Source organism: Streptomyces lateritius, assembly GCF_014649715.1.
In the GTDB taxonomy this organism is placed as follows: domain Bacteria; phylum Actinomycetota; class Actinomycetes; order Streptomycetales; family Streptomycetaceae; genus Streptomyces; species Streptomyces lateritius.
The window spans coordinates 414,464-462,408 of record NZ_BMTO01000005.1; the positions used below are offsets into that span (position 1 = coordinate 414,464).

Below are 47,945 nucleotides of genomic sequence, written 5' to 3' on the forward strand. Positions count from 1 at the left end.
GCAACGTGAGGGTCAAGCCGGATCCCCACATCGCGCCCTACCAGTTGTGGCCCCGTACAGCCAAGGTCGTTCCGGCCCCTTCTCAACTGCGTGAACCGCTGTCCATCCGGGTCAGTGACTCCAGTGATCACGGTCCGGCAGCTCGACCCACACGTCGGGAGGCCCGACCACGGCGCGCGCGTCGGTCGGACGCAGTCCCGCGACGGCACAGGAGTAGGCCACGGCCCTGTACTGGTAGAGGTAGGAGCTCAGCACTTCCTCGGGGGCGTCGTTCTCGTACGGCCCGCCGCCCGGGTGCAGGTCCCGTCTCTCGACAGTTCCGTGACGGGCGATGCAACCCTGGTTGCCGCTCTTGGGGTTGGCGTACAGGCCGTAGCAGACGGTGCCGGCGGACAGCCGGGCCAGCACGCCCGGCATCTGCGGCGCGTACCCCCAGGGCTGTGTCACGACGCAGCCGCCCGGCACGGACGTCACCCCGATGAACCGCAGGCTCTCGTCCATGTCGTACTCGTAGGGGGCTTCGAGCAGTTCGTCGATGACCTCGTCCTCCACCGGTGTCGCCTCCAGACGGCGAACCGCTTCGGCGGCGTCGATCCCGGCCACGCAGGCAAGCCCGGTGCCCTCATAGTGGAACTCGCCCAGCGCCGTGAGAAGCCGACCGGCCTCCTGCGCCGCAGCACGCTCCCTGTCGGTCAGGCGCACCCCCGCCGGTACCGGGAACAGGCCCGGCGTCGGTCCCGCGAGGCTCAGCCGCCCCGGCGACCAGCCGCCGATCGACGGCCGCCAGGGATCGGCCCCAGCAGCGGCGAGGGCCCGCGCGTTCTCCGGCTTCCGGGAGACCACCGCCTCCCAAAGAGCCGTCACCCCGTCCTCAAGCGCGTCCACGTCCGCCACGCGGCCGGCCAGCTCCGCGACGACTATCGGAGAGCCGAACAACGCCGCACGGTGCAGCGGCCGGCCCCCGCTCCATCTCTCCGGATCGGCGCCCTCGTGGAGGCGTCGACGGATGTCGTCGTGGTCCGTCCAGTCCCAGCCCATGCCGGTCCAGCCGTCATCCACTGCTGTCATCGATCTCCTCCAAGGCCCGACCGCACGGCTTCCCCCTGCATCCACACGCTCGCACACGGGTCTGACATCCTGCCGCCTGCCGCGCTCGTACTCGCGTACGGCGCTGGGGCACGACCCGGATCTCGTCTGACGGCTCGGCACTGAGGGCCACCTCCAGGGGCGGAACCGACCTTGTCCCCATGGGCCTCCTCGGCCCAGGCGGCGCCGTTGACCGTGAGCGCTCCGGCCCTCGGGCGTCCGGCCCTGTTCGGTCGGGCGGGCCATAGGAGGGGCCAATCAGCGGCACTGAGGGTGACCAGGAAGAAAGGAGCAGGTCACGCGGTCGCCTCGGCGTTGCCGGACCTTGTCGGACGCTGCCCGGCCGTACGCCATGGCCACCGATCCAGTGAATTAGAGCGACACGCCGTATATGGTCACACATTGTGGATATATGACTACTATCCGCAATCCCCTCCTTCATCTGCCCGCTCCACGGCAGATCGGCACCCCGGAGGCTGCAATGGGGACGCTGAACAAGATCGAACAGGGCTTCGAGGCCTTGGTGAACGGAGCCTTCGCCAAGGTGTTCAAATCCGCGGTCCAGCCCATGGAATTCATCGGCGCTCTCAAACGCGAGTGCGACATCAATGCCAGGATCTGGGACCGGGACTGCACCATCGCGCCCAACGGCTTCATCGTCGAGCTAAGTCCGGGCGATCACGAACTGCAGAGCGCGTGCCTGGTCATGCTCGGTGAGGAACTGGTCCAGAAACTGCGCGAGTACGCCGATCAGCAGCGCTATTCGTTCGTAGGTCCGCTGAAGGTGCAGTTGCAGCGAACCGAGAACCTGAAGGCCGGACGGTTCCGCGTGCGCAGCCGCCTCGAGGTCCCGCCCGAGGTCCAGCACGCCCTGCAGGCCAATCAGCGATACCACACCACGTATGCGCCGTCGGCCAAGCTCGGCAATGAGGGGAGCCCGTCCTGGCGGCAGGCCCCACACATCCAGCGTGGGGACAAGCAGGTTCTGACGGTGGAGCAGTTCATATCCCTTGGCCTGACGTTCGCCCAGGACGGCACGCTCGTCCGTGCCGACCCGGCGAGCCCTCTCACCGCCCCGTCAAGGCCGCCCCGTCTCTTGGAGCCCGCAACGGACCGGGCGGGCGTGGCCGTACTGCCTCGATCCGGTCACGAACGACGCGGCCTCCCTTCTGCACATGGCGTACGTTTCCCGCTTGCCCCCGCAGAAAGCCATACGCCTCACCCCGGGCGGGATACCGGCCACCGACACATCACCGGCTCGCCCGAGCCTCAGATCAGGAACCCGGCCGTGGGGAAACCGCCGGCCTCTCCAGTACCCCTCGGCGGTCTGCTCCGCGCAGAAGCCCCACGTCACCGGTCCGGCCAACAGACCCGACCGCCGGCCGGGGAGCACCGCCGTCGTCACGCCGCCGACCCGGTGCCCGACGGAACTCTCACTCACTCGAAAGGACGCACCGTGACCAACAATCGCGAGACCTCCGTCGACAGTCCCACACCCGACAGGAGACGAGAGGGATCCGACGGACCGGGCCTCGCGCCGCCCGCCGCCGACGAGCCCCAGGACGCCGCAGGCGAAACCCTCCCGCCGCACAGCGCGGCGGAGCACCACCAACCGGCGCCCGCCACCCACGGTGTCGGTGCGGAGCAGCCTCTGCCTCCTCCCTATGCCAACCGGGCGCACATGCCGCACGGCGCTCCCGGAATGCCGCAACACTACGGTCCACCGGCTCACTACAGTCCGGCGCACTGGCCGGGACCGGACCGAGGCGGTCGTATGGGAATGCTGGGTCGCAGTGCTGCGATCGAGCTCTCCTCCGACCGTCTGTTGCGCAACCAGCCCGGCGACCGTCGCGGCCTCAGCCGGTTGCGCATCGGCGGCAGGAAGGCGGAACGGGAGCGCGAGCAAAAGCTGGCCATCCTCCGCACTCCGGTGATGCAGTGCCACAAGATCGCCGTCATCAGCCTCAAGGGAGGAGTCGGCAAGACGACCACCACGACCGCCCTGGGCGCGACCCTCGCCACCGAGCGCCAGGACCGGGTCGTCGCGATCGACGCCAACCCGGACGCGGGAACACTCAGCCGACGCGTGCGGTGCGAGACCAGCGCCACCATTCGTGACCTCGTGGCCGAGATCCCGAACATCGACAACTACATGGCCGTACGGCGCTTCACCTCCCAGTCCCCGAGCGGACTGGAGATCCTCGCCAACGAGGCGGACCCTGCGCTCTCCACGGCGTTCAACGACGAAGACTACCGACAGGTGGTCGGCTGCCTCGGACAGCACTATCCGATCGTTCTGACCGACTCCGGGACCGGCCTGCTGCACAGCGCGATGCGAGGCATCCTGGACTTCGCAGACCAGCTGATCGTGGTCGCCACGCCCAGTGTGGACGGCGCGACCAGCGCCAGCACGACTCTGGACTGGCTCAGCGCGCATCACTACGACGACCTCGTCCAACGGAGCATCACAGTGATCTCCGAGGCCCGCCAGAAGAGCAAGAACGTGAGGGTGAACGACGTCGTGGACCACTTCCGCGCCCGCTGCCGAGGCGTCGTGATGGTTCCCTTCGACGAGCACCTCGCCGCGGGCTCCGAGGTCGATCTGGAACAGCTGAAGCCACGGACCCGCCAGGCCTACTTCGATCTGGCGACACTGGTGGCCGCGGACTTCCCCCGCACCCAGCCCGAGGCCGTGAGCTGGGGTGCCTCCTACCCCCACTCGGGTTACAACGCGGCCAGCATGTTCGCCGCCCCCGCATGGGGCTGAACCGCCACCGGAGCGGGGCTCAGATCCGCGTCGCCACACAGACGGCGATCTGGGTTCCGCGTACGGCTCGGCCGCGTCCCCGGGCACGACGCGACGCGTCCGTACGCGCTGGAGTCCTGAGTGCCCTGCTCAGCCGTGTTGCGGCGAGCTGCCAACTCGCATTCGGGCCGGGGCACCAGACCGCCGAAGCCGGCATGCACGCCCTCGGCATCGTCTGACCGCCCGCCACAAGCTGCGGGTCTACCGTGCGATGCAGCGTCTGTGAGCACCTGCCGCGGGCGGGCATAGGCAAGCCGCATGCGAGACCACGCACGGGAGCGCTGCGAGCTCCCGTGCCGCAGCCGTGCCCAAGAGGTCCCTTGGGTCACAATGGAATCTCCGGCCCCTTATTGCGGTGGTACCTGAGGCGGCCTGTCGTTGGCATCTGGAAGTGGCCCGGTGGGTCGTGCTTGTCGAGGCGGGGGCGGCGTGGTGGGCGGCGATCCGGTGAGGCGCCGTTGAGCCTCAGCGGCGCCGTGGGGGTGAGCGCGTTTGTATGGGCTCGCGTTGTCTTCCTCGGCCGTGCGTGGGAAGAGGTGTTCCAGGAAGGTGTCCGTCGCGAAGAGGAACGCCACCATGAGGGCGGGCAGGAGCAGAGCGAGCAGGGCCATGTGACCTCCCTGGGGGCGGCCGGCCTGTGGAGCCGATGGTGCTGTGTCCCAGGATGCGGCCGAACGGCCTTGTGCGCATGTCACCGCGCCCCGCAGCGCGGTTCCCCCTGTCGGTTGCCCGGGTCTGCTCCTGCCCCTGCTCCCGGGCGGCCGATGGGTCCATCGCTTTCCCCGGAGGAACCCACACGCGCGCGTCAACTCGCCTACCGAGGTCGTCGACCAGGAGCGGGATGAGGCTGGTGGGAAGCGGCCGGTGTGTGCAACGCTGCCACGACAGCCAGCCTGGTCTGGTGGGAGGCCCCGCGCCGCCCTGAGGTCACCCCGGTGGCCGGGGCACGGTACGGGTTGTCTCGCTCGACTGTGTGCGGTCCCACGCCGCGCGCTTGACGACCCCCGATCCGCCGGGGCGTGATGGGCTCGACCCCTGGAACGAGGGGTGAACCATGAACGACTTCACCGTGACCGTCAGACAGCACCCCCAGCGCACTGTGATCAGCGTGGCCGGGGAACTCGACCTGCACACGCTCCCCGCCCTCGAAGAAGCCACCTACGTCATCCCGCTCGGCGGCAAAGCGCTGCACCTGGAGCTGTCCGGAGTGTCGTTCATGGACTCCAGCGGCCTGAACCATCTGCTGTGGCTGCGCCGGCGTCTTCTCGCCGAAGGCGGCCGACTCCTGGTCACGGACCTTCAGGGCCAACCGGCGAGCCTGCTGCACCTGACCGAGACCTACGAACTGCTCACCAGCCCTAGCGTTTCCGAACCCGACCGTCGCCACCCAGAAGGTGGAGTTCCGGGTATTCCGCGGGACAAGCAGCCCTGCGAACGGTAATGCGCGAAGAAGGGCCGCCCCGACGGGCGGACCACCGGTGGAGAAGGTGCTGGGGCTAGGGCGTGTGGAACTGAATCTGATCACCGGGCAGGACGATGAGGTCACCGGCTGCTCCGCTCGACATGACGAAGTGCCCGGCGTCGGCCAGTACTGCTGTGACCGCGGCACGAACGATGGACCCCGTGGACGTTTCAATGTCGTGTGATCCGTAAAGTCCCGCGGTCCCGCCGAGCGCTGTCCAGCGTACGAGTACCCCGGAAGGGATCTCGCTGACGCGCATACCGGGTGCCGCGTCGTCAGCCCTGTCGACCAGGCAGAACCCGGCGCGCTGCAGCACGTACCGAACGCGCGACGTCAACAGGGCATGAGCAGCAGACACGCAGTTTCCTTGCCCCGAACGCGCCTGATCACTCGGTCTGCTCGCACTCAGGCTTCGCTTGCGTGCCAAGCCGATCACGACCAGCCGGATGACCAGGGACAAGACCGAAGCCTTGTCTGGGGCGGGCGGGATGGCCGACATCAGCACGGACCACGCGTCGACCGGCGCACCGCTGTTCCCCGAATCGTCCCGCTTCTATTCCTGCGTCCATGGGTGGTGTCCGCGGCTCGTCCGGCGTGTTCGCCGCGGACTGGCCGGTGCCGCCGCGCACAGTGAAGTCGTGGACCGCCCTCTGGTGGCCCCGCTTCGAGATGAAAGGGAGATGCCGGTGACCGTGGTCAGTGACGGCACGAAGGGACAGGAGCTTGCCGAGAGACTGTTGGAGGGGGTGGTGAACGAGCCGATGCGGGCGGCGACGAAGTTGCTGGGGGCGCACAGCGACGGTTACTGGCTAAGGCGCCTGACCGACGACCAGGAACTCGCGGCCTTGGTCGACGAACCGCTGATCGACCTCTCCGGCCGGTGCCCGACGCTCGACTGGGACGGTGTCGGCCACCTCCTGAAGACCCCGGGGTGGTCCCAGGGAGCCTCCAGGAGTCAGGCGGCGGTGCTGGAGTTCGCCGCGTCCCTTGTGAGCCGGTGCCCCGTACAGCTCGGCAAGGTGACTCACGCGGTGGACGACGGCGAGTTCCAGCTGCTCCTGGCAGCCATGGAAGAGGCCTCGTACGGGGACCCCCGCTGAAACCGCCCGGGGTCGCGGTGGCCCCCCGGTATCGCACCGGCAATCGGATGACGTGGGGTCCCTGGCCGCAGTGTGCGCTTGGAAGAGCCGTCAGTGGGGGCGTATGAAGGCCCCGTGAGCCGGCCCGGGTGGGCGAAGAACCTCGGGCCGGCCACGCTGAGCAGACCGTGGACGTGGACGCACAACCGGCTTGCTGACATATGCGCCTCAGTGAGGTCGCGTAAGGACCTGCTGGCAAGGACTTACTGGCGTTCTGCCGCACGCCCCGGCCGTTGACGGGCCTGAAGTCAGAATCGTTCTGGCGAGCAGGTTGAGCGGGCGCAGTCCCCGATTGCCTCCGCCTCGGCCGCGGCCTTTGTGGTCCGCCACAACGAAAACGGCACCATCGACATCACCTTCGGCGGCGACGGCAACGACACCCTCTACGGCGGTGCCGGAAGCGGCAGCCTGACCGGCTACTGCGGATCCGACCGGCTCAACCCCGTCGACAGCGTGTCCGGCAAAGACTCGGTCAACGGCCGCCCCGACTCCGCCACGTGCACCACGGATTCGGGCGACACACGCATCGGGTGCCCGTGAGGCGCTGACACCCCAGCCGTCGCCGGAGACCGGGGACGGGCTCCGGCGACGGCCGGCTGTCGCCACCACCCTTCCCAGCCGCGCGCTAGCGCACTCCCTCACCCCGCGGGGCCGGCGCCAACGTGAAGGAATGGCCCGCCGGGTCGGCGAACGTGCGCTCCTCCATACGGCGCCCTTCACGTGGGGAGGGTACGAAGGGCTGCGCCGCGGCCGTGATCGGCCTGGCGCCCAGGGCGACCGCTTCCCGTTCGGCCTCGTCCAGATCCTCCGGGGCGACCAGGAACCGGACATGCGCCTGCTGCGCGTCGTCGGGGCGCGGCCAACTGGGCGGCGCGTACCCGTGGTCCCGGCGGATCGCGAGGAGGACCCCACTGGCGCCGGTGAGAACCACGAAATCGGGATCCCCGCCGGCCTCGACATCGGCGCCGAGCAGGGAGGCGTAGAACTGCGCGAGCCGTTCGGGCTCGGCGCAGTCCAGTACAAGCACACTGGTCTTCGCAACGGTCATACCTTCGCGTCTGCCCCGGGTCGGCCCCTCCACGCGCCACCGCCGGAGCTGAACTGCCGTACCGCGCCTGCGGGCAGGGCGATGTCGCGGACCGTAAGGTCGTGATCATGACGATCAGCTCCACGACACACGTCCGCGTGGCCCGGCCCTCGCGGGACCTCGTCGCCGCGGAACGCTTCTACGTGGGCGGCCTCGGGCTCCACGTCCTGTGGCGGACCACCGAGCGCACGCGGGGCGAGCACGACCTGCTGATGGTCGGCCCGCCCGGCGGGTCATGGCACTTCGAACTCACCCACGACCCCGAGCACCCGCTGGAACCGACCCCCACGGTCGACGACCTGTTCGTGGTCTACCTGGGCGCCCCCGTGGAGGACGCCTTGGTCGGCCGTCTGCTGGCCACCGGAGGCACCCGGGTCCCCGCGCACAACCCGTACTGGGACAAGTACGGAGTGACCGTCGTCGACCCGGACGGCTACCGTCTCGTCCTGTGCAGCCGCACCTGGGGTTAGCCCTTCGGCGGGCAGTGCGGACCGCCCCCAGAGGGTGTGTCACTCCAGGTGGGTACCGGTGGTGCCGATCTTGCCGGGGCCGTTGAGGACGCAGACCCGCAGGTTGCCCTTGCCGGGGGCGGCGACGGTGAGTTCTCCGTCCGTGACGATCCGGGTGTCGCCGGTCACGGCGTCCCTGTACGTGCCGTTGTCCTCCCTCCGGCGCCTCCGGCACGCCTGGGCGGCACGGGTTCCGGCCAAATCGATCACTTGCTCTGCGTGAAACCGCCATGTGCGGACGCGTGTCGCCTACACGGAGCCCGCGTGATCTCGGCCATCCGTTCGAGTTCCGCCTCGCTCTCCACTCCCTGGGGCCGACGATCTCTTTGTTTCCTATGGGGGTGGAGTGAGTCGTGTTCAGATCGGCACGTCGTGGGATCGTCTTCGCACTGGCATCGGCACTGCTGACCACGGTCGGCGTCACGGATGCCGCATGGGCCCGCTCGGTCACCGGGCCCACCGCACGGAGCGTGGCGGCGCCGCCCGGCCTCACCCGGACGGCGAAGGACCTTCCGAAGCCGCCCAAGGCGATGAGCCTGGCGGAACGCCGGACGCAGATCGACGGTTCCGAAGGCAGCCACTCGCCGATGCGTGAGTTCGTCAGGCCGAAGGCTCCCCGGCTGCCTCTCGCTCCTGCCCCCAAACCTGACAAGCCCCCGACCAAGGGCCCGGCAGCGGCCCCGCAAGCCGCCGCGTCGGACCGCGCCGGGGCAACCGCCGGCCGCTCCGACGCGGCGGCCGCCGGCGTGCCGAACCCCGACTGGGTCAGCGCCTACGCGAGCGCCTACCCCGCCATGCTGTCGATCGGCGGCCAGACCAAGTTCTCCACCGTCGCGGCATCCTCCGTCTCCGGGCTCTGGCTCTACGTCATGGACGAGCAGGGCAACCCGGCACTCCAACAGGAGATCAAGCGCTCCACCGACGACCCGTCCGGCAAGTATCTGGAGAACGGCGCCTGGTGCTACGGCTGGTGGCCGTCCAACTCCTACCCCGCCGACCAGTGCTTCTGGTGGAGCTCCAGCCTCCTCGGCGGACACCTCGCGGACGGCAAGAAGTACTACGCCTGGATCTTCCTCATGGGCACCGACGGTTCCTCCAGCCCCGGAGGAACCACCTCACCGCTCGTCGAGGCCTTCTACACGCCGGACATCCCCGGAATCCAGGCGGGCCTGTGCACCTGCTACGGACAGGCGTACCGCGCCGACCCGGTCAACACCGCGACCGGCATGTTCTACGACCGTACGACCGACGCCTCCCTCGTCGGCGTCGGCACGCCCTTCACGCTCGAGCGCACCTACCGGTCCGACTCCGCCGCCACCGGGCTCCTGGGCCGCGGCTGGTCGACCCCGTTCGACTCCAAGCTGACGATCGCCGCCGGCACAAGCGCCACGCTCCAGGAGGCCGACGGGGCCCGGATCGTCTTCAAGGAACAGACCGGCGGCGTCTACAGCACACCCGCCGGATCGGGGCTCAAGCTCGCCAAGTCCGGTACGGCGTACACCGTCACCAGCCCCGACCACTCCCGCCGCACCTACAGCGCCACCGGCCAGCTGACCACGCTGGCCGACGCGAGTGGCCTGGGCCTCACCCTCACCTACGCCTCAGGCCGCCTCGCCTCCGTGAAGGACGCGGCCGGACGCGTCATCCCCTTCACCCTCGACGCGGCCGGGCTGCTCACCCAGGTGGCGCTCCCGGACGGAACGTCGGTCTCCTACGGCTACACCAACGGTCTGCTGACCTCCGCGACCGACCAGGCCGGAAAATCCGCCTCCTACACCTACGACGCGGCCAAGCGCCTCGACACCGCCACCGGCCGGGGCGGCGGAAAGATCGTCAACACGTACGACACCGCGGGCCGTGTCACCTCGCAGACGGACAGCTCTGGCAAGATCTCCCGCTTCACCTGGGACAACAGGCGCGAGTCGCACACGACCGATCCCAACGGCGGCGTGTGGACGGACGTGTACTCCGGCAACGTGCTGCTCGAGAGCATCAACCCCTTCGGCAAGAAGGTGTCGTACAGCTACGACCGCAACCTGCGCCCCGTCTCCATCACGGACGCCGTCGGCAACACCACCGAGATGACGTACGACGCCGCCGGCCGCATGGCCACCAGGAAGTCGCCGTCCGCCGCCGCCCTGACGGAGAGCTGGAAGTACGACACGGCCGGGAACATCACCAGCCACACCGACAGCCGCGGCAAGACCTCCACGTACACGTACGACACCGCCAACCGTGTCCTCACCAGCACCGACCCCGCCGGCGGCAAGGTCACCTACACGTACACACCCCTGGGCGCCCTCGCCACCGTCACCACACCGCGCGGCAGGACCACGACCTACACCTACGACACGGCGGGCAACCGCACGGCCGTGACCACGCCCCTGGGCGAGCGGACGACCTTCCGCCACGACGCGGCCGGACGGGTCACCGCGGTGACCGACCCGCGCGGCAACGCCCCGGGCGCCGACCCGGCGGCCTTCACCACCGTCCACACCTACGACGCGCGCGGCCTGCTCAGCACCGTGAAGGACGCCCTGGGCCACACCACCACCTACGGATACGACAACGCCGGCCGCCTCACCTCCGTGAAGGACCCGGCGAACCGGATCACCGGCTTCGGCTACGACGCCTCCGGCCGCCACATCCGCACCACCAACCCCGCGGGCAAGTCCGAGACACGTACGTACGACGCCAACGGCAACCTCACCTCGGTCACCGACGCGCTGGGCAACAAGACCACCCACGCCTACGACAAGGCGAACCGGCTCATCAGCACCGTCTCGCCACGCGGCAACGTCACGGGCGCCAACGCCGCCGCCTTCACCACCAGCTACGGCTACGACGCGGCCGGGCGCCGCACCACCGTCACCGACCCCACCGGCGCCGTCACCACTACCGGCTACGACAGCCTCGGACGCCCCGTCACCGTCACCAACGCACTCAACCAGATCCGCAGGACGTCGTACGACGGCAACGACAACGTCCTGACCACGACCGATCCGCTGGGCAAGGTCACCCGCCACACCTACACCGACAACAACCTGCTAGCGACAACGACCGATCCGCTCGGCAAGGTCACCTCCTTCGGCTACGACGCCGACGGCAACCGCACCAGCCTCACCACCCCGCTCGGCCACCGGACCACCTGGACGTACGACGACGACGGCCGCACGGCCACCCAGGTCGACCCCCGCGGCAACGTCACCGGCGCCGACCCGGCACGGTTCACCACGACGTACACCCACGACCTCGCGGGCAACCCGACCCGGACGACCAACCCGCTGGGCAAGTCGACCACCACCACCTACGACGCGGCGAACCAGCCCGTGACCACGACCGACGAACTCGGCCGCACGACCAGGACCGAGTACGACGCACTCGGCCGGATCACCAAGGTCACCGGACCCGACGACGCCGTCACCAGCTACACGTACAACACGGCCGGCGACCTCGCGACACGCAAGGACCCCAACGGCCACACCACCACCTACGGCTACGACGACGCGGGACGGCCGACCTCTGTCACCGACCCGCTCAGCCGCACCAGGACCGTCGGCTACGACGCAGACGGCAACCGCACCACCGCCACCAACGCCCGTGGCGTCACCGCCACCACCACCGTCGACGCCCGCGGCCTGGCCATCGCCACCACCTACGGCGACGCCACGCCCCAGGCAGCGGCCACCTACGACGCCCTGGGCCGCCGCAAGACGGTGACGGACGCCACCGGTACCCGGACCCTGAGCTACGACGCGGCCGGCCGGCTGACCGGCGTCACTCCGAGCACGGGCAAGGGCTCGTACACCTACACGTACGACGACGCCGGACACCTGACGTCACGCGGCATCGACTACACCGCTCCGCAGCCACTGGACTGGAACGGCGCCACCCACACGACCTCCGCGGACCTCAACGGCGACGGCTACACCGACGTCGTCCGCGCGGACGCCACCAACGGCCTGCGCACGTTCCTCGGCCGCTCCGACGGCACCTTCACCGCAGGGGCCGCCCTCACCGGGACCGGCGGCGGCTTCCAGCAGATCCTCACCCTCGAGTTCACCGGTGACGGCAAGACCGACCTGCTGGCGATCGACAAGACGACGGGACATCTGCTGCGCTACGACGGCGACGGCAAGGGCGGCTTCGCGGCCCCCTTCGACCTCGGCGCCGGCTGGGGCCCGATGACCCTGACCGCGGGCGACTTCAACAAGGACGGCAAACAGGACTTCCTCGCCATCAGCTCCACAGCCAACCGCCTGTACTTCTACCCGGGCAGCGGCACCGGCGGCTTCGGCACCCGCACCGACCTCGGCTCCGGCTGGGGCACGTACCGCATCGTCCTCGTCGAGTTCAACGGCGACGGCAGGCTCGACGTCCTCGCCGTCAACCCGACCGACGGCCACCTCTACCTCTACCCGGGCAACGGCACCGGGGGAGTGGGGACCCGCACCGACCTCGGCGCCGGCTGGGGCGCCATGCGTCTGGTCCCGGGCGAGTTCAACAACGACACCAAGCCCGACTTCCTCGCCGTCGACACGACCAACCGCAAGCTTCGCTTCTACCCGGGCAACGGCACCGGCGGCTTCGGCACCTACATCCTCCAGCCCGACGACTGGACGCCCTACGGCATCCCCGGCACGGGCCGCTTCGGCTCCTCCACGAACCAGGGCATCGTCGCAGCCGACAACGCCGGCCGACTGCGCAAGTGGAACGGTGACGGCAAGGGCAACCTGACGGGCGCCACCGCCGCCACCGGCCCGGCCGGAGGCAGCAGGGTCACCTACGGCTACGACGCCGACGGCCGCCGCATCAGCCAGAGCGGCTCGGCCGGCACGCTCACCTACGCGTACGACCCTGCCGACCGGCTCACCACCAGCACCCTTCCCTCGGCCAACGGCCACAGCGAGAACCGCGTCTACGACCAGGCGGGCCGGCTCACCTCCGTCACCACCGCCAAGGGCACGAGCACCCTCGCCGGATGGCAGCTCACCCTCGACGACGCCGGCCGCACCACCCGTATCAGCGCCACCCGAGCAGGGCAGCCGACGAGTCACCAGTACTACACCTACGACGACGCCGACCGGCTGCTGACGGAGTGCGCCTCGCCGACCGAGGCCGCCGCCTGCCCCGACCTGTCCGCCGCCACCGGCTACACCTACGACCCGGTCGGCAACCGCGCGACACAGACCAAGGCCGGCACCACCACCACGTACGCCTACGACGCCGCCGACCAGCTCACCTCGGCCACCACGGGCACCACCAGCCGCGGCTTCGCCTACGACGCCGACGGCAACCAGACCTCGGACGGCACCGCCACCTTCGTCTACGACGCGCGGAACCAGCTGAGCTCGGTCACCGCCGGCGCGGACACGTACTCCTACACGTACGACGCCGACGGCCACCGCACCAAGGCCGCCAAGGGGACCACGGCCCTGCGGACCACCTCGTGGGACGTCAACGGCGCACTCCCCACCATCGGCGCGGAGTACAGCCCGGGCGGCACGATGACCGCCGAGTACCAGTACAACCCGCTGGGCCAGGTCCAGACCCAGACCGCCGGCGGTGCCGGCTCGTACTTCCACCACGACCAGCTCGGCTCCGTCACCGACGTGACCGACGCGGCCGGCGCGGCCCGGATCCGCTACCGGTACGGCGCGTTCGGTGAAGCCACGAAGACCGACCTGGGCGCCAACCCGCCCACCAACCCCTTCACCTACACCGGCGCCTACACCGAGCCCACCACCGGCGCGGCCGGCTACTACCTGCGCGCCCGCAACTACGACCCGACCACCGGACGCTTCACCGGCACGGACCCGGCCGGCTTCACGACCGGCAGGCCGGCGGTGTCCCCCTACGCCTACGCCGACAACGCACCCACCCGCTACACGGACCCGACGGGCTGGAGCCCCGACGACCCCACGGACGACAAGGTCGAGTCGTTCGGCGAAGGCCTCAAGGTCTTCGGTGAAGGCTTCGTACAGGGCCTCAAGCTGCCCTTCGAGTTCGTCGGCGACGTCTACAACGCCTTCACCGGCGGCAACGGCGGCGCGGGCGGCTTCGTCGACAAGTACCTCCCGGTCCGCCCGGCCTACCGCCTCTACCGCGCGGCGCAGATGTTCCGCGACCAGGGCTGCGAGGCGCTGTACGACGTCTACAGCCAGGCCGCGGCGGATCTCGCCTCGCAGGTCGCCCTCACCGGACTCGGCGGTCTGACCGGCTGGCAGCGGGTCGCGGCCGCGCCCCGCGGCGCCTTCGCCGGCATGGCGTCGATCCCCCGGGCGACGTCGTTCACCTGGGGCGGCGCGAACGTGCGCTACACCAGGACCGCCACCGCGATCGGCGACGACGCGAACACGATCCAGAACCTGCTGCGATCGACCGGACGCAACGGCCACGACGTCATCGTCCACGGAGACGAGCAGGGCAACTTCCGCGTCGACGGCAACATCACCCACCCCCAGCAGATCGCCGATCTCGTCCGCGAGAACCCGTACTACGACGGGGGCCCGGTTCAGCTGGTGACCTGTCACGGCGCGTGCGGAGCGGCCTCGGAACTCTCCGCGGCGCTCGGCGGAGTGGAAGTCCGCAACGCCAGCCCCCACCAGGTCGACCTGGACCGCAACGGCACGGTCCGGGAGTGGCCCGACGGGCCGCTCGGAGACCCGTTGACGAAGTAGGCGGGAAGGGGCCGGGTCCGTACGGGAAGATCTCGGACGGACCCGGCCCGCGCGCCTGCCCGTACCCGGTGGCGATCTACGATGCCCGGGTCAGCCCGCACACTCGACCGAGGGAAGAAGATGCGTCAAGTGGCCCCCCTGGGAGTCTTCGGCCGGATCGCCGGCCAGTCCGCCTTCTCCCAGATGGCGAAGGAGCTCGCGGAGGGGAACGGAGCGATCCCGGAGGACGAGCGAGCGGCGATCGGCGCGTACCTGAGGAACGCTCCCGTGATCATCGCCCTCATGGGCTACACGGAGGACGTCCTCGAGGGACGGTTCGCCGTCACCGGCGGCTCCGCCATCCTGAGTGACGGCACCTGGTTCTGGCGGCGTGACGCGGCGGAGTACGTCGAGACGTACGGCACCGGCCTCCCGGAGGACTTCCTCCAGAGCGGCCGCGCGACGCGCTGGGTTCCGGCCCGTCTGACGAGGGACGAAGTCCTGGACATCGACGACTACTTCATGTGGCTGCGCTCGCAGCGTGCTTGAGGGCGCGTGCCGGGGCGCGTGGGCGACGCCCCGGCACGGGTCGCGGACTTCGGTTTCGGCCGGCAGGAGGCCACCGGCACGGTTCTGGTCGATCACGTTCCCGGCGCCGATGCGGGGAGTAGAAAAATTTCGCACGGCGATGTCGAGAACCCGTGGCCGGCTCCGTCTCCGTAGTGAAGGCGACCACAATGGGTCGCACCACCACCGAGGAGAACACGATGGCCAAGTACCTGCTGCTGAAGCACTACCGCGGCGCTCCGGCTGCCGTCAACGACGTGCCCATGGACCAGTGGGCGCCGGAGGAGATCTCGGCCCACGTGCGATACATGAACGACTTCGCGGCCCGGCTCGAGAAGACCGGCGAGTTCGTCGACGGTCAGGCGCTCGCCCCCGAGGGGGCGTGGGTCCGGTACGACGGTGAGGGGCGCCCGCCTGTCACCGACGGTCCCTTCGCCGAGACCAAGGACCTCATCGCCGGCTGGATGGTCATCGACGTCGACAGCTACGAGCGCGCCGTCGAACTGGCCGGGGAGCTCTCCGCCGCCCCCGGGGCGGGCGGGAAGCCGATCCACGAGTGGCTCGAGGTTCGCCCGTTCCTGTCCGCGCCGCCCACCATCACCGAGTGACCTCACCGATGGACGAGGCCCTGCTCCGCAGCCTCACACCCGGCGTCCTCACGATTCTCGTCCGCCGCGGAGCCGACTTCGCGGCGGCCGAGGACGCCGTGCAGGACGCGCTGGTCGAGGCGATCCGCGTCTGGACGGCCGACCAGCCGCGGGACCCGAAGGGCTGGCTGGTCACCGTGGCCTGGCGCCGGTTCCTCGACGCGACCCGGGCGGACTCCGCCCGCCGCCGGCGTGAGGGCCTCGTCGACGAGGAGCCGGCGCCCGGGCCCGCGCCCGCGGTGGACGACACGCTCCAGCTCTACTTCCTGTGCGCCCACCCGTCGCTGAGGCCGTCGTCCGCGGTCGCGCTGACCTTGCGAGCCGTCGGCGGGCTGACCACCCGCCAGATCGCCCAGGCCTACCTGGTGCCCGAGGCGGCCATGGCGCAGCGCATCAGCCGGGCCAAGCGCACCGTCTCCGGCGTACGGTTCGACCGGCCCGGTGACGTCGCCACCGTGTTGCGGGTCCTCTACCTGGTCTTCAACGAGGGCTACTCCGGCGATGTCGACCTCGCCGCCGAGGCCATCCGGCTCACCCGGCAGCTCGCGGCCGCGATCGACCACCCGGAGGTGGCGGGGCTGCTGGCTCTCATGCTGCTCCACCACGCCCGGCGCGCCACCCGGACCGCGCCCGACGGCAGCCTCGTACCGCTCGCCGAACAGGACCGCGGCCGGTGGGACACGAAGTCGATCGCCGAGGGCGTCGAGATCCTGCAGGCGGCCCTCGCCCGCGACCGGCTCGGCCAGTACCAGGCCCAGGCCGCCATCGCCGCCCTCCACGCCGACGCGCCCACCGCCGAGGAGACCGACTGGGCGCAGATCGTCGAGTGGTACGACGAGCTCGCGCGCCTGACGGACAGCCCGGTCGTCCGGCTCAACCGCGCGGTGGCCGTCGGCGAGGCCGAAGGGCCGCGCGCCGGCCTGGCGGCGCTCGCGGCCCTCGACGACTCAGTGCCCCGTCACGCCGCGGTGGCGGCCTACCTCCACGAGCGTGCCGGTGACCTGGCGACGGCGGCACGCCTGTACACCGAGGCGGCTCCGAAGGCACCCAACCTCCCCGAACGCGCCCACCTGACCCGCCAGGCCGCCCGCCTCAACGCCCGCCGGCCCCGCTGACAGGCCGCGGGACCACAGGGCGATGTGGACGCACTCGTCGCTCGGCGACTGCAGGGAATCGCGTCAGGCGGTGCGTGGGGGGACCAGGCCGGCCTCGTAGGCGGCGATGGCGGCCTCCACGCGGATACGGACGCCCAACTTCGCGAGGACGGCGCTGACGTGTGCCTTCACCGTGCCTTCGACCAAGTGCGGCCGGCTCGCGATCTTCGCGTTGGACAGGCCCCCGCCGAGACCGGCCGGCACCTCCCGCTCCCGCTCCGTCAGGCGGCCCAGAGACCGGAGGGGGTGGGCCGAGAACGGTCCGTCAGGCAGTGGGGCAGGAGGACCACAGGCCCGCGCCGGCCTGGCGGGCGGCCGCCTCTGCCTCGGTCATCGTCGTCCAGTGCTTGTCGTTGGGCTCGAACAGCACGCTCCTCGCGTGACCGCTGCGCACCAAGGACTCATTGACGAAGACACCCCGCTCGTTCCACACGTAGAGCAGGAACCGGCCGTAGCGGTCCTTGAGCTCGACGTCGGCCTCGGTTCGCAGCGTGCTGCCCGGTGGCAGCAGTTCGGTGGTACGGGCCGTGGCCTCGCGGCTGTAGCAGGCGCCGCGCTCGGGGGTGTCGATCTCGAGGAGGCGTACGCGGGCGACGACACCTGCCGGGACGACCCTGCCCGTGCCTCGTACCTCGACCGTGTCGCCGTCGACGACGCGGATCACGACGGGGCCCGGCGGGGCGGCCTGCGCGGGGGCGGCGGGGGCCAGGACGCCGAGACTCAGGAGCGCGGTGACCGAGGCCAGTACGGGGGTCCACCTGCGGGAGGAACGTTGCGTGGAGGGTCGCGTGGGAAGACGCATGACCACCCCTCTCAGCGGGGATCTTCCACCTTCAGTACAGCACCGGGGAGGGGGTCACGCGACCGCGCTGAGCGTGTCCGCGAGGCGGTGGCGGGTGGCGCGGGCGGCGGGGAGCACGGCGAGGGCGACCGCGCCCGCGACGGCCGCCGCGATGAGGGCCACGAGGTGGAGGACGGACGGAGCCTGGGCGATGCCCGCGCCGATGCCAGTGGCTCGGGCCTCGTGGTCGATCAGCCAGTGGGCGAGGGGGACGCCGAGGGCCGTGCCGGCGAGGGCGGCGGTCAGTGCCGTGCAGCCGACGGCGGTGACGGTCACCGTGGTGATCTGGCGCGGGGACAGGCCGATGGCCTTCAGCGCGAGCAGGTCGCGTTCGCCGTCCCGGACGCTGCCGCCGATCGTCGTGGACAGTTCGGTGAGACCGATCAGGGCCAGGACGGCGATCAGCCCGGCGACCAGGCCGCGCAGCGCGGAGAGGTGGTCGGCGGGGCTCGTGACCTCGTGGATGTCGAGCCGGCCCCGTGAGGCGTCGGCGAGCTCGGCGCTCACCGTACGAGGGTCCGCCCCGGGGCGCAGTTGGAGTTGGTAGAGGCTGGGGCGCAGACCGGGGTCGTTCTCGCGGAGGGTGTCGAGCGAGGTGGAGATGACGCGACCGCCGTTCTCCGGTTCGATGCTGCGGCCGACGATGTGCAGCACCTGGGGCCGGCCGCCGGCGGTCAGGCGTACCCAGTCACCGACCTGGGCGCCGAGCAGGTCGAGCAGGCCCTGCCCGGCGACGGCCTCGTCGGGGCCCTGGGCCGCGCGGCCCTCGGCGATCGAGTACGGGTAGGGCCGTTCGCGGGTGCCGAGGCCGCGCAGCGCGATGGTGCCGGTCTGGCCGGGGACGAGGGCGGCGACCTCCAGGCCGGGATGGGCCGCCCGGACGTCCGGGTTCGCCGCGAGGAGCGCGGTCGCCTCGCGGTCGTCGAGTGTGCCGTCCGGGCGGGCGGTGAGCGCGGCGGCGAGGCCGAGCTGCTCGGGGCGGCTGTCGAAACGCTCGATGGTCGTCCACGCGCCCAGCGCCACGGTGATCAGCAGCAGGGGCAGCGCGAGCCGCACGACGGCGGCCGGGGCACGGCGCCCCCGCCCGAAGGCCCGGTGCCAGCCGAGGACGAGAGCGGGCGGCACGCGCAGCCCGAGCGCCTTGCGGGCGGCGCCGGAGAGCCCTCCGCCCGGGGCCGCGGCCGGCGGCAGCACAGGTACGGGTGGGACGCGGCCCGCCCGCCAGGCGGCCAGGCAGGTGGCCGCCCCGATGAACAGCACGGCCGCGACGGGGATGAGCAGGAGAGCCGGGAGGTGGCCCGGCAGGCCCTGCCAGACCTGGACGGCGTCGCCGAGCCGGCCGGGCAGGCGGCTGCCCACGGACCTGACGAGTGAGGCGGCCAGAGCGGCTCCAAGGACGGCGAACGCCAGGTGCTGGACGAGGAAGATCCGTACGACCTGGCCGGGTGTGAAGCCGATGGCCTTCAGGACTGAGATGTCCCGGAGGTGGCCGCGAACCCGGGTGCTGATGGCTCCGAACACCGCGAGCGCGGCGGCGATGAGGGCGCCCAGCCCGAAGAGCCCGAGGACCTGGCCGAGCAGCTTGGTGTCGCCCTGCGCCTCGGCGCGGGCCTGCTGCCAGGTGGAGATGTCGCCGACGGCGCCCGCGCCGAGCGTGGTGACCGCGCGCTGGACGGTGTAGTCGGTGTCGCCGGGGTCGGTGAGCCGCAGTCCGACGACCTGGCCGGCGGGACCGTCCCGGGGCACGGCGCGCGGGAGGGCCCACACGGTGCCGGGTCGGTCGCCGGGGCGGTAGCGGCGCTCGGCGGTCTCGGCGACGCCCCGGACGGTGAGCGTGCGTCCGGCGACGGTGAGCCGGTCGCCCGGCTCGGCCCACAGAGCGCGGGCCAGGCCCGCTTCGAGGACGACGCCGTCGGGTGCGGCCGGGTCGAGCCAGCGGCCCGACGTCATCAGCGGGCGGCCCGTGGCTGGCAGGACGGCGTCCGTGGCGCGCAGTTCCACGCCGGCGCGGGCGCCGCGCGAGGAGACGGTGGTGGTGGCAGTGCGGTACGGGCCGGAGACGGCGGCGACACCGTCGAGGGCTGCGAGCCGTCCGGTGTCGGCGGCGGATCCGGTGTGGATCCAGACGTGCGCGCCGTGGGACTGGGTGAAGACCCGCTGCCAGGGGTTGGTGGCGTATCCGAACAGGGCGGTGGCGAGCAGCAGCGAGGCGACGATGCCGGCGGTGGCGGCGACGAGGAAGAGTGCCTCGCCCCGGTGTGTGCGCAGATCGGCGTGCGCCCAGCGCAGCATGGCCCGCACGGTCAGTCCTTCAGGTCGTTCGTCGGGTCGGGCGTCAGGTCGTTCAGCGCGAGGACGCCGGACAGGCCGGCACCGCGCGACGGCGTGCCGCCCAGTTCGGCGTCGTCGGCGATGCGGCCGTCGAAGAAGCTGATCACCCGGTCCGCCGCGCTGGCGAGCCGGGCGTCGTGGGTCACGAGGACGATGGTCTGTCCCCGCTGGTGGAAGCGGGTCAGCAGCCGCATCACCTCGCGGGTGCCCTTGCTGTCGAGACTGCCGGCCGGTTCGTCGGCGAGGAGCAGGCGCGGGTGGTTGACCAGGGCCCGTGCGAGGGCGACGCGCTGCTGCTCGCCGCCGGACAGTTCGCCGGGCATGCTGCGGGCCTTGCCGTCGAGACCCAGCTCGGCGAGGAGCTTCTCGCGCTCGGCCCGGGCCTGCCGGGCGGAGGAGCCGGCCAGCAGGGCGGGCAGTTCGACGTTGTCGGCGACGGTGAGGTTGGAGACCAGGTTGAAGAACTGGAAGACGATGCCGATGCGGCGGCGCCGCTCGACGGCCCAGCGCGCCTCGCTGTAGCCGTCGGTGCGTTCTCCGTCGAGCCACAGGGAGCCGCTGTCGGGACGCTGGAGGCCGCCGAGCAGGTGCAGCAGGGTGGACTTCCCGGCGCCCGAGGGGCCGGTGACCGCGACGAACTCGCCGTGTCGCACGGCCAGGTCGACGCCGCGTACGGCATGGGCGGGTGCGCCCTCGCCGTGGTGCGTCTTGACGAGGCCCTCGGCGCGCAGCAGCGGTTCGGCGGATATGGCGGAGGCGTCCGTCACAGCAGGTCCTCCAGTTCCTCCTGGCAGCGCTCCAGCCAGTCGAGGTCGGCCTGCAGATGCAGCATGGCGCCCTCGATCAGCAGGTGGGCGATGCGGTTGTCCCGGTCTTCGGTGGCGGCCAGCTTGGACAGGTTGCGCATGGTGTTGAGGTACTCGCGTCGCTGTTTGTTGATGAGGGCGATCTGGTCGGCGAGCCCGGTCCTCGGGGCGAGGGCGAGCTTCATGAAGAACTCGTCCCGGACCCTCGGTTCGTCGGCCGTCTCCTCGAACCAGGCGCGCAGCGCTTCCTGCCCGGCGTCGGTGAGGCGGTAGATCTTCTTGTTGGGCCTGCTCTCCTGGGCGATCTCCTCGCCCTCGATGAGGCCGGACTTCTCCAGCCGGCCGAGTGTCACGTAGATCTGGCCGACGTTGGTGGGAGGGTACGCGGCGCCCAGCAGTTGCTCAAGGTCCTGCTTGAGCTCGTAGCCGTGGGCGGGCCCCCGTGCCAGGAGAGCCAGGAGGGGAAGGCGCACTCGTGCTGTCCTCCTCCACGGGCTCCCGATGTGATGTGGGCTCTAGTATCGCCCATGCCTAACGGGTATACATGCCCGTGACGCCGGACGCCGAGGTCCTGCGCCGGTGCACAGGGAGGAACCTATGCGGTGGATACGTGCCGCGGGTAGGGGTCTCCTCGTGATCATGGTCGTTCTGTCCGGATATGTGGCATCCGGTACCGCCCCGGCGGCCGTGGAGCGCGAGGGTGGGCGCGGCCCGATGACCCTCGCCACGGCCGGCGATCTCACGGGCTATCTCGGCCGCGTGCTCGACGGGTGGAACCGGACACATCCCGGTGAACGGGTCACTCTGGTCGAACTGCCCGACTCGGCGGACGAGACCCGTGCCCAGATGATCACCGACCTGCGGTCGGGTGCGGGCCGGTTCGACATCCTCAACATCGACGTGGCCTGGACGACCGAGTTCGCGGCGGCCGGCTGGATCGCACCCGTGGACCGGACGCGCGTCCCGCTCGACGGCTTTCTGCGGCCGGTCGTGGACACGGCGACGTACGACGGAAGGCTGTACGCCGTCCCGTACGTCACCAACGCCGGAATGCTCTTCTACCGCAAGGACGTGCTCGACCGCGAGGGCGTACGGCCACCGCGGACCTGGGCGGAGCTGGAACGGCAGGCGCGTACGCTCGCGCCCCGGCACGGGCTCGAGGGGTACGCGGGGCAGTTCCTGCCGTACGAGGGGCTGACCGTCAACGCCGCCGAAGCCGTGTACTCGGCGGGCGGCACGATCCTCGGCGACGAGGGTGAGCGGGTCACGGTGGACTCGCAGGCGGCCCGCGCGGGGGTCGGGTTCCTCGCCCGGGGCGTACGTGACGGCTGGATCCCCGAGGAGGCGCTGGCGTACACGGAGGAGGAGTCGCGCCAGGCGTTCCAGGACGGCCGGCTGCTCTTCCTGCGCAACTGGCCGTACGCCTACGCCGGCGCGTCCGGCGAGGACTCCGAGGTGGCGGGGAAGTTCGGCGCCGTGCCGCTGCCCGGCCCGTCCGGGCCGGGCACGAGCGTGCTGGGCGGGTCGAACCTCGCGGTGAGCAGCCATGCCCGGCACCCGGACTCGGCCCGCGACCTCATCGCGTACCTCACGAGCGAGCAGGTGCAGCGGCGCGTGCTGACCGAGGGTGCCCTGCCGCCGGTGCGGGCCGCGCTGTACCGGGACCCGGAGCTGGTGCGGCGGTTCCCCTACCTGCCCGCGCTCCGCGCCAGCGTGCTCGCGGCGGCGCCGCGACCCAAGAGCCCGCGGTACGAACAGGTCAGCCTGGCCGTGCAGGCCGTGGTGCACGACGCCATGGCGCAGCACCAGACGCCCGAGGCGGCCGTGCGACGGCTGGCCGGGGAACTCGCGGCCATCGCCCACCGCCGTTGACCCGATCGTCTCCTTTCGGGCTTCCCGCCCTTTTTCGGGCTACGCGTGAGTTAGTTATCTGTTAGGTAACGTCCAGGTTGCCGATAACGTTTCTGTCGCAGCCCGTATCTGGACATAAAGCCTCAATTGCCGCGGGTTTCTGCGCACTCGTTGACACTCTCTCGTCACCCCTACCTAACATGCATGCATAACCGCTATTCGCTCTGAATGGCGCGCACCCCTTCACGAAGAAACAGGTCAACGGGTGATGCTCACAGCCCCGGCCGGCGACGGCCTCTCGCAGCGCCTCACGCACCGCTCCGCCCACCCCTGGTGGCGCGACGCGGTGATCTATCAGGTGTACGTCCGCAGCTTCCTGGACAGCACCGGGGACGGCATCGGCGACCTCGCCGGGGTCCGCGCCGGATTCCCGTACCTGAAGAAGCTCGGCGTCGACGGCATCTGGCTGAGCCCCTTCTACCCGTCACCGCAGGCCGACCACGGCTACGACGTCGCCGACTACTGCGATGTGGACCCCGTCTACGGCGACCTGGAGGAGTTCGGCCGGCTCGTGGCCGACGCGCGCAGACTCGGCATCAAGGTGCTCCTCGACATCGTCCCCAACCACTGCTCCAGCGAGCACGCCTGGTTCCGCGAGGCGCTCACGGCGGGCCCCGGCAGCGAGGCCCGCGCCCGGTTCCACTTCGCCGAGGGCCGCGGCCCGGGCGGGGACGAGCCGCCCAACAACTGGCACGCCATGTTCGGCGGACCGGCCTGGAGCCGGGTGACCGAGGAGGACGGCACACCCGGCCAGTGGTACCTGCACATGTTCACGCCCGAGCAGCCCGATCTGAACTGGCGCAACCCCGAGGTGGCCGACCACTTCGAGCACGTCCTGCGATTCTGGCTGGACCGGGGCGTGGACGGCTTCCGCATCGACGTGGCCGCCGGTCTCTTCAAGCACCCCGAGCTCCCCGACTCCTCCGACCCGGAGGCCGACGCCCGTACCCGCGACTCGGTCAACCCGCTGGCCTGGAACCAGCCCGAGGTGCACGACGTGTGGCGGCACTGGCGATCCGTGTGCGAGGAGTACACAGCCCGCGACGGGCGCGAGCGACTGCTCGTGGGCGAGGTGTCCGTACCGACCGCCCGTGAGCACGCCCTGTACGTACGCCCCGACGAACTGCACCAGGCCTTCTTCTTCGACCTGCTCGGCGCGCCCTGGGACGCCGCCACTTTCCGCACCGTGATCGACGAGGCACTGCGGGACATCGCGGGCACCGGCTCCACCGTCACCTGGGTGCTCAACAACCACGACCAGGTCCGCACCGTTACCCGGTACGGCGAGTCCGGCACCGAGGGAAGCGGCCTGGGAGCCGCCCGGGCGCGGGCCGCCGCCCTGCTGATGCTGGCGCTGCCCGGCGCCGCGTACATCTACCAGGGCGAGGAACTGGGTCTGCCCGAGGTCGTGGACCTGCCCGACGAGGTGCTCACCGACCCGATCTTCCGGCGCACCGGCAGCCGGGCCAGGATCCGCGACGGCTGCCGCGTACCACTGCCATGGTCGGGCCACGCCTCGCCGTTCGGCTTCAGCACCGGCGCCGAGAGCGCCAAGCCGTGGCTGCCGCAGCCCGGCTGGTTCGCCGAGCACGCCACCGACCGGGCGCTCGCCGACACGCGCTCGTTCTGGCACCTGTACCGCGACGGCCTGCAACTGCGCCGAGGCCTCCCGCAGCTGGGCGAGGGCAGCCTGCGCTGGCTGGACGCGCCGCCCGGTGTCCTGGCCTTCGAACGCGGCGAGGGCCTCGTCTGCGCCGTGAACTTCACCGCAGCGTCGGTGCCCGCCCCGGTCGCCGGCGCGCCGCTGCTGTCCAGCGGCCCCTGCCCGGCCGGCGTGCTGCCCGGATCCACCGCGGCCTGGTGGACCAGTGACCACACCACCCCCGACCACACCACCCCTGACCACACCACCTCGGAGGTATGACCATGAACGCACGACGACGGACGACGATGGCGTGCTGCTCGGCGCTCACCCTGGCACTCGCGGCCACCGCCTGCGGCGGCGACCCGGTGAGCGCGGGCGGTGGCGGCAAGGAGCTCAGCGGCCAGACCCTGAACGTGGCCGGCGTATGGTCCGGCGCCGAACAGAAGAACTTCCAGAAGGTGCTGGACGCCTTCACCGAGAAGACCGGGGCCCAGACCCGTTTCACCTCGACCGGTGACAACGTCTCCACGGTCGTCGGCAGCAAGATCGAGGGCGGCAACGCTCCCGACGTGGTGATGGTCCCCCAGGTCGGCGTGCTCCAGCAGTTCGCCGAGAAGGGCTGGCTCAAGCCGCTCTCCGACAAGACCGCCGGCGCCGTCGGCGCCAACTACGCACCCGTCTGGAAGGAGTACGGGTCCGTCGACGGCAAGCTGTACGGCCTGTACTTCAAGGCGGCGCACAAGTCGACCGTCTGGTACAGCCCGGACGCGTTCGAACAGGCCGGCGTCAAGCCGCCGAAGACGTACGAGGAGATGCTCAGGAGCGGCCAGGCCGTCTCCGACTCCGGCCTGGCCGCCTTCGCGGTCGCCGGCGAGGACGGCTGGACGCTCACCGACTGGTTCGAGAACATCTACCTCTCCCAGGCCGGCCCCGAGAAGTACGACCAGCTCGCCCAGCACCAGATCAGCTGGACCGACCCGAGCGTGGTCAAGGCCCTCACCACGCTCGGCACCCTGTTCTCCGACAAGAAGCTGATAGCGGGCGGCCAGAAGGGCGCGCTGGGCACCGACTTCCCCGGCTCCGTCGAGAAGGTCTTCGGCCCGGAACCCGAGGCGGCCATGGTGTACGAGGGCGACTTCGTCGCCGGCATCGCCAAGGACCAGTTCGGCAAGAAGATCGGCCAGGACGCCACCTTCTTCCCCTTCCCGGCGGTGACGGGCGGCAAGGCCCCCGTCGTCAGCGGCGGTGACGCGGCCGTCGTCCTGAAGGACGGCAAGAACCAGAAGGCCGCGACGGCGTTCATGGAGTACCTGGCGACGCCCGAGGCGGCGGCCGTGTGGGCCGGGGCCGGCGGGTTCCTTTCCCCCAACAAGAAGCTCGACCTCGCCTCCTACGGCGACGACACCCTGCGCGAGACCGCCAAGTCCCTGATCGACGCCGGGGACTCGGTGCGCTTCGACATGTCGGACCAGGCCCCGGCCTCCTTCGGCGGTACGAAGGGCGTGGGGGAGTGGAAGCTGCTGCAGGACTTCCTGCGCGACCCGTCGAACCCGGCCGGGACCGCGGCAGCCCTGGAAGCCGCCGCGGCCAAGGCCTACAAGGGCTGACGGACATGACCACCCTCACCACTCCCGTGGGGGCAGCGAGTCCCCGGCGGCGCGCCCAGCGCCGCCGGCGGACCATCGCCGTCGCCTTCGTCCTGCCCGCGCTGCTGCTCCTCGGCGCGCTGGTCGTCTACCCCGTCCTCTTCTCCGTCGGCCGCAGCTTCTTCGACGCGTCCGGGAGCCGGTTCGTCGGCGGGGAGAACTACGCGGAGATGTTCCGCGACCCGGCCACGCTCACCGCGATCCGCAACAGCGCCATCTGGGTCGTCGTCGCCCCGACACTGCTGACCGGGCTGGGGCTGATCCTCGCCGTCCTGGTGGAGAAGGTCCGCTGGGCCACCGCGTTCAAGCTCCTGCTGTTCATGCCGATGGCCGTGTCCTTCCTCGCGGCGGGCATCATCTTCCGCCTCGCCTATGAGGAGGACCCCGACAAGGGCGTCCTCAACGCCGCCGTGGTCGGCGTCCATGACGCCTTCACGGGCACGTCCTCGTACCCGGCCGCCCGCCCCCGGGACGACCAGGGCCTGCGCAAGACCCCGGACGGGTCGTACGGCACGGCAGCGGCCGTCTCGCCGGGCCGGACCGTCGACCTCGGACTGGTGGGGGTGTCGCCCAAGGACATGCCGGCCGAGGCGAAGCCGGCCTCGACGGCGAAGGCCGGCGCGGACGAGGTACGCGGTGCCGTCTACCTGGACTTCACCCCCGGCGGCGGGGGACGGCCGGGGGCGATCGATCCGGCCGAACGCGGCCTGCCGGGGCTCACGGTGGAGGCCGTACGGGACGGCAGGACGGTCGCCACCTCGACGACGGCGGCGGACGGCTCGTACCGCTTCGCGGGCCTCACGGACGGCTCGTACACCGTGCGGCTGCCCGCGGCGAACTTCGCACCCCCCTACGAGGGCGTGTCCTGGCTCGGCCCGGCCCTCGTCACCCCGGCGATCATCGGCGCGTACCTGTGGATCTGGACCGGCTTCGCCATGGTGCTCATCGGCGCAGGACTGTCGTCGCTGCCGCGTGACGCGCTGGAGGCGGCCCGGATGGACGGCGCGAGCGAGTGGCAGGTGTTCCGCAGGATCACCGTGCCACTGCTGGCGCCCGTGCTGACGGTCGTCTTCGTGACCCTGGTGATCAATGTGATGAAGGTCTTCGACCTCATCTACATCATCGCGCCCGGCCCGGTGCAGGAGGACGCCACTGTACTGGCCACCCAGATGTGGCTCGTCTCCTTCGGCGGCGGCAACGACCAGGGGCTCGGCAGTGCGCTCGGGGTGCTGCTCCTGCTGCTCGTGATCCCCGCCATGGTGTTCAACGTCCGCCGCTTCCGCAGGAGTCAGTCATGAGCGCGACCGCCACCCCCGCCCCCTCGAAGAGCCCGGCGCCGACGTCGGGCCCGAACACGCCCGCCCCGCCCCCACCCTGCCGGGCTCCCGGCGGCCGGCTCCGCCGGTGGCTGGGCAACGGCCTGGTCCAGGCGTTCCTGGCGGTCGTCGGTCTCGTCTGGATCACCCCGGTCGCGGGTCTCCTGCTCTCCTCGCTGCGTTCGGCCGACGACAGCGCGTCGAGCGGCTGGTGGACCGCGCTCAACGCTCCCGGCCAGCTGTCGCTCGACAACTACACGGCGCTCCTGGCCAACGCCGGCATCACGCGGGCCTTCTGGAACACGGTGCTCATCTCGGTGCCGACGACCGTGCTCGTCGTCGGCATCGCGGCCCTCGCCGGCTACGCCTTCGCCTGGCTGGAGTTCCCCGGCCGGGACTGGATCTTCCTGGCGGTGGTGGCCCTGCTGGTGGTCCCGGTGCAGGTCGGTCTGCTTCCGGTCGCCAAACTCTTCGGCCAGCTGGGCCTGTTCGGCACGATCCCCGGCGTGGTGCTGTTCCATGTCGCGTACGGGCTGCCGTTCGCCGTCTTCCTGCTGCGCAACTACTTCGCCGACATCCCGCGCGAGATGCTGGAGGCCGCGCGGATGGACGGGGGCGGTGAGTGGCGGATCTTCACGCGGCTCGTGCTGCCGGTGGGCAGGCCCGCCATCGCGAGCCTGGCGATCTTCCAGTTCCTCTGGGTGTGGAACGACATGCTGGTGGCGCTGCTGTTCGCGGACAGCTCCTCGCAGCCACTGACGGTGGAACTGCAGTCGCAGGTACGGCAGTTCGGCAGCAACATCGACGTGCTGGCGCCCGGCGCCTTCCTCTCCCTGATCGTCCCGGTCGTGGTCTTCTTCGCCTTCCAGCGGCACTTCGTGCAGGGGGTGATGGCGGGTTCGGTCAAGTAGGGTCACCGGCTCGACGGTCGGGCTACGGGTTTGACTCCTGGATAAGCGGCAAGCCGAATCGACAGGCGCGCCGTGAAGCAGTCAAGCAGTGAAGAACAGCCAGCCAGGAGTCAATCCAGGAAGGCAGCCATGTCGACCCTGACCACAGTTCTCATCATCGCGGCGGTGGTCGCGGTGTTGCTGGCGGCCGGTGTCCTGCTCCGGGCCCGTACGGGCCCGGGCAGCGGCACACGCTCCCTCAAGCGGCGCTTCGGCCCCGAGTACGACCGCACCCTCGAACGCCACGGCGGAGACACCGAGGCCGCCCACCACGACCTGCGCGAACGGGTCGAGCGGCATGGCCACATCCGGCCGCTGCCGCTGGAGCCCGCCGTCCGCGAGCAGTACGTCGCCCAGTGGACCACGCTCCAGGAACGTTTCGTGGACGCCCCTCGGCAGGCCGTCGCCGACGCCGAACAACTCCTCGCGCGGATCGCCGCGACCCGCGGCTACCCTGCCGCCGACCGTCACGACGAGCAGCTCGCCGCCCTGTCGGTGCACCACCCGCGCCATGTGGAGGGCCTCCGCAGGGCACGGAGGGCCGCACGCTCCGATTCCGCGTCCACCGATCAGCTGCGCAAGGCTCTGCTCCAGGCGCGCGGCCTGTTCGAGGACCTGACCACGGGCACGTCTGCGAAGGGTGTCACGGCACGTCCGCGAAAGGCGGCCGGGCAAGGGCGCGGCCATCTGCTCAAGCCGAAGGGAAGTGGTGCGTGATGGCGGCGCGCGAGAGCCGTGACCAGCAGGCGGAGGGCCGCACCGGAAACGACCCGCGGCGGCAGCGCGAGGTTCCCGCCTACCCGGCCGCGACGGGTGGCGGCGACGGGCCGCCGCGTGAGACCCCACCGGTCCAGAACGTCGGCCACCCCTCACCGCCGGCACCGCCGCCCGCACCGCCGGCGCCCGCACCGCCCGCGCCTGCGGCACCGCCGGTCACCGGTACTGCCGACACGCCGGTGACACCCCTGTCCGCGTCACCGTTGTCCGCCGCACCGTCCGAGGACCGCGGCGCCACGGGCCGGAGCGGAGGGAGTCGTCACGACACTCCCGCCGTGACCCCCGCCGCGCCGCGCGGACGGAGCGGGGCGGATCCGCTGACGCACGACGGCGACGGTGACCTTCCGGCGAACGGCGCGCGGCCCGCGGACGGGCGGGTTTCCGGTTCGGGCCACAGCCCCGGCCAAGGGCACGGTGGGAGCGGAACGCCCGAGCCGTTGCTCGGCGATGCCGACCGGACCCGCCTGGCAGAGCGCTTGCACCACGCACTCGCCGGGTTCGTCGACTCACCGCGCGACTCGGTCGCCGAGGCGGCCGAGGTGCTCGACGAGGTGGAGAAGGAACTCATCGCCTCCCTTCAGGACCGTCGCACCGCGTTGCGCGCGGGCTGGCAGGGAAACGGCGACTCGGGCGGCCGGCGCGCATCCGACACCGAACAGCTCCGCCTCACCCTGCGCACCTACCGCGAGGTGACGGAACGGCTCCTCCGCGCCTGACCGCGACGCCCCCTCCGCCGACCCGGTGGAGGGGGCCGCCGTTCTCGCTCCCGCGCACGGTCGCCGGTTCGCGCGTCGCCGCCCGTACCGGGCGCCGGCCGCCGTCTCCTGGGAAGCGGTTGAGCGCCCCTCACGTCCCCGAGGGCCGGGGCTGCTCCGGCGGAACCGAGCTCTCGGCGACCGCCATCCACTGGTCCAGGTCGGCCTGGGTGAACTCGGCCCACGGTGGGATCTCCGGGAGCCGGCGGAGGAGGTCGTAGGCCTCGGAGATGTGGGGGCCGCGGAGGACGGGGGAGTGGCAGCCGGCGATGACCTCGGCGTTCAACTGCTGGAAGTCGGTGACGACCGCTCCGAACTTGTGAGGGTCCACCAGGGCGACCCAGGGGGAGACCAGGCTTCCGCCGAAGAACTGGCCGTCACGGAATTCGTCCGGCGACAGCGCCGCCGTTTCGGGCATGGGGGCCGGCACGTTGGTGGCGAAGGTGTCGACGGCCCACAGGACGTCGGTCTTCGGGTCGAAGAGGGCCCGCGTCGTGGGGTTGTCGAACAGAGGCGGTCGTTTGGCGACCAGGGTGCGGTCGCCCGCGTCGATCGTGTCGCCGTCGGTCATGAAGCGGCACCGGTTGATGGGGGTCTCCCACTCCTCGGCCATGCGGCCGATGGAGAACCATGTCGTCAGCAGGGTCGCGTTGGGGCATTCGGCGAGGACCGCCAAGAGGTTGCCGGCGTGGTCCCGGTCGTCGTGGGTGAGGAAGATCCACCGTACGTCCAGGGGATCCACCACGGACCAGGCCGCCTCCAGCCACTGGGAGCGCACTGCGGGCGCCCCGGTGTCCACCAGGACCGGTTCGGCTCCCCGGATCACCATCGAGTTCATCGGGAAGTGGCCCACCGGCGGGGCCTCGAGGGCCCACGGGATGACGAACGTCTCCTCGGCGATCTTGTACGGCTGCAGAAGGTTGAACGTTTCCGTGCTTGTCATCGCTGCTCTCCCTAGGACGGAGTCGCCGCAGCGCCCATGAATCCAGTGCAGCCCCGTGCAGGGCTGCCGTCAAACGCACCACTCGTGACGGTCGGCTTCGGTGAGCGACGCGGGGGTGCGTGGACACCCCCTCGGTGCCGGGCGTCGCCATGGCCGGCCTCGCGGTCCCTGAGACGTTCCGCCGGTCAGGCCTCGGTACGACCCGACGGTGTGTCGCTCCCGCCCTCGATCCCGCCCCCGCTGAGGCTCCACGCGTCGATGTCCCGATAACGGATCGGCCCCGGGCCGCGGCCGAAGTTGCTGCCCACCAGGTGGAGGCGTTCGGCGCGCCAAGGACTGCCGGTGAAGGCGGCGAGCCCTGCGGCGGCCTTCACCGCGCTGGAGGGATCGTCGCGGCGCGATCGGGCCAGGGTGAGATGGGGACGGAGCGGCCGGTCCTCGAAGGCGACACCGCACTCCTTGGCCACAGCCCGGACCTCGGTGGCGAGGAGGTGCAGTCCTTCGAGATCACCGTCGATCCCGCTCCACAGCACCCGCTCGTCGAAGCACCCGGCGCCGCGCAGCGCCAGCTCCACGGGCCGCCGTGCGCCCGCGAGCCGTGCCAGCGGTGCGTGCAGGCGCGGAACGGTCGCGGTGGGCACCTCGCCGAGGAACGCCAGGGTGATGTGCCAGTCCTCGATACGGTTCCACCGCATGCCCGGGTACGTGTCGTAGTACTGCCGCAGCTCCTGCGCCAGCTCTTCCTTCGCGCCGTCGGGCGGGGCGAGCGCTATGAACACGCGGACGGTCGGGACCTCGATCTGTTCGTTCACATGGAATTCGTACACCAAGGGCCGCGGGCGGTCTCAGCCCGGTCCGGCGGGCCGTCCTCGTGGCGGCGGCTCGGCTGCCGTGCCAGCTGCCGGAACGACCGGCAGGCCCCAGACATCAGCCCCCGGTCTCAGCCTCAGCCCTCAGCCCTCTTCGAGCTCGGCCAGCACCAGGGTGCCCCCGCCCGGGAACGTGAGCCGCTTGAGCGGGTGCCGGTACGGCCAGTCCTCGGCGCGGTGGAAGGAGACGTCCGCCGGCACGGGAACGGCACGCAGGTCCACGCCGTGGGTTCCCGCCGGCAGTTCCGCTGCGGCTGCGAGCAGCGGGTCGGCGGAACCGACCCACTCCTCGACCGGCACCGGGCGGGGCCATGCCTCGCCGGTGTTCGGGAACAGCCAGTCGGCCTCCGGCCGCCATCCGGCGCCCGCCCCCTCCCGGGCCGCAGCCTCCCGGGCCAGCCGCGCGTAGGTCAGCAGCAGGTCGGGAAGGGACTCGGCGATCAGCGTGAGGTCGGGGAACTCCCGCAGGGTGTCGGGCGTGGACATCACCGACACCGCACACCCCCACGCTCCCGTGGCCGGGTCGAGCCGTATCTGCGCCAGCGCCGTGTACGGCCCGTAATCGATCCGGGCGAGCGGCCAGTACGTACCGTCGCCGCCCAGCATGACGTGCGTCTCCGGGGAGACCTGGTGCTCCGAGGCGCCGGGCAGCAGGAGAAGGTGGGGCAGCCCGCTGATCCGGACGGCGCCGATCTCCCTGAGCACTTCCCGTATGCCGGCCGGGACCGGGACCGGCCAGCGGTCCATCTCGCCGTCCGTGCAGCCCGGGGTCAGCGCCACCCGTGCGGGGAATTCGGCGGCGAGGGACCGCAGTTCGGACACCGATCGCGTTCCCGCGTCGGCCGGCACGGTGTGCCGGCGAACGGGCCGGCCGAGGAAGTCGCCGCTGACCACGCTGCGGAGCGTCAGGAGCCGGCCACCCCCGCAGATGGCGGCCTCGATCTCGCTGCTGCCGGTGTCGGCGGTGTCGAACTCCAGCGAGTAGTACGGCTCCCAGATCACCCGACACGGGTAGCCGGGCAGCTTCGCCAGGTCCACCACGTCCGTCAGCTGGTCGCCGCGGCCGACGAGCGCGGCGAGTTCGGCGTCGGGGCCCTCGGCCACCGCCACGCTGGGCACGGCGGACACGGACGCCGTCGCGGACGCGCCGGTTCCGCCCGCTCCGGTGGGCGCGGAGTCGGGGTCGGAGTCGGGGTCGGGGGCGACGAGTCCGGCCAGCCAGTCGGTGAAGGTCGGTGCCAGGACCCACACGTCGCCGTCCTCACCGAACGACGCGGCGAGCACCGGCCCCCAGTCGGGGCGGTCCGTGCCGTCGACGCCGACCATCACCTGCAAGTGGTCGCCGCGGCGTTCGCCCAGCCCCCAGTAGCCGTCACGGAAGGCACGGGAGGCGTACTCGGCGGCCGGTCCGAAGCGGTAGGTGTCAGTGTCACCGTCGGGCCGGTCCGGATCCACGGTGACGATTCCGCCGGCCTCCAGCAGCACCCGGCGGACAGCGGCCGGGAGCGTGATCGGCCACGCATCGAGAGCGTCCGCGGTGAAGGGGGCGATCGGCCGCACCGTGCCGCTCACCCGCAGAGCGGCCAGAGCCTCGTCCGCCCGTGCCATCGCCTTTGCCTCGCCGCCCACCAGTGCCCCCCGCGCCCGTCCCGTTCGGATCATGCCTCGGCGAGGGTACCCGGCCGCCCTCACTCAGAAGCCGCGTGAGTGGTGGCGGGGGAGGGGTGCCGTCCTGCCCGCGGAGGCAGGCGACCTTCGTCCTGCGCATGGTATGGACCTGACAAGTGGCCTGCCGCTAGCGTGACTTCCGCACCGTCTGAGAGCGCTCTCAATCACTCTCCCCATCAGGAGTCACCTGTGAGACGTACATCCGCCCTGACCGCCACCGTCGCGGCCCTCCTGCTCACCGTCGGGCTCGGCGGCGCCCATGCCGCTCCCGTCGGCCCGGCCCCCGCTCCCGCATCCGCGCCCTCGGCCTCCACTGGCCTTCTCGACGCGATGCGACAGGACCTCGGCCTGACGGAACGCCAGGTCGAGGACCGGTTACGCGCCGAGCGGGCCGCGGCGCGCCTGGAAGGCGAAGCCCGACGAGCGGCGGGCCGTTCGTACGGCGGCGCGTGGTTCGACCCCGACACCGCACGCCTCGTCGTCGCCCTCACCGGCCGGAGTGAGGAGGCCGAAGTGCGTGGCCTCGGAGCCGACACCCGGCTCGTCCGGCACAGCGCCGGCACGCTCGACCGCGTCAAAGCGCGCCTCGACGCGCTCGCCGCCCCCGTCGGCGTGGCCGGCTGGCACGTCGCCCCCCGTGTCAACAGCGTCGTCGTCACCGTGGTCCGCGCCGAGCGCTCCACGCCCGCCGTGCGCGCCTTCGTCGAGAAGGCCCGCGCCTCCGGCCCCGTCACCGTCGCCGAGACGGCTAGCGCGCCCCGTACGTACGCAGCCGGAACCGTCGGTGGCGACCCGTACTACACCGGCAACGTCCGGTGCTCCATCGGCTTCTCCGTCCACGGCGGGTTCGTCACGGCGGGGCACTGCGGGCGGGCCGGCGCCGCTGTGCGGGGCTGGGACGGGTCCGCCATGGGCACCTTCCACGGCTCCTCGTTCCCCGGCGACGACTACGCGTACGTCGGCATCCACAGCGGCTGGTGGACGGTACCCGTGGTGCTCGGCTGGGGCGCCGTCCCGGACCGTCTTGTCCGAGGTTCCGCGGAAGCCCCCGTGGGAGCGTCGATCTGCCGCTCCGGCTCCACCACGCGGTGGCACTGCGGCACGGTCCTGGCCAAGAACGAGACCGTCAACTACAGCCAGGGGGCGGTGCATCAGATGACGAAGACCAGCGTGTGCGCGGAGGGCGGTGACTCCGGCGGCGCCTTCATCAGCGGCGACCAGGCCCAAGGAGTCACCTCCGGCGGCTGGGGCAACTGCTCCTCCGGTGGCGAGACGTGGTTCCAGCCCGTCAACGAGATCCTCGGACGTTACGGGCTGACGCTCCACACCGCCTGACCGCGGCGCCGGCGTACCGGCCGCGCCTGCCTCCGCCCCGGCGGGGCGAGCGCGGCCGACCGGCGATCTGTACGGAAGTCCACCCGCCGCACCGACATGACGTACAACCGCCGCATCGACCGCCTCGCCACCTGCCCTGCCTGCCCGTTCTCCCCGCCCTCGCGGACTCCTCGTCGCCGGCCTGAGAGGCGGACCGCAGCGGCTCTGCGTCGATGCGCGGCGACAGAGGTTCGTGTGGTGTGGGGCCTCCTTGAGGATCAAACAACCCGCCCCCAGGGCTTCTTGGTTGTACCCTCCAGCGTGATCGTCTCCTGGCCTGGCGCTCGTCGTCCCGCACTTCCGTGTGTGTCACGATCGCCGCTGCGCCGGGAACATCCCGGCGGGCCGCTCCGTTGACCGGTCGGTCCACCGCGATCCACCGCCACCGCGATCCACCGCGAACAGAGGAGTACCTTGCCCGAGACCTCGTCCACCGCCGCCGTGCCACCTCTCCCGCCGCTGGCCGCGCAGGCGGAGCGCTTGATCGAGCTCGGGGTGCACGAGCTCGCGGGGATACCCGCCGACGAGCTGCGCGCCTTCGCCGCGAACGCCGGCAGCGAAGACAGCGACGCTCTCCTTGCCGTCCACCCGGACCGCGTCCCGGCCTCCGCCCTCGCGCCGCTGCTCCGCCGCGAGGACAAGCCGGGTTTCGTCGTCATCGACATGCCCGACGTCGACAGCTTCGCCCCCGTCGGCATCGAGCTGCCGGACGCCCCCTTCTACCTCGTCACCGGCCTCGACCGCGGCGACCACATGGCCAACTGGAGCCCCGAGGAGGCCCTGCCCGCCCTCACCAAGGAGGAGCGGACCCCGCTGGTGCTCAGCGAAGGCATCCACTGGGTGCTCCAGCAACCGGCGGTCCTCGAGCGCAACCGCTGCTTCATGACCATCGGCTCCCGGCTGCGCAAGGCGAACGGCACGCTGGACGCCCGCACCCCGGCGATCTGGATCAGCAACGGCACCGGTCGGGACGGCCGCGAACGGCGCAACGCCCCGAAGGTCGGCTGGTGCTGGTGGGGCAACCGCCACACCTGGCTGGGATTCGGCTCCGCCACAGGCCGCGAACACTAGGTTGACCGACGGACGGCCGGTCTCACCTCGGCGTGGAAAACGCGGCCCCCGTGCGACGGCAGTAGCCGGTACGAGCTTCCGCCGTCGCCAGGGCGGCCCGGGCGGTTTCGCCACCCCCGCCGCACGCTGTCCGGTTGCGACCAGCAGTGACGGCGGCTGCCACGCCCGTCGGCCGCCACGGGACTGCACAAGGGCAAGGTCGTCCCGATCCCGAAGCCTTGCCCGGCGACCTGTGCTTCACCAGAGAGGGCATCGCTCTGTGGATCGTCTTCCTCACCGCCGAGCGCCACGCGAAGACGCTCACGGTGGCTTTGTTCACGACTTCCGGCTCTGGCTCAAGTTCCGTGAACTGCGCACGCTGAGTCACGGAACCTGAGCCATAGCCCGAGAACGGGCAGCACCCTGTCGCGGTGGTCACAGTCGGTCCTCGGGATCGAACATTGCCGTGACATGGCGCAACCGCCATCGCGGGCCGGTCCCGGGTGGCGGTGCGCTGTTCCTCAGTTCAGCCTGGTGGTGGCGTACGCCTCGATGGCGTCGCGCTGATACGCGGCCAGCCCGGGGGCGATCGTCTCGTAGGCGTTGCGCCAGGCGTCGTTGTCCACGCAGGAGACTCCGATGGCCCGGTATTCCTCGGCGGACACGGCACGCAGCTGGGTCAGCGCCTGGTACTGGGCGTCGATCTCGGCTTGGACCGGCTCGGCGTCTGCCGGGTGGCCCGCGGCCATGAGTTCGGCCAGTCGGATCATCTGCGCGGTGCGTTCACGGTGGCCGGCGTCGGCGTCGGCCTGGCTCATCGCGGCTGCGCGCCGTCCGACCTCCTCGGCGAGTTCGGGGAAGTCGGACACGTTCTCCTCGTAGTGGGAGGGCTGGACGCCCTCGAAGAGGTTCTCCGGTCGGTTGATGGTCATGGGGGTGCCGTCCTTCCTGGACTGCTCCAGTTCGGCGATCGTGCGGGAGACAGTGCCGGCCAGGGTGTCGAGCCGGTCCCTCTCCACGAGCAGCCGTCGGTGGTGGCCCCGCAGGGCATCCACTTCGTCGACCTGCTGGGACAGGATCCGGCCGATTTCCGGCAGCCCGACGCCCAGCGCCCGTAGTACGAGGATCTGCTGCAACAGCAGAAGCTGGTGCTCCTCGTAGTATCGGTGTCCGTTGGCGCCGATCCGGGCCGGAGGCAGCAGGCCGGTCTTGTCGTAGTGGCGCAGTGTCCGGGCGGTCACGCCTGACATCCGGGCCACCTCTGAGATCGGCCAGTCCATCACGACTCCAGCGTGTGTGTCGCCGGGCCGGTCTCTGCGGCCCCGGTCACGACCGTAGAAGCTGCCGCAACGGCAACTTCAACCCCGAGGCCCATGTTTCTCGCAATCGAACAGGCACGGTTCACACGCCGGGTGGGACCCCGTCCGCTGCCGAAGACGCGTGAACATTTGGACCCTACCCAGGGCCCCGGGCGCCTCCCGAATCCCCGTAGACGCTGCCGCCTCTCGTGAACAGAGCCAGTAGTCACGGAAGCCACCCCCGACCTCACCACCGGGGCCGGCTACTCGGTCAGCGTCGACTCGACGTGAACAACGGCGCCGAGGCGAGTTGCTAGGTTCTGTCGTCTATGTAATCTCGGCTGCTGGATCGTGGTCGGGGGATACGTCGTCATGAACTGACGGATGCTGAGTGGGGTTTCGGGCGGCCGTTGCTGCCTCGGACGTCGATGGGGCGGCCTCGGCTGGACGACCGGACGATGCTCAACGGGATCGTGGGGAAGTTCCGGGGCCGGGGGGCCTGGCGGGATGTGCCCGAGCAGTAGGGATCCTGGGCCAGCCTGCACACCCGCTTCCGCCGCTGGGCGGCGGACGGCACGTTCGACCGGATGCTGCGGACCGCGCAGGCCCGGGCGGATGCAGCTGGGGACATCGACTGGCTGGTGTCGGTCGAAACGTCCCGCCGCCGGACGTCCGCGATCGGGGTCGAAGACCTCTCCGTCTGGCCCGGATCACCGCATCAGCTCTGGACGGCCACGGAACACCCCGGCATGCGCATGCTGTTCAGCGTCACCCCCTGAGAGCCGCGCCGAGGGGAGTACGGGAGTGGGAGATGCATTGCCCACTGACCGCCCGGGCCGCATCCCCGGATCTCGCCGACCCGGCCCGGTCTCGACAGGCCCTGAGTGATGACGCCTCGAGTGCACCGAGCACCGGGCAAGCCCGGATCCGACCGTCGTGAATCGTCGTACCCGCCGTGGCGCTGAACTCGTGCGCGTCTCGGCCGCTCAATGCGTCCGGGCCCGTCGTGCGACGCCCGCCACCACGCCCGCCAGGACCGTGGCGGCGGTCAGACGACGCATCGCGGTGCGGCGGCGCCCGCCCCACCCGCCGTGGGCGGCGCCGGTCCCCGGCGCCGGAACGTGCAGGTTACCGTGGCCGGCCGGAGCGGACTCCTCGCGCGACAGGTGGGTTCTGTCCACCTGCCGGGCCATCGTCCGCTCCGCCACGCCGGGCATGAGCCTGGACTCGAGCACCATGGAACGGCCCATCGGGCCGGCCACGACTTCCCGGCGCGGCGCGCGCACCAGACCCACGATGGTTCGCGCCACGTGCTCGGGGCTGTAGACCGGGGGCATCGCCAGGGGCTTGCGGCCGGAGTAGTTCGCGGCGTGTTCGAACAGCGGTGTGTCGATGGTGGCCGGCAGCACCGTGCACACGTGGATGTCCTTCGCACCGTCCAGCCGCAGCTCCTGACGCAGACTCGAGCTCAGCGCCCGGACGGCGTACTTCGACATGCCGTAGGCGTGGGTGTACGGCTGGCTGACCAAGCCCACGATGGAGGAGACGTTGATCAGTGTTCCCCGGCCCTGCTCGCGCATCACGCGGAGGGCCGCGCGGGCGCCGTGCACGTACCCCATGACGTTGACGTCCATGACCTTGCGGAAGTCCTCCAGGGGCACTTCCTCGAAGGGACCGAACACGGTGACGGCGGCGCAGTTGACCCAGACGTCGATGCGGCCGAAGCGATGCACCGCCCGCCGGGCGAGGTCGTCGACCGCTCCGGGGTCCGTGACGTCGGTCGGCACGACGAGCGCCTCCGCGCCACGGTGGCGTTCGCACTCCTGCCGGACCGCTTCCAGCGCCTCCGCGCGCCGCGAGGCCAGGACCACCGGGCACCCCTTGCGTGCGAAGGCGACGGCGGTGGCCCGGCCGATGCCGCTGGAAGCACCGGTGATCACGACCACGGAATCACGCACTCGCATGGAGAACCCTTTCTTGGTGCCACGTCCGAATGCCACTCAACCACCGGATCGGCTGTTCCACCGCTCGGCGCGTTCCCCTGGGTGCTTCGCAGGCCGGCGGGTGACGCGGGGACCCCGGCCCCGCCCGGTGAACCCGGCCCGGGAGGGCCGAAGCCGCCTGGGAGGCGGCGCGGCACAGGGACGCCGAGTGTCGAGCGGGCGGGACTCAGGCCGGGGTGAAGACGTCCTCCCTTGCGTCGGCGAGGACGAATCCGTTGTCGAGATGGACGCGGACCGTCACCTGCGGCCTCTCCTCCTGGTACGCGGTCCACGCGGGTTCCAGGGCCGCCACCTGCTCCACGAGTTGCTGCCTGCTTCCCGGGGGCATCTGCGGGCCGAAGCCGTCGAGGAGCGACTTGAGTCGTTCGTACTCCCGTACGTCCGGGCCCGGGTCCTCCTCCAGCCGTTCCACCCGTACGACGGTGCCCTCGGTCCCCGCCGCCAGGAACAGCGTCCCGACGGAATCGCCCTCCTCCGTCGAGGAGCCCTCGGCCAGGGTGACCGAGCCGGTCAGCATGACGTCCACCGCCAGCTTCACCCGCCGGCCCTCTTTCCATGTCATTGCGCCTTCATAACACGAGGCTGATCACGGACCGGCAGCCCCTCCCGCGTCTGAGCAGGCGCGCGGTGTCGGCTCCCATGTCGCACGTGGTGTCGTAGGACCGGCTCCCTCGCCGACGTACCCAGGCGGCCGTCTGGAGGAAGTCGCCGCCGCGCTCCTCCATGCCTGGCCGCCGCCGACGTGGCGGGAGCGAAGTCCCAGCCCCCTCGTGCTGTCGGGCCCAGGCGGGGAACTCCTGCCGCTGGATCCGGAGCGCCGGTTGCTCGGCGGCCGTGCAGGCAGACTTCAGTACGTGTGGCCCACATGCGCGAGAGCCTGTTTCAGCAGCACTCCGTGGCCGCCCGGCATCTCGCTCTGCACGACCGGTGAGCCTGCTTCTCGCGGGCTGAGCCAGACCAGGTCCAGCGCGTCCTGCCGGGGCCGGCAGTCTCCGGTCACCGGCACGATGTACGCGAGGGACACCGCGTGCTGGCGCGGGTCGTGGTACGCGGTGACGCCGGCCGTGGGGAAGTATTCGGCGACCGTGAAGGGCTGCAAGGAGGCAGGGACGCGGGGCAGGGCCACCGGGCCGAGATCCTTCTCCAAGTGGCGTAGCAGCGCGTCGCGCACCCGCTCGTGGTGCATGACACGGCCGGATACCAGGGTGCGGCTGATGGTTCCGTCCGCGCCGATCCGCAGGAGCAGTCCGATGCTGGTGACTTCGCCGCTGTCGTCCACGCGCACGGGCACTGCCTCGACGTACAGGATGGGCATCCGGGCCCTGGCCGTCTCCAGTTCGTCCGTGGTCAGCCAGCCGGGTGAGGTCTCGGTCATGTCAGACATCGCTTGATCATACTTTCCAGATGGGGTCTTCGCCCAGGTCTCGTGTCTGCCGGCCGGGTGGGAGTTCGTGCCCCCGCACGAACCGTCGACGGCACTCGGGTGCGGTTGGCAGCCGCTTCCTTCCAGCCGGCTCCGCGCCTACGACGCCGCCCTCGACCGTCTCCACGCGGACGGGTGAGCAAGCGGAGGAGGCTGAGTGAACAGGTCAGCGGAGGTTGGGGGTTGCCGTCCGCCGCACACAGGACCACATGTGATCATCGTACGGAATGGGTCCAGGGGGGACCCGGGGGAGGGAACATGGCTTACGCAGACGCCAACGGCATCGACCTGTCCGGTGTGACCGGGAGGCTCATCCAGACCGTGGACCTGGTGAAGAACCCGGCTCCACAGGCCTTCGCGACGGACACCGTCAACGGTCACGTCTTCGTGCTCCAGGTGGAGAGCTCGGCCACGTCCTCGGTCGGCAACATGTACCTCAACCGCATCGACCGGCAGACCGGCGTGCGCACGGGTCACATGCACCTGAAGGGCTTCGGGCACGGGCTGGCCATGGGAGTGGAGGCGGTCGGCGCCGACAGCTACGTCTGGACCGAGGTCGGCCCGCTCCATGTCACCAGCGGCGGCACAGCCTTCGGCAAGGCCGTCACGCGGTTCCGGTTCGTCGACGGCGCGGTACTCGACGGAGCCACCATTCCTCAGGAGCAGAAATTCACTCCGCCCGGTAGTACCGCGGGTACCGGGCCCTCGACCGACCCGGTGAACCGCCTCCTGACCGTCATGTACCACAAGGACGGCAATCGCCTCTTCACCCGCTACGACCTGATGAGGGCCGCCGCCGGAGAGTGGGTCCCGGCAGGCCCGACCTTCACCGTGCCCGCCGGCGAGGACATCACCCCGGCCGTGCCGTCGCCGTACCTCCTGAAGCCGAAGCTCACCTTCCAGGGGTTCGCCGCCCTCGGGGACGTCCTGTACGTCTACCAGTGGGCGCCGTACGACAAGGACAAGGACCCGACGATCCCGAGTGAGTTCCCGGGGGTCACCTTCCTCACCTCGTACTCGTGGACGACCGGCGAGCGCCTCGACCGGCAGGTGGTGACGGGCGCCGACGGCCTCACGCGGCGGGAGCCGGAGGGACTCGCCGTCGAGGTCGACCCGAAGACCCAGGAGACCCGGTTGCTGTTCGGGTTCAGCAACACGGTCCCCGGCACCGAGTACGCGCGCGATGTCACGATCAGCTGGTACCCGACGAAACCGGCGGTGGACGGCGTCAAGGTGCTGTCGGACTGGGAGGACCTCGTGCCGGCGGCGGGGGTCGTGCCCGGCACCCAGCGCCCGCGCGGCCGGCTGATCGCCCTCGGCGGCACGACGTACCTCCAGATGCGCGGCATTCTCACCTGCTCCCCGGGCCTGACGTCGGACCGTACGATCGCCACTTTGCCGCACCGGCTGCGCCCCACCCGGCTGATCCGCCAGAACGTGCCGCGCAACAACCACTACGGACGCTGTGTGTGCCGGATCGAGGCGGACGTCAACGGCGCCCTCTGGGCGTACGGAGCCTCCACCGACAACGCCATCACCTGGATCGATCTCGACGGCGTCTCGGTCGCCTGGCGATGACGGCACGCCGTCCCGGACACCCGCCCACCGGCTTCCCCGCCCACCCGATCCGGAGGATCGAGCATGAACCGCCCCAGCCCCACAACCAGCCGCCGTTCCCTGCTCGGCGCGGCTCTGGCCGCCCCCGCCGTCGCCGTGGGAGCCCCGCTGCTGTCGGCCACACCCGCCGCGGCGGTGGACGTCGTCGAAGGATGCCAGGTCGTGGTCGACTGGACACCGATCACCCCGGCGCCCGGCGTGACGCCCGAGGCCGCGGCACCGCCGCAGGCACGCGTCATACGCATGGCGGGCACCGAGTTCCTGCAACTGCGCGGCGCGGTCACCTGTTCCTTCACAGCGGACGCCCAGCTGGGCACCCTGCCCCCCACGATCCGCCCGCCCAAGTTGACCCGCGGCGTCTGCCCCCGGAACAACAACCTGGGCATCAACGCGGTCCGCGTCGAGGCCAACACCCAGGGCGTCCTCACGGTCTTCGGCCCGCAGACGACGAACAAGGTCACGTGGATCCAGCTGGACAACTTCTCGTCCGTACTGCGCTGACCGTCGCGTCCGGGCCAGAGGCCGCATCGGACGACTCCGACGCGGCCTCTGGTGCGGCGCCCCCGGCCTACCCCACTCGCAACCGACACCCTCACTCACACGTCGCACAACACATGGAACGCGAATGGCTCTTCTCGCTCATCCCGCTGACGATCGGCGTGGTCTTCCTCAGCTTCGGGGTGTACGGACTCCGCCGCGCCGGCGCGCTGCGTCGGACAGGTGTGACCGTCGAGGGGCGGATTGTCCGCCACGACGTCAGACGAGGTGACGGCGCCAGGTATCACCACCCGGTCGCGGCTTGGACGACCCTGGACGGCCGTGCGTGCGAGTACGCATCCCGGTTCGGCCGCGGGGTCGTCGGCAGTGGCTTCGGCGTGGGTGCCTTTGTGATGGTCCGCTACGATCCGAAAGATCCCCGGCGGTTCGCCATCCAGGGCTGGGACGCGGCGACGGTCGACACGGTGTTCACCGTGTTGGGGGCGGTGTTGACAGCGGGCACGTCGGGGGCGGTGCTCGTCCGGCTCCTGACTCCATGACCGCAGCCGACTGTCATATCACTGTGGTGCGATCGAGAACAGCGGCCGTCGGCTGCTGTCACGACGCGTCACCCATCACGAGCCCGAACCCTGCGAACGCCGCACCGACGTCGGGGCCTTGGGCGACGAGGCGGCCCGGCGCCCCGCTGCGAATATCCGGTGGCGGGCCCCGCTGCCGGCAGTGATGATCGCGGCATGCACGTCTTCCTGGAAACCGAACGGATCGTCCTGCGCCCGTTCACCGACGCGGACACCGACAACCTCTTCGCGCTGGACAACGACCCGCATGTCATGCGTTTCATCAACGGCGGCAAGCCGACCAGCCGCGAGACGATCCAGACCCAGACCCTGCCGCGGCTCCTGCACGACTACCTTTGCTTCGGCACGCGCGGTTACTGGGCAGCCGAGGAGAAGGCCACCAGAACCTTCCTGGGCTGGTTCGAGTTCCGTCCCCTGGACGACCACACCGCCGCCGTGGTCGAACTCGGATATCGCCTGAACAAGGCAACCTGGGGCAAGGGGTATGCCACGGAGGGATCGCGGGCCCTGATCAGGAAGGGGTTCACCGACCTTGGGGTGGAACGGGTCACCGCGAACACCATGGCGGTGAACAACCGATCCCGGCAGGTGATGGTGAAGGCCGGCCTGACCTTCCTGCGGAACTTCACCGGTGACTGGCCCGAGGCGATCGAAGGCTCCGAGCACGGCGAAGTCGAGTACGAACTCACCCGGAGCGACTGGGAACGACGTCGCTAGGCCGTGTCCGTGAAGTCGCGCCTGGCCCGCGACGCCTGGCACGCACGCTCGCTGCGTTGTCGGGATCACCCGAGTACGCCCGGTACGAGGGCGACCCTCCGCCTTGCGATCGCACGCACCAGACGCAGCGGGCCCTGCCCTGCGGGCAGACGGCGCTACTTTCCGGACACGACCTAGCCGGGCTCACCGGCTACTCCTGGTCCGGGTGTGCGGACCACCGTGCACGAGAACAGGGACCACCGCGGGCAGGGCGGTACAGACGTTCCCCCGCTCGCTCGGTCGAGACGACCAGGCAGGGCGCGGCGAGGACATCGTGCCGCCGAGGCCGGCCGGCCACGTTCTCGTAGGAGGTTCAGGTCGTCGCGGGACCTTCAGGGGGCCTGCGCTGTCGGCCCGGGCAGCGCAGACTCCCGAGCCGACGAAGCCTCCGGGGACCAGCTGATGTCTGCCGAGGCGTCAGATCATCAGCAGGAGCCGCGTGTGCGGTACGAGCTTCCGGTTCACGCTGGTGCTCTGTACGAAGATCGTGAAGTCGTCGTTGTGGTCCGGCTTGACGCGCACTTCCACGTCCGGCAGGCCGAGCAGAGCTCGGGCCTCGGGTCCGGTGTACACCCGGTCCGTCTTCTTCTCCAGCACCGCGATCTGCTTCCGCGCCTGTATCTTCTCCGACTTGCTCAGCTGGTAGAACGCAGCACCGGTACGGTAGGTGTGTCCGCTCTCGATGACCCACTCCCGGATCGCCGCGTCACGAGCCACGGGGATCAGCTGGTACTCCGACGGATTCACCGGGGTGAGACCGGCCGCCTTGATGGTGTCCTTGTTGACCACCTCCGCACCCGTGGTGAAGACCGCCCGCGACCCACGGATGCCCTGGGCGCGGCCCACCATGAACTTCTCGGTGGCCTGCTGAATGACCTGACCGGCCTCCTCCAGACCCTGGGTGCTCGTGGCGTCCCAGATGGCGATGTTCTCCTTCGGGAAACCGCACTGCATGGCCTCACGCTTGCCCATCTGGTCGGGCACGAGGACGGCCAGCGTCCAGTTGTCCTCCTGGGTCTCGATCATCTCGGCGACGGCCTTCACCAGTACACGCGGATCCCTGGCGGGAGCGTCGGGGCAACGGTGACTCGCGTTCTCCTGCCCGTCGGTGAGTACGAACGTCAGGAAGCTGTGGTCGCCGTACAGTTGAGCTGTCTGCGCCAGCTCCCGCTGTGACTTCAGTGCGGCCGCCAGCAGGGCAGTCATTCCACCGACCCGGTACAACTGCTTCAGCGACGGCATCCGCAGCACGTCCTTGTCGTAGATGACGCACTCCACCTTGTCCGCGAAGACGTACACCGTGACGCGGGTTTCCTGGTCCAGTTCCCTCGATCGGCGGGCGAGATACTCGATCTGCTGGTCGGCGACCTCGACGACCTTGCGGCTCAGGTGCGACATGGACGAACTGGCGTCCAGCACGAGAGCAACGTGATTGATGTAGTTCTGATTTCCGGACATGACGGCTCCCCCTCGTTCCGACTTGATGCTCCTACCGTCTCACCCACCACTGACAATCGATCTTGGTTCCCGGGCGGGGTGAACAGCCCACCCGACCAGGTGGGGGCAGCCGGGGCGCGACCCGCGCCGGCCGCGGCGGGGGAGCCGTTACCGCAGCACCGGCGCTGAACGGCACACATCTGCGTCGCGACGCGATGTCATCAGCGATGTTCCGGAGACGGGCTCCACCGCCCCCACTCCGAGGGGCGCAGGGAGGCGGTGGAGGCAGTGCAGCGACTGCACTGGCGTCGGGAGTCCGCCGGGGGCGAGACAGCCTAGCTGCCGGGCCTCAGCGGCACAGTCGTCAAAGCAACCGCATGGGCCGACCGCGCCGACCTGTGCCCGACCTGGTGAGCCGAGGCGCCCGGCCCAGTCGAGCGGCGGCTCCTCGAGGACATCAGCGGAACGGAGAGAATGAGCTCTCCTCCCTCTGGTGCCGCGAAAACCGGACATCGCTCCAGTCCAGCGCTTGCCGCGCCTGACGCTCGGTCTGCTCGGCCACCTCGCGCGCCTCGACGAGGACGTCACCGCGTTCCTTCACCAATCCTCTGTAGATCGGCGGCTGCTCGTGTATCTCTGCATTGCTCATGAAGCCCATACTGACCGCTCGGCGACGTTCTGTCAGTCCCTGCCCACTCCGCATGCGTCACATGATCCCAACCCTCCCGTGCCACGACCAGGAGCAGGCGACCGACGTCGCGGCGGTGGAGCAGACTCGGCGAGCTCGACGGTGGCGGTCACTGCTCCTCTCGTGAGACGCGGGGGAAGCGAACACACTGGTACGTCCCGGCCCCCAGCACACAGGGAGCCGGGGCGCCCGCACGAGATCCGGAACACGGAACCCGGAACACGGAATCCGAGACCCGGAATCCGAGACCCGGAACCCGAGACCCGAGACCCGAGACACAGAGCGAGGACCCGGATGACCGCCGCCCCCCGCCCCTCCGACTCCTTCCGGCTGCACCCCGGATCACCGGACTCCCCGGTGATCCTCCATGTCCCGCACTCCTCCCGGGCCGTGCCTGCGGAGGTCCGCGCCGGCATCACACTCGACGAGCCGGCGCTCGCGCGTGAACTGGACCACATCACCGACTCGCACACGGAGGAGATCGCCGCCAGAGCGGCCGAGCAGACGCCCACGACACCGTGGCGGTTCGTCAACCGGCTCTCGCGTCTCGTCATCGACCCCGAGCGGTTCCCCGACGAGCGCGAGGAGATGCTGGCGAGGGGCATGGGCGCGGTCTACACACAGACCACGCACCGCGAGGAGCTCCGCCCGGCCGACTTCGACGGACAGGCGTTGACAGAGCGCTACTTCCACCCCTACGCGGAGGCGATGACGGCCGCGGTGGGGGAACGGCTCCGAGCGGTCGGGCGCGCCGTGATCCTGGACGTCCACTCGTACCCGTCGAAGGCGCTGCCGTACGAGCTCCACGGCGACGGCCCGCGGCCGCCGATCTGCCTGGGAACGGATTCCCGTCACACACCCGCTCCGTTGATCGAGGCGGCGCGGGAGGCGTTCGCGGGCTTCGGCGGCACAGACCTGGACAGCCCGTTCGCCGGAACGTACGTGCCGCTTCGGTACTACGGAAAGGACCCGAGGGTCACCGCGCTCATGGTGGAGATCCGGCGGGACCTCTACATGGACGAGCCAGGAGGCCCCGCGGGCCCCGGTCTCCACGGTCTGGCGAGCGCGCTGGCGCGTCTCGTCGAGCGGGCTTCCGCCTGACCTCAGCCGGCGGCCGATTGGCCCGCGCACTGTGCTTCCCGCTGTCGGTCCCTGGTGGGAGAACAATCCGTACGGCAGGGTGGGGGGCCCGGTGTAACCGCCACAGGGAGGTCACATCCACATGCATGTGAGAGACGCCGACTGCCCCGAACCAGGCATCACCCGCCCGGCGCAGGTGCCACCCGCCGCGGTCAGGGTGACGTGGCGGGAGACGCCGTACCCGCCCGACGTCGCTCATCGGTACGGCGTCATCGGCACGCTGCTGGAGGCGGGTGTCGACGCAGCCCGGATACAGGTGTTCTACGACCCGGAGGACGGCGGAGCCTACTGGGTCGTCTCCCTCGATGGCGGGCGCACGGCCGTACTGACCGATGACACAGAGGAACATGTGGGGCACCTGGAGGGGCCGTGGCCGTTCAAGGCCGTGTTCCTCAGCCCGGAGGGCCTAAGAAGCCATCTCATTTGGATGCCTCGGTATTCTGTGAGTCATGGTGGGCATCGTTGAGCGGTTGGTGCCGGACGAGTTGTGGGAGTTGTTCCAGCGGGTG

At 70.7% G+C, this 47,945-nt stretch carries 42 protein-coding genes and 1 pseudogene; 25 read left to right on the forward strand and 18 right to left on the reverse strand.

The genetic code is table 11. The annotated features are described in order from the left end of the window. Positions 1 to 111: 111 nt before the first annotated feature. Positions 112 to 1,068, reverse strand: coding sequence for an ankyrin repeat domain-containing protein (locus tag IE136_RS12965; protein WP_158984051.1), 957 nt, complete (start codon positions 1,066 to 1,068; stop codon positions 112 to 114). 430 nt (positions 1,069 to 1,498) lie between these two features. Here IE136_RS12965 and IE136_RS12970 point away from each other — a divergent pair, with 430 nt between their 5' ends. Together IE136_RS12970 and IE136_RS12975 are read left to right on the forward strand one after the other, a co-directional pair. Continuing rightward, positions 1,499 to 3,853 (forward strand): FhaA domain-containing protein, encoded by a 2,355-nt coding sequence (locus IE136_RS12970; protein WP_229818809.1) that lies wholly within the window; start codon positions 1,499 to 1,501, stop codon positions 3,851 to 3,853. Between the two features lie 1,093 nt (positions 3,854 to 4,946). Then, positions 4,947 to 5,333, forward strand: a complete 387-nt coding sequence (locus IE136_RS12975; RefSeq protein WP_158984049.1) for an STAS domain-containing protein — start codon at positions 4,947 to 4,949, stop codon at positions 5,331 to 5,333. Positions 5,334 to 5,388: 55 nt separating this feature from the next. Here the strand turns inward: IE136_RS12975 and IE136_RS12980 are convergent, their stop codons facing one another. Next, positions 5,389 to 5,814, reverse strand: coding sequence for a hypothetical protein (locus tag IE136_RS12980; protein ID WP_158984047.1), 426 nt, complete (start codon positions 5,812 to 5,814; stop codon positions 5,389 to 5,391). Positions 5,815 to 5,992: 178 nt separating this feature from the next. On the opposite strand from IE136_RS12980, the gene IE136_RS12985 reads away from it, so the two are divergent. Together IE136_RS12985 and IE136_RS12990 are read left to right on the forward strand one after the other, a co-directional pair. Then, positions 5,993 to 6,454, forward strand: a complete 462-nt coding sequence (locus IE136_RS12985; protein ID WP_158984045.1) for a hypothetical protein — start codon at positions 5,993 to 5,995, stop codon at positions 6,452 to 6,454. A 357-nt stretch (positions 6,455 to 6,811) separates the two neighbouring features. Next, positions 6,812 to 7,033 (forward strand): hypothetical protein, encoded by a 222-nt coding sequence (locus IE136_RS12990; RefSeq protein ID WP_189600388.1) that lies wholly within the window; start codon positions 6,812 to 6,814, stop codon positions 7,031 to 7,033. Between the two features lie 85 nt (positions 7,034 to 7,118). Here the strand turns inward: IE136_RS12990 and IE136_RS12995 are convergent, their stop codons facing one another. After that, a complete protein-coding gene (locus tag IE136_RS12995; RefSeq protein ID WP_158984041.1) occupies positions 7,119 to 7,541 on the reverse strand; it encodes a VOC family protein in 423 nt (140 codons plus the stop codon). 107 nt (positions 7,542 to 7,648) lie between these two features. Here IE136_RS12995 and IE136_RS13000 point away from each other — a divergent pair, with 107 nt between their 5' ends. Beyond that, positions 7,649 to 8,050, forward strand: a complete 402-nt coding sequence (locus IE136_RS13000; RefSeq protein ID WP_158984039.1) for a VOC family protein — start codon at positions 7,649 to 7,651, stop codon at positions 8,048 to 8,050. A gap of 39 nt (positions 8,051 to 8,089) precedes the next feature. Here IE136_RS13000 and IE136_RS36405 read toward each other — a convergent pair whose 3' ends face one another. Continuing rightward, a complete protein-coding gene (locus IE136_RS36405; RefSeq protein ID WP_268247921.1) occupies positions 8,090 to 8,218 on the reverse strand; it encodes a hypothetical protein in 129 nt (42 codons plus the stop codon). A 224-nt stretch (positions 8,219 to 8,442) separates the two neighbouring features. Here IE136_RS36405 and IE136_RS36410 point away from each other — a divergent pair, with 224 nt between their 5' ends. From IE136_RS36410 to IE136_RS13025, 4 genes are all read left to right on the forward strand, one after another. Further along, a complete protein-coding gene (locus IE136_RS36410) occupies positions 8,443 to 14,769 on the forward strand; it encodes an FG-GAP-like repeat-containing protein (RefSeq protein ID WP_189600389.1) in 6,327 nt (2,108 codons plus the stop codon). 129 nt (positions 14,770 to 14,898) lie between these two features. After that, positions 14,899 to 15,297 (forward strand): hypothetical protein, encoded by a 399-nt coding sequence (locus tag IE136_RS13015; RefSeq protein WP_158984035.1) that lies wholly within the window; start codon positions 14,899 to 14,901, stop codon positions 15,295 to 15,297. 218 nt (positions 15,298 to 15,515) lie between these two features. Beyond that, complete coding sequence (locus tag IE136_RS13020) at positions 15,516 to 15,923, forward strand: YciI family protein (RefSeq protein WP_189600426.1); 408 nt, start codon at positions 15,516 to 15,518, stop codon at positions 15,921 to 15,923. 8 nt (positions 15,924 to 15,931) lie between these two features. Continuing rightward, complete coding sequence (locus tag IE136_RS13025; RefSeq protein WP_189600427.1) at positions 15,932 to 17,077, forward strand: RNA polymerase sigma factor; 1,146 nt, start codon at positions 15,932 to 15,934, stop codon at positions 17,075 to 17,077. A 63-nt stretch (positions 17,078 to 17,140) separates the two neighbouring features. Here IE136_RS13025 and IE136_RS13030 read toward each other — a convergent pair. From IE136_RS13030 to IE136_RS13050, 5 genes and pseudogenes are all read right to left on the reverse strand, one after another. Beyond that, positions 17,141 to 17,371, reverse strand: a pseudogene (locus tag IE136_RS13030) (response regulator transcription factor); the annotation flags it as partial. A 10-nt stretch (positions 17,372 to 17,381) separates the two neighbouring features. Then, a complete protein-coding gene (locus IE136_RS13035) occupies positions 17,382 to 17,918 on the reverse strand; it encodes a thermonuclease family protein (RefSeq protein ID WP_158984033.1) in 537 nt (178 codons plus the stop codon). Positions 17,919 to 17,972: 54 nt separating this feature from the next. After that, entirely contained in the window at positions 17,973 to 20,258 is a 2,286-nt protein-coding gene (locus IE136_RS13040) for an ABC transporter permease (protein WP_158984031.1), read from the reverse strand. A gap of 2 nt (positions 20,259 to 20,260) precedes the next feature. After that, entirely contained in the window at positions 20,261 to 21,055 is a 795-nt protein-coding gene (locus IE136_RS13045) for an ABC transporter ATP-binding protein (protein WP_158984029.1), read from the reverse strand. After that, positions 21,052 to 21,567, reverse strand: coding sequence for a PadR family transcriptional regulator (locus IE136_RS13050; RefSeq protein WP_158984027.1), 516 nt, complete (start codon positions 21,565 to 21,567; stop codon positions 21,052 to 21,054). The genes IE136_RS13045 and IE136_RS13050 overlap by 4 nt, the downstream gene beginning before the upstream one ends. A 124-nt stretch (positions 21,568 to 21,691) precedes the next feature. Between IE136_RS13050 and IE136_RS13055 the strand changes: the two genes are divergently transcribed. The 7 genes from IE136_RS13055 (at position 21,692) to IE136_RS13085 (ending at position 30,055) form a co-directional block, all read left to right on the forward strand. Then, on the forward strand, positions 21,692 to 22,966 hold the full coding sequence (locus tag IE136_RS13055) for an ABC transporter substrate-binding protein (protein WP_189600390.1): 1,275 nt from the start codon (positions 21,692 to 21,694) through the stop codon (positions 22,964 to 22,966). A 247-nt stretch (positions 22,967 to 23,213) separates the two neighbouring features. Then, positions 23,214 to 24,929 (forward strand): glycoside hydrolase family 13 protein, encoded by a 1,716-nt coding sequence (locus tag IE136_RS13060; RefSeq protein ID WP_229818810.1) that lies wholly within the window; start codon positions 23,214 to 23,216, stop codon positions 24,927 to 24,929. Between the two features lie 2 nt (positions 24,930 to 24,931). Then, positions 24,932 to 26,257, forward strand: coding sequence for an ABC transporter substrate-binding protein (locus IE136_RS13065; protein WP_158984023.1), 1,326 nt, complete (start codon positions 24,932 to 24,934; stop codon positions 26,255 to 26,257). Between the two features lie 5 nt (positions 26,258 to 26,262). Beyond that, positions 26,263 to 27,594, forward strand: coding sequence for an ABC transporter permease (locus IE136_RS13070; protein WP_158984021.1), 1,332 nt, complete (start codon positions 26,263 to 26,265; stop codon positions 27,592 to 27,594). Beyond that, positions 27,591 to 28,523, forward strand: a complete 933-nt coding sequence (locus tag IE136_RS13075) for a carbohydrate ABC transporter permease (protein WP_229818811.1) — start codon at positions 27,591 to 27,593, stop codon at positions 28,521 to 28,523. The genes IE136_RS13070 and IE136_RS13075 overlap by 4 nt, the downstream gene beginning before the upstream one ends. Positions 28,524 to 28,652: 129 nt before the next feature. Further along, a complete protein-coding gene (locus tag IE136_RS13080; RefSeq protein WP_158984019.1) occupies positions 28,653 to 29,279 on the forward strand; it encodes a hypothetical protein in 627 nt (208 codons plus the stop codon). Positions 29,280 to 29,614: 335 nt separating this feature from the next. Beyond that, a complete protein-coding gene (locus tag IE136_RS13085; RefSeq protein ID WP_189600391.1) occupies positions 29,615 to 30,055 on the forward strand; it encodes a hypothetical protein in 441 nt (146 codons plus the stop codon). A 130-nt stretch (positions 30,056 to 30,185) separates the two neighbouring features. Here IE136_RS13085 and IE136_RS13090 read toward each other — a convergent pair whose 3' ends face one another. The 3 genes from IE136_RS13090 to IE136_RS13100 form a co-directional block, all read right to left on the reverse strand. Then, positions 30,186 to 31,037: an MBL fold metallo-hydrolase gene (locus tag IE136_RS13090; RefSeq protein WP_158984015.1), complete on the reverse strand. Its 852-nt coding sequence runs from the start codon at positions 31,035 to 31,037 to the stop codon at positions 30,186 to 30,188. A gap of 185 nt (positions 31,038 to 31,222) precedes the next feature. Then, complete coding sequence (gene thpR, locus IE136_RS13095) at positions 31,223 to 31,849, reverse strand: RNA 2',3'-cyclic phosphodiesterase (RefSeq protein WP_189600392.1); 627 nt, start codon at positions 31,847 to 31,849, stop codon at positions 31,223 to 31,225. A gap of 141 nt (positions 31,850 to 31,990) precedes the next feature. After that, a complete protein-coding gene (locus IE136_RS13100; protein ID WP_189600393.1) occupies positions 31,991 to 33,568 on the reverse strand; it encodes a hypothetical protein in 1,578 nt (525 codons plus the stop codon). Between the two features lie 195 nt (positions 33,569 to 33,763). Between IE136_RS13100 and IE136_RS13105 the strand changes: the two genes are divergently transcribed. Then, complete coding sequence (locus IE136_RS13105; RefSeq protein ID WP_189600394.1) at positions 33,764 to 34,909, forward strand: S1 family peptidase; 1,146 nt, start codon at positions 33,764 to 33,766, stop codon at positions 34,907 to 34,909. A gap of 453 nt (positions 34,910 to 35,362) precedes the next feature. Further along, positions 35,363 to 36,019, forward strand: coding sequence for a DUF5701 family protein (locus tag IE136_RS13110; protein WP_158984007.1), 657 nt, complete (start codon positions 35,363 to 35,365; stop codon positions 36,017 to 36,019). A 500-nt stretch (positions 36,020 to 36,519) separates the two neighbouring features. Here IE136_RS13110 and IE136_RS13115 read toward each other — a convergent pair whose 3' ends face one another. Beyond that, a complete protein-coding gene (locus tag IE136_RS13115; RefSeq protein ID WP_189600395.1) occupies positions 36,520 to 37,278 on the reverse strand; it encodes a MerR family transcriptional regulator in 759 nt (252 codons plus the stop codon). 395 nt (positions 37,279 to 37,673) lie between these two features. Between IE136_RS13115 and IE136_RS36705 the strand changes: the two genes are divergently transcribed. Together IE136_RS36705 and IE136_RS13125 are read left to right on the forward strand one after the other, a co-directional pair. Beyond that, entirely contained in the window at positions 37,674 to 37,820 is a 147-nt protein-coding gene (locus IE136_RS36705) for a transposase (protein ID WP_373309057.1), read from the forward strand. Positions 37,821 to 37,883: 63 nt separating this feature from the next. Continuing rightward, positions 37,884 to 38,075, forward strand: a complete 192-nt coding sequence (locus IE136_RS13125; RefSeq protein WP_158984001.1) for a hypothetical protein — start codon at positions 37,884 to 37,886, stop codon at positions 38,073 to 38,075. Between the two features lie 207 nt (positions 38,076 to 38,282). Here IE136_RS13125 and IE136_RS13130 read toward each other — a convergent pair whose 3' ends face one another. From IE136_RS13130 to IE136_RS13140, 3 genes are all read right to left on the reverse strand, one after another. Further along, positions 38,283 to 39,260, reverse strand: coding sequence for an SDR family oxidoreductase (locus IE136_RS13130; RefSeq protein WP_158983999.1), 978 nt, complete (start codon positions 39,258 to 39,260; stop codon positions 38,283 to 38,285). 205 nt (positions 39,261 to 39,465) lie between these two features. After that, on the reverse strand, positions 39,466 to 39,861 hold the full coding sequence (locus IE136_RS13135; RefSeq protein ID WP_158983997.1) for a hypothetical protein: 396 nt from the start codon (positions 39,859 to 39,861) through the stop codon (positions 39,466 to 39,468). A 285-nt stretch (positions 39,862 to 40,146) separates the two neighbouring features. Then, the gene (locus IE136_RS13140) at positions 40,147 to 40,674 is read right to left on the reverse strand and encodes an NUDIX hydrolase family protein (RefSeq protein ID WP_162467848.1); all 528 of its coding nucleotides are present in this window, start codon (positions 40,672 to 40,674) and stop codon (positions 40,147 to 40,149) included. 306 nt (positions 40,675 to 40,980) lie between these two features. On the opposite strand from IE136_RS13140, the gene IE136_RS13145 reads away from it, so the two are divergent. The 4 genes from IE136_RS13145 (at position 40,981) to IE136_RS13160 (ending at position 44,132) form a co-directional block, all read left to right on the forward strand. Beyond that, positions 40,981 to 42,300: a hypothetical protein gene (locus IE136_RS13145; RefSeq protein ID WP_189600396.1), complete on the forward strand. Its 1,320-nt coding sequence runs from the start codon at positions 40,981 to 40,983 to the stop codon at positions 42,298 to 42,300. A gap of 63 nt (positions 42,301 to 42,363) precedes the next feature. Next, positions 42,364 to 42,840, forward strand: coding sequence for a hypothetical protein (locus tag IE136_RS13150; protein ID WP_158983991.1), 477 nt, complete (start codon positions 42,364 to 42,366; stop codon positions 42,838 to 42,840). A gap of 158 nt (positions 42,841 to 42,998) precedes the next feature. Beyond that, the gene (locus IE136_RS13155) at positions 42,999 to 43,376 is read left to right on the forward strand and encodes a DUF3592 domain-containing protein (RefSeq protein ID WP_189600397.1); all 378 of its coding nucleotides are present in this window, start codon (positions 42,999 to 43,001) and stop codon (positions 43,374 to 43,376) included. A gap of 195 nt (positions 43,377 to 43,571) precedes the next feature. Further along, positions 43,572 to 44,132 (forward strand): GNAT family N-acetyltransferase, encoded by a 561-nt coding sequence (locus tag IE136_RS13160; RefSeq protein ID WP_189600398.1) that lies wholly within the window; start codon positions 43,572 to 43,574, stop codon positions 44,130 to 44,132. 456 nt (positions 44,133 to 44,588) lie between these two features. On the opposite strand, the gene IE136_RS13165 is transcribed toward IE136_RS13160, so the two are convergent. Both IE136_RS13165 and IE136_RS13170 read right to left on the reverse strand, forming a co-directional pair. Beyond that, the gene (locus IE136_RS13165) at positions 44,589 to 45,629 is read right to left on the reverse strand and encodes a vWA domain-containing protein (protein WP_158983985.1); all 1,041 of its coding nucleotides are present in this window, start codon (positions 45,627 to 45,629) and stop codon (positions 44,589 to 44,591) included. A gap of 436 nt (positions 45,630 to 46,065) precedes the next feature. Beyond that, positions 46,066 to 46,257, reverse strand: a complete 192-nt coding sequence (locus IE136_RS13170) for a hypothetical protein (protein ID WP_189600399.1) — start codon at positions 46,255 to 46,257, stop codon at positions 46,066 to 46,068. A 333-nt stretch (positions 46,258 to 46,590) separates the two neighbouring features. On the opposite strand from IE136_RS13170, the gene IE136_RS13175 reads away from it, so the two are divergent. Then, complete coding sequence (locus IE136_RS13175) at positions 46,591 to 47,397, forward strand: N-formylglutamate amidohydrolase (protein WP_189600400.1); 807 nt, start codon at positions 46,591 to 46,593, stop codon at positions 47,395 to 47,397. Positions 47,398 to 47,945: the final 548 nt, after the last annotated feature.

What these genes read in the sequence shown, in the direction of transcription:
- IE136_RS12965 (WP_158984051.1), bottom strand. Translation starts at nt 1,068, where the DNA reads ATGACAGCAGTGGATGACGGCTGGACCGGCATGGGCTGGGACTGGACG.
- IE136_RS12970 (WP_229818809.1), top strand. Translation starts at nt 1,499, where the DNA reads ATGACTACTATCCGCAATCCCCTCCTTCATCTGCCCGCTCCACGGCAG.
- IE136_RS12975 (WP_158984049.1), top strand. Translation starts at nt 4,947, where the DNA reads ATGAACGACTTCACCGTGACCGTCAGACAGCACCCCCAGCGCACTGTG.
- IE136_RS12995 (WP_158984041.1), bottom strand. Translation starts at nt 7,541, where the DNA reads ATGACCGTTGCGAAGACCAGTGTGCTTGTACTGGACTGCGCCGAGCCC.
- IE136_RS13000 (WP_158984039.1), top strand. Translation starts at nt 7,649, where the DNA reads ATGACGATCAGCTCCACGACACACGTCCGCGTGGCCCGGCCCTCGCGG.
- IE136_RS13020 (WP_189600426.1), top strand. Translation starts at nt 15,516, where the DNA reads ATGGCCAAGTACCTGCTGCTGAAGCACTACCGCGGCGCTCCGGCTGCC.
- IE136_RS13025 (WP_189600427.1), top strand. Translation starts at nt 15,932, where the DNA reads ATGGACGAGGCCCTGCTCCGCAGCCTCACACCCGGCGTCCTCACGATT.
- IE136_RS13035 (WP_158984033.1), bottom strand. Translation starts at nt 17,918, where the DNA reads ATGCGTCTTCCCACGCGACCCTCCACGCAACGTTCCTCCCGCAGGTGG.
- IE136_RS13055 (WP_189600390.1), top strand. Translation starts at nt 21,692, where the DNA reads ATGCGGTGGATACGTGCCGCGGGTAGGGGTCTCCTCGTGATCATGGTC.
- IE136_RS13060 (WP_229818810.1), top strand. Translation starts at nt 23,214, where the DNA reads ATGCTCACAGCCCCGGCCGGCGACGGCCTCTCGCAGCGCCTCACGCAC.
- IE136_RS13065 (WP_158984023.1), top strand. Translation starts at nt 24,932, where the DNA reads ATGAACGCACGACGACGGACGACGATGGCGTGCTGCTCGGCGCTCACC.
- IE136_RS13070 (WP_158984021.1), top strand. Translation starts at nt 26,263, where the DNA reads ATGACCACCCTCACCACTCCCGTGGGGGCAGCGAGTCCCCGGCGGCGC.
- IE136_RS13075 (WP_229818811.1), top strand. Translation starts at nt 27,591, where the DNA reads ATGAGCGCGACCGCCACCCCCGCCCCCTCGAAGAGCCCGGCGCCGACG.
- IE136_RS13080 (WP_158984019.1), top strand. Translation starts at nt 28,653, where the DNA reads ATGTCGACCCTGACCACAGTTCTCATCATCGCGGCGGTGGTCGCGGTG.
- IE136_RS13090 (WP_158984015.1), bottom strand. Translation starts at nt 31,037, where the DNA reads ATGACAAGCACGGAAACGTTCAACCTTCTGCAGCCGTACAAGATCGCC.
- IE136_RS13100 (WP_189600393.1), bottom strand. Translation starts at nt 33,568, where the DNA reads ATGATCCGAACGGGACGGGCGCGGGGGGCACTGGTGGGCGGCGAGGCA.
- IE136_RS13115 (WP_189600395.1), bottom strand. Translation starts at nt 37,278, where the DNA reads ATGGACTGGCCGATCTCAGAGGTGGCCCGGATGTCAGGCGTGACCGCC.
- IE136_RS13125 (WP_158984001.1), top strand. Translation starts at nt 37,884, where the DNA reads ATGCTGCGGACCGCGCAGGCCCGGGCGGATGCAGCTGGGGACATCGAC.
- IE136_RS13130 (WP_158983999.1), bottom strand. Translation starts at nt 39,260, where the DNA reads ATGCGAGTGCGTGATTCCGTGGTCGTGATCACCGGTGCTTCCAGCGGC.
- IE136_RS13135 (WP_158983997.1), bottom strand. Translation starts at nt 39,861, where the DNA reads ATGACATGGAAAGAGGGCCGGCGGGTGAAGCTGGCGGTGGACGTCATG.
- IE136_RS13140 (WP_162467848.1), bottom strand. Translation starts at nt 40,674, where the DNA reads ATGACCGAGACCTCACCCGGCTGGCTGACCACGGACGAACTGGAGACG.
- IE136_RS13145 (WP_189600396.1), top strand. Translation starts at nt 40,981, where the DNA reads ATGGCTTACGCAGACGCCAACGGCATCGACCTGTCCGGTGTGACCGGG.
- IE136_RS13150 (WP_158983991.1), top strand. Translation starts at nt 42,364, where the DNA reads ATGAACCGCCCCAGCCCCACAACCAGCCGCCGTTCCCTGCTCGGCGCG.
- IE136_RS13160 (WP_189600398.1), top strand. Translation starts at nt 43,572, where the DNA reads ATGCACGTCTTCCTGGAAACCGAACGGATCGTCCTGCGCCCGTTCACC.
- IE136_RS13165 (WP_158983985.1), bottom strand. Translation starts at nt 45,629, where the DNA reads ATGTCCGGAAATCAGAACTACATCAATCACGTTGCTCTCGTGCTGGAC.
- IE136_RS13170 (WP_189600399.1), bottom strand. Translation starts at nt 46,257, where the DNA reads ATGAGCAATGCAGAGATACACGAGCAGCCGCCGATCTACAGAGGATTG.
- IE136_RS13175 (WP_189600400.1), top strand. Translation starts at nt 46,591, where the DNA reads ATGACCGCCGCCCCCCGCCCCTCCGACTCCTTCCGGCTGCACCCCGGA.